Raw genomic sequence first — 57,671 nt, 5'->3', positions numbered from 1 at the left:
AGCCGTGCTGGTCTTCGCCGATGTACCGGCCGGGCACAACCCAGTGGGCCTTGCCATTCCACTTACGGTTGCGCGAAACCACCAACTGGCCCGGCTCCAGCCCGTTGGGGACGCGTGTGGTTGTGGTGTGCAGAACCGGTCCGGATTCCCCGGCAGGCCCGGGGTACTTCAGTTCATCCTCGTCCCTCACAGGATCGGAAGGCTGCCGGTGGTGGGGTGCTGCTGCCCGGGCAGGGGCCGCGCAAACGGAACCTTCGTGCCCAGGACCTGGGCCACGACGTCGTGCGTGATCTGCTGGGCGGTAAGTCCAACGCGCTCCAGCACCTGGTTGCGGGTGCCATGCTCCAGGAACTCAACGGGCAGGCCCACCTCATTCAGTGCGGTGTCCACTCCTGCCGCCCGCATTTCCTGCCTTATGCGCGAGCCCACGCCGCCGGCGCGGACGCCGTCCTCGATGCAGATCACCAAGCGGTGGTGCGATGCCAGCGCAATGATGGACTGGCGGACCGGAAGAACCCAGCGCGGGTCCACCACCGTGGTGCTGATGCCCTGCGCACCGAGCCGGTTGGAAACGTCAAGGGCCAGCTCGGACATGGCGCCGACGCTGACGATGAGCACGTCGTTTTCGGTGGAGCCGGAGGGGCGGCGGGCGAGGACGTCCACGCCGTCGCTCAGCCGCTCCAGGGCCTCGACTGCCGGGCCAACAGATCCCTTGGAGAATCGCACCACGCTGGGGGCGTCGCTGATGGCCACGGCCTCGCGAAGTTCCTCGCGAAGCCGGGTGGCGTCACGGGGCGCCGCCAGGTGAAGGCCGGGAACGATCTGCACCATGGCCATGTCCCACATGCCGTGGTGGCTGGCACCGTCGGGGCCGGTGACCCCTGCGCGATCCAGGACGATGGTGACGCCGGCCTTGTGGAGGGCGACGTCCATCAGCAGCTGGTCGAAGGCCCGGTTCAGGAACGTGGCGTAGACGGCCACCACGGGGTGCAGCCCGCCGAAGGCCATGCCCGCGGCGGCGGTCAGCGCATGCTGTTCGGCGATGCCGACGTCGATGACCCGCTTGGGGTGTTTGGCCGCAAACTTGTGCAGGCCTACCGGAATCAGCATGGCGCCGGTGATGCCCACGATGTCGTCGCGTTCGTCGGCGATGGCGGCGATCTCCTCCGCGAACACGGAGGTCCAGGACTGTGCGCTGCCGCTGCCGGTGGGCTCGCCCGTCTCCGGATCGATGATGCCAACGGCGTGGAACTGGTCAGCTTCGTGGGCGCGGGCCGGAGCGTAGCCGTGGCCTTTTTCGGTCATGGCATGGACGATGACGGGGCCGCCGTAATTCTTGGCAGTGGAAAGTGCGTTCTCCATTGCCTGGAGGTTGTGGCCGTCCACCGGGCCGATGTATTTCATGCCGAGGTCCTCGAACATGCCCTGCGGTGCCCACCAGTCCTTAATGCCCTTCTTCATGGCGTGCAGGCTCTTGTAGGTGAACTGGCCCACGGGGCCGCCGTTTTGCAGCCTCTTCTTCCACCAGTCCAGGGCGCCCTCGTAGGCCGGGGCCGCGCGGAAGGAGTCGATGGTAGGGCGCAGTGAGGCGAGGTAGTCGGCAAATCCGCCCACCGTAGGAGCATAGGAGCGGCCATTGTCGTTGACCACGATCACCACGCGGCGCTTCTTGTCAGCCGCGATGTTGTTGATGGCCTCCCAGGCCATGCCACCTGTAAGGGCGCCGTCACCCACGATGGCTACCACATGCCTGTAGCCTTCGCCGGTGAGCTGGCGGGCGCGGGAGATTCCGTCGGCCCAGGAAAGGGACGACGACGCGTGGGAGCTTTCCACGATGTCGTGTTCGGATTCGGCCCGGGCCGGGTAGCCGGAGAGGCCGCCTTCCTGGCGGAGCGTGCTGAAGTCCTGGCGTCCGGTGAGGAGCTTGTGCACGTAGGACTGGTGGCCCGTGTCGAAGACGATGCTGTCACGGGGAGATTCGAAAATGCGGTGCACGGCCAGCGTCAGTTCCACGACGCCGAGGTTGGGCCCGAGGTGGCCGCCCGTCTGGGAGACGTTCGTGATCAGGAATTCCCTGATCTCCGAAGCCAGCTGTTCCAGCTGTTCCTCGGTCAACTCGTTCAGGTCCTGCGGGTTCCGGATGGTGTCCAAGATTCCCAATGGCCCCTCCTTCGGATGGTAGACGTGCCGTTTAACTCTAACGCCTCGGTTCGCAGGGCCGGACGTGGCTGAAAAGCCGAAGCCCCGGCTGGTCGGTGACCGGCCGGGGCTTCGGGGGATGGTGCCTGCTGGCAGAGCCCGCTAGTTGGCGGAGATCTGGCGCAGCACGTACTGCAGGATGCCGCCGTTGCGGTAGTAGTCCGCTTCACCCGGGGTATCGATGCGCAGGACGGCGTCGAACGACTTCGAGGAGCCGTCTTCAGCTGTGGCGGTGACTTTCAGGGTCTTGGGCGTGGTGCCCTCGTTCAGGGCGGTGACGCCCTCAACCGAGAAGGTCTCCGTGCCGGTGAGGCCCAGGCTGGCAGCGTTCTCGCCGGCCGGGTACTGCAGCGGCAGGACGCCCATGCCGATGAGGTTGGAGCGGTGGATGCGCTCGTAGCTCTCGGCGATGACGGCCTTGACGCCCAGCAGCGCGGTGCCCTTGGCGGCCCAGTCGCGGGATGAACCGGAACCGTACTCCTTGCCTGCCAGGACCACCAGCGGGGTGCCGGCTGCCTGGTAGTTCTGGGCGGCGTCGTAGACGTAGGCCTGCGGGCCGTCCGCCTGGGTGAAGTCGCGGGTGAAGCCACCCTCAACGCCGTCCAGGAGCTGGTTCTTGATGCGGATGTTGGCGAACGTGCCGCGGATCATCACTTCGTGGTTGCCACGGCGGGAGCCGTAGGAGTTGAAGTCCTTGCGCTCCACGCCGTTGGCCAGCAGGTACTGGCCGGCAGGGGTGTCGGACTTGAACGAACCGGCCGGGGAGATGTGGTCGGTGGTGACGGAGTCGCCGAGCTTCAGGAGCACGCGGGCACCGGTGATGTCCTGGACGGGCTCCGGCTTCGCCTGCATGCCCTCGAAGTACGGGGGCTTCCGGACGTAGGTGGACTTCTCGTCCCAGGCGAAGGTGTCGCCTGCCGGGGTGTCGAGCGCCTTCCAGCGGTCGTCGCCTTCGAAGACACCCTCGTAACCCTTGGCGAACATGTCCTTGTCGATCGAGGAATCGATGACCTGCTGCACCTCAACCGGGTTGGGCCAGATGTCCTTCAGGAAGACGTCGTTGCCGGCTTCATCCTTGCCCAGGGGGTCGGATTCGAAGTCGAAGTCCATGGATCCGGCCAGGGCGTAGGCGATGACCAGCGGCGGGGACGCCAGGTAGTTCATCTTGACGTCCGGGTTGATGCGGCCTTCGAAGTTGCGGTTGCCCGACAAGACGGCGCTGACAGCGAGGTCGTTGGCCTGGATGGCCTCCGAGATCTCTGCTTCCAGCGGACCGGAGTTGCCGATGCAGGTGGCGCAGCCGTAACCCACGATGTAGAAGCCGAGCTTCTCCAGGTAGGGGGTCAGGCCGGACTTTTCGTAGTAGTCCGTGACAACCTTCGAGCCGGGGGCAACAGAGGTCTTGACCCACGGCTTGGCCGTGAGGCCCTTTTCGACGGCGTTGCGGGCCAGGACCGCGGCGGCCAGCATGACCGAGGGGTTGGACGTGTTGGTGCAGGACGTGATGGACGCGATGGTGACCGCGCCGTGGTCCAGCTCGAATTCGCGCCCGTCGGCCATCTTCACGGGAACCGGGCTGGAGATCCGTCCGGCACCGCCGTGCGCTGCCGAGTACTTCGGCGGTTCGCGGTCGGTGTCCGAAACGTGGGTTGCGCCGGTGGTGAAGGACGGAGCGTCGGAGGCCGGGAAGGTCTCTTCGAGGGACTCGTCCAAAGTGCCCGCGTTGGCATCGTGCTGGACGTAGTTCTTGAGGTCGTGGCGGAACTCGTCCTTGGCCTCGGTCAGTTCAATGCGGTCCTGCGGGCGCTTGGGGCCGGCGATGGACGGAACAACCGTGGACAGATCCAGTTCCAGGTACTCGGAGAACTTGATGTCGCGGGAAGGATCGTGCCACAGGCCCTGTTCCTTGGAGTAGGCCTCCACCAGGGCAACGTTCTGCTCCGAGCGGCCGGTGAGGCGCAGGTAGTCCAGGGTGACGTCGTCGATGGGGAACATCGCGGCGGTGGAACCGAACTCGGGGCTCATGTTGCCGATGGTGGCGCGGTTTGCCAGCGGCACCTCGGCCACGCCTTCGCCGTAGAACTCGACGAACTTGCCCACAACGCCGTGCTTGCGGAGCATTTCGGTGATGGTCAGCACGACGTCCGTGGCGGTGGCGCCGGCGGGAATGCTGCCGCTGAGCTTGAAGCCGACAACCCGCGGGATCAGCATGGAGACGGGCTGGCCCAGCATGGCCGCCTCGGCTTCGATGCCGCCAACGCCCCAGCCCAGGACGCCCAAGCCGTTAACCATGGTGGTGTGCGAGTCGGTGCCCACGCAGGTGTCAGGGTAGGCGCGGAGCGCGCCGTCCACTTCGCGGGTCATGACGGTGCGGGCCAGGTACTCGATGTTGACCTGGTGCACGATGCCGGTTCCCGGCGGAACCACCTTGAAGTCGTCGAACGCAGTCTGGCCCCAGCGCAGGAACTGGTAACGCTCCCCGTTGCGCTGGTACTCGATCTCCATGTTGCGCTCCAGAGCGCCGGCGTTGCCGAACGCATCGATCTGGACGGAGTGGTCGATGACCATTTCGGCCGGTGCCAGCGGGTTGACCCGCTTGGGGTCGCCGCCGAGGTCCTTGACCGCTTCACGCATGGTGGCAAGGTCGACCACGCAGGGAACGCCGGTGAAGTCCTGCATGATCACGCGTGCCGGCGTGAACTGGATTTCTGTATCGGGCTCCGCATTGGGATCCCAGCCTGCCAAAGCGCGAACGTGATCGGCAGTGATGTTCGCGCCGTCTTCGGTCCTCAATAGGTTTTCAAGCAATACCTTGAGGCTGAACGGAAGGTTTTCTGCACCTTCAACGGAGTTCAGCCGGAAAATCTCGTATTCGGTTCCGGCAACATTAAGTTTGCCTTTTGAACCGAAACTGTCCACAGTGCTCATCGCAGGACTCCTCTCGCAACAGTTTCATCTTTGTCGCGCGGTTGACCGCCTGCTAGTTAGGACGCCCTAAGTAGTTCCAGGGCCCGAAAATTTGCACACGGCCGGCCGAGAATACGGGCGCGACGTGGGACTACTACGGCAATCGTAGTCCAAAACCCCCGCGGCATCACGGACCCGGAGTCAGCAGTGCCACCGTCTCAAGGTGGTGGGTATGAGGGTAGAGATCAAAGGCGCGCAGGCCTGTGAGCTGCCATCCTGAGCGGCGGAAGTAACCGAGGTCACGGGCAAACGACGCCGGGTCGCAGGACACGTAGGCGATGGCCCGGGGCTGCGATTCGACCAGTTGGCCAACAACGGCTTTCCCGGCACCTGCCCGGGGCGGGTCGAGGACCAGGGCGTCGAAATTCCGCGGTTTTTGGCGCAGGACCCGCTCTACCCGGCCCTGGACCACCTCCACCTGCGCAGCGGAGTGAAGGTTCTTCCGGGCGTCGCGGCTTGTTCCGGGCGCCCCTTCCACGGAGAGCACTGCTCCGGTCTCCCCTACTGCATCGGCCAGGACGGCGGTGAAGAGCCCCGCGCCGGCGTAGAGGTCTGCAACCACCGCGCCGGGATGCAGGAAGTCCCCTGGCTCCAGGAATTCGGTCACAGCCCCCACAAGGGTCCCGGGCGCGTCGCGGTGGATCTGCCAGAAGCCCTCACCGGTCACGCGGTATTCGTGCCCGACGGCGGATTCCTGCACCCAAGTGCGTCCCCGGAGTTGCGTCACGTGCCCGGTCAGCGGATCAAAGCCAGCAACGGATGCCTCCCCCGGCACGTCGGCGGCGATGGCTCGCAACCGTTTTTCCTTGGTTCCGGGAGCCGGGGCCAGGAGCACCAGCGGGCGCGAGCCGTTGGCAGGCGCGGCCACCTCAACCCGTTCCACCCCCTGCAGGTCCAGGTCCCATAGGTGCAGGGCGTTGATCGCTTCGCTGGCCAGGGGCATTTCCCGCACCGGGATGACGTGGTCGGAACGGTGGGCGTGCATTCCCAGCCTGCCGGCGGGGGTGACCGAGAAGCTGGCGCGCGTGCGCCACCCAAGGCCGGCGCCGCCGTCGTTCTTCTCCCCCACTGCTTCCACGCTGCCGGTCCACACGGAGGGTACATGTTCGAAGCCGGCCAGCCGGGTGAGCTGCTCGGCCAGCACGTCCGCCTTCAGGCTGCGCTGCCGGGCCAGGCTGATGTGGCCGAACTCGGCGCCGCCAACCGGCGGATGGCCGTGGCGCCAGGCGCGCAGGGAATCCGCCGGGCGCCAGAAGTGCTCCACCCGGTCCGGGGAAGCCTCCAGCACCTCGATGACATCCGCGCGCCAGAATTTGGCACTGTCCCCCGCGTCGGTCAGGCGGACGCGGACCTTTTCGCCCGGAATGGCGTGGCGGACAAACACCACGCGGCCCTCATGGCGCGCCACGCTGTGCCCGCCATGGGCCACGGGACCGACGTCGAGCACCGCCTCCCCGCCGGTGTGGCCGGCGTCAAGGGTCTGGGGCTGGGTGGCGCTTGGGGTCCTGCTGGTCACTGCACGTCCTGGAGGTTCTTTGCTTCTTCGGATGATTTGAGCTGCCACGGAACGCTGGCCACCATGACGCCGGGCTCGAAGTGGAGGCGGGTCTTGATGCGCAGGGCCGTCTGGTTGTGCACCAGCTGCTCCCACCACTTGCCCACCACGTATTCGGGGATGTACACCACGATGAGGTCCCGCGGGGAGTCCAGGCGCATCTGCTTGACGTAGTCCATGATGGGCGTGACGGTTTCGCGGTAGGGGCTGGCGAGGACGGTCAGCGGGACCGGGATTTCGAGCTTGTCCCAGTCGGCAATGGTGTGCGCCGTTTCCTCCGGGTCAATGTCCACGGTGATGGCGTCGAGCCGCGAGGGCCGGGAGGCGCGGGCGTAGGCGAGGGCCCGCAGGACCGGCTTGCGCACGTGCGAGACCAGCAGGACCGCGTGCACCCGGGTGGGAAGCGCCCGGGGGGAGGAATCCTCGTCCACCGCGAGTTCCTTGGCCACGTTGTCGTAGTGCGCCCGGATGCTCCACATGATCAGGAACAGGATGAACATGGCCAGCAGGGCGATCCAGGCGCCCTGCTCGAACTTGGTGATGAGCACGATCACCAGCACCAGGCCGGTCATGCCGAAGCCAATGGTGTTGATGGTGCGCGACTTCATCATCCGGCGCCGCACGGCCTTGTCCTTGGCGAGTTTCAGTTCCCGCCCCCAGTGCCGGATCATGCCCAGCTGGCTCAGGGTGAAGGAGATGAAAACACCCACGATGTAGAGCTGGATGAGCTTTGTCACGTCGGCGTCGAACGAAATGATGAGCACCAGGGCGCCGGCGGCGAGGGCCAGCACACCGTTGCTGAACGCGAGGCGGTCGCCGCGGGTACGGAGCTGGCGGGGCAGGTAGCCGTCCTGGGCCAGGATGGAGCCCAGGACCGGGAAGCCGTTGAAGGCGGTGTTGGACGCGAACACCAGGATGACGCCGGTGGCGGCAACCACGATGTAGAAGGGAATGCTGCCGGCGCCGAAGATGGTCTGGGCGATCTGGGAGATGGCGGGGTTCTGGACGTAGCCCTCCGGCAGCGGTTTGCCGTCCAGCAGGAATTCCTTGGCGGGGTCCAGCACGATGTGGACCTTGGTGGCATTGGCCAGGTAGATGATGCCGGCCAGCATGGCGGCGCCGATCACACCCAGGAGCAGCAGCGTGGTGGCCGCGTTCTTGCTCTTGGGGTGCCGGAAGTTGGGAACGCCGTTGCTGATCGCCTCCACGCCCGTAAGCGCCGCAGCACCCGAGGAGAAGGCCCGCAGCAGCAGGAAGGCACCGGCCAGGCCCACCAGGCCCTGGTCGAAGCCCTCCGCCGGGACGATGGTGAACGCGGCCGACGGCGCCTGCCCCAGCTGCCCCGTGGCGGCCTGGAACATGCCCACTGCCGTCATGCCGAGGATGGAAGCCATGAAGATGTAGGTGGGGACGGCGAAGACGCTGCCGGCTTCCTTGATGCCGCGCAGGTTCACCAGGGCAAGGATGACGACGCCGATGGTGGCTATGACGGCCTGCTCACCGTGCAGTGACGGCACAGCCGTGGTGAGGTAGGCGGCGGCCGAGGACATGGACACGGCCACCGTCAGGACGTAGTCCACCAGGAGGGCCGATGCCACCGTCAGCCCCGCGTACTTGCCCAGGTTTTCATTGGCGATCTCGTAATCGCCGCCGCCCGACGGGTATGCGTGCACATTCTGCCGGTAGGACGCCACCACCGTGAGCAGCACCACCATGACGGCCAGGCCCACCAGCGGCGAGATGGCCACGGCGCTGACACCGGCCAGGGCCAGGGTCAGCAGGATCTCGTCCGGAGCGTAGGCCACGGAGGACAGTGCGTCGGATGCGAAGATCGGGAGTGCGATCTTCTTTGGGAGCAGGGTATGGGACAGGCGGTCATTCCTGAAGGGACGGCCCACCAGCACGCGTTTGACGGCGTTCAGTATTGTCAACACCCCACAAAGCTAGTCTGATTCGGGAGCGATGTCATGACGGGCCCCGGCCGGGCCGAACCAGGACCATGCCGGTAGAGTTCTAGCTGCACGATCCTGACATACATAAAGAGGAGATACGGTGGCGCATTTCGTGATCATGGGATGTGGCCGGGTGGGGGCAACGCTGGCGCACACGCTGGAGGATGCCGGGCATTCCGTGGCCATCATCGACCAGGACGACCGCGCCTTCCGCCGGCTCCGCCAGGGCTTCACCGGCCGCAAGGTCACGGGGGTGGGCTTTGACCGCGAAACCCTCAAGCAGGCAGGAGTAGGCGAGGCCTACGCCTTCGCTGCCGTTTCCAGCGGCGACAACTCCAATATCCTGGCAACGCGCGTGGCCCGCGAAACCTTCCACGTGCCGCATGTCGTCGCGCGCATCTACGATCCCGGACGCGCAGAGATCTACCAGCGCCTGGGCATCCCCACGGTGGCCGCCGTTCGCTGGAGCGCGGACCAGGTGCTGCGGCGCATCCTTCCCGAACAGCACCTGGCAGGCGACTTCCGTGAGCCGTCCGGACGCCTGGTCCTGGCCGAACTGGACCTCGACGCCGGCTGGATCGGGCACCGGATCAGCAGCATCGAAAAGGCCGCCGATGTCCGCGTGGCCTACCTCACCCGCTTCGGCGAGGGCATCCTTCCCGATGCCGGGACCGCATACCAGGACGGCGACACCGTGCACGCCATGCTGCAGGTGGACCGCAGCGCCCAGATCGCCCAGGTCCTCGCCAAAGCCCCCGCCAAGGAGTACCAGTGAAAGTCGTTATCGTCGGCGCAGGCAGCGTCGGGTCATCCATCGCCCGGGAACTGCTGGCGCACAAGCACGAGATCCTGCTGATCGACCTCAAGCCCGAGGTAATCGGCCGCAGCGGCCTGCGGGGCGCCCATTGGCTGGTGGGCGACGCCTGTGAGCTTTCCACCCTGCAGGGCGCCAAAGTGGAGGACGCCGACGTTGTGGTTTCCGCCACCGGCGACGACAAGGTCAACCTGGTGGTGTCCCTGCTGGCGAAGACCGAGTTCGGCGTCGGCCGCACGGTTGGCCGGGTGAACAACCCGAAGAACGACTGGATGTTCAACGACTCCTGGGGCGTGGACGTCGCCGTCAACACCCCGCAGCTCATGACCGCCCTGGTGGAGGAGGCCGTGGAGATCGGCGACCTGGTCCGGCTCCTGACCCTGCAGACCGGGGTGGCATCGCTGGTGGAATTCACCGTCCCGCATGACTCGCACGTGATCGGCATGACCGTGGGAGACATCCACTGGCCCGAGGACGCCACCCTGGTGGCCATCCTGCGGGACCAGGCACCCATCACCCCCAGCCGGGACGACGTCATCGACGGCGGCGATGAGCTCTTCTTCGTCACCACCATCGCCGCTGAGGACGGGCTCCGGGAACTGCTCTCCTCCGCGCCCGGCAGCATCGACGCCGGGCACCAGCCGGCGGGCAGCAGCACGCCCGCCGGCGCCGGCCACGGGCATGCCACGGAAGACGACGGCTTCGACGGTTAGGTTGGCCGGCGCACCGTTGGCAGCGGCCGGCTGAACGTCAGGCAGCTTGAGCGCCGGGTATCCGGTACTTCCTGAGGTGCCAGCTTGTTGGGCCGTCAGCCCGCCCGGCCGGCTTCGGTTTCCGTTTCGGCCGGAGCCGGCCGGGTCACGAGCCAGGCCACCCAGATCCCAAGGATGTACAGGGGTGCGCCCATGATCAGCCGGGTAGTGGCGAGGGCGGCCAGGCCGTCAGTGCCCATGAGGTACAGGGGCACCTGCACGATGAGCCGGAGGGCCAGGACGGCGACAATGATCCAGGTGCCCAGGCGGTAGGCCTTGACCCGGTCCGGCTCCTTGCGCCACTCCACGCCCTCATTCCGGATGAAGCCGAAGAGCAGACCGGCCACAGGCCACTTGACGGCGATCGAGATGACCATCGCCAGGATGTAGGCGGCATTGGTGAAGAAGCCGGGGAGGTAGAAGTCTTCGGCTTTACCGGTGGTGTTGGCCAGCCAGGCCGAAATGCCGACGCCTGCCACGCCCGCCAGGGCCTGGGTGAGGGGCCGGCGCTGTACCAGCCGGACCACGGTGAACACGGCCGCCGACGCCAGGGCAGCCACCAGGGACAACGGCAGTTCACGGGTGACTGTGAAGGCCACCAGGAACACCAGGCCGGGAACAATGCTTTCGGCAATGCCCTGCACTCCCCCGGCGCTGCGCAGGACGTCCACGCGCCCGTCGTGGGTGCGGTGGAGGCCCGCCTTGGCTGCATATTCTGCGGCGAGGCCGGCAACCGGGGACTGTCCTGCGGCCTGCGGCCTGCCCTCCCGCGGCCCCCCGGTACGGCCTGCGGCGCCGGATGGCTGGTCGGGCTGGTGCTCAGTCATTCGTTCTCCTGCCGGGACAGTATCTCGTAACGCGGATTGAAGATGGTGGGCATGTCCTTGCCGCGGGCCAGCATTCCCTCCACCCGAATCTCGGCGCCGGCTTGGATTCCCGGCACACGCCGACGTCCCAGCCAGACCACGCGGAGCCTTGGGGGCCTGCCCCTGCCCGACGCTGTTGCGGGACGGCCGGCGTCGTCCTCGGTGACGATGGCGCTGTACTCGGGGGTGCGGTCGGGCGGAACGAAGGTCACCGATTCGATGTGCCCCTGGCACAGGACACGTCCCCTGGCGGGAAGCTGCCCCAACGGTGTGATGCCGCCAGGGCCCGTCCCTGCCTCGTCGAGGTGGGGCTCAGCCGATCTGGGTGATTTCCGGACCACGTTCGGGCTCCTCCAGGGTGGGCGCGGCGGGCGGAGGAGTGGCGGAGGCGTCCTTGGGCAGCCGCAGCTGCAAAAGATCACGCGGCGGCATGGGGCTGTCACCACGGACCACCACAACCTGCCGGAACAGGGCCTCAAGCGCTTCCGCGGCGGGGCGTTCCAGCGCCGCGGGTCCGCCCAGGACGCCGCGCAGGAACCAGCGGGGGCCGTCGACGCCGATGAAGCGGGCCACCCGGTAGCCCTGGCTGCCGTCCGGGAGCCCGGCGGGCAGCTTGGCCACCAGCTCGGTGCCGAAGGCGCCTTCCACCTCTTCAACCTGGCCGCCCTGGGCACCTACGGACTGGCCGATCTGTTCGCGGATCTCGTCCCAGAGCGTCTCTGTCTTGGGGGCGGCGAAAGCCTGCAGCTGAAGGCTGGAGCCGTTCAGGTCGAGGGTCACTGCCACCACCCGCTGTGTTGCCTCTTCCACTTCGAGCCGGAGCTGGAGGCCCTCGCTCGGCGTGATCAGCAGGGCGCCCAGGTCCACGAAACCGTCGGTGCTGGTGATCTCGGACTCGTCGAACGGGCCGTGCTGGCGGCGGGCGTCCGGGGCGGGGGCGTCTTCGCCGGCCTCCGCGAGCGTGAGCTCTTCCACCGGCTCTGCCGGTTCGTCCTTCTTTGATTTCCTGCCAAACCCAAAGACCATGGGTGACTCCTTAATTCTTCAAATGTGCCAGTTCTGAAACCTGCCGGCCGGACCCCTGGAGGTCCCGCCGTCGTGCATGCTGGCGTGGCAGCGGATGCAGCCGGGGTCAGGCTCCGGGGACGGTGAACCCCCCTGTGGATCCAAAGCCTCCGGTGCCGCGGACGGACCCGCTTAATTCACTGACAGGAATGAACTGGGCGTGCTCCACCCGCTGGATGACCATTTGGGCAATTCTATCGCCGCGCCGCAGCTCGATTGGCTGGGTCGAATCGGTGTTGAGCAGGGTTACCGAAATCTCGCCACGGTAGCCTGCGTCTACGGTGCCGGGAGCGTTGACGATCGTGAGGCCGTGCTTGGTGGCCAGGCCGGACCGGGGGTGGATCAGCGCCACGAATCCGTCAGGCAGTGCAATGGCCACGCCGGTGGGAACCAGCTTGCGCTCCCCCGGCAACAGGACCACATCTTCGCGGGCGCGGAGGTCGGCGCCGGCGTCGCCCGGATGGGCATAGGAGGGCGCTTCCAGCTCCGGATCCAGCATCTTCAACTGCACCTGCAGGGTGGGGGACGCAGCAGCGGGCGATGCTGCGTCCGGGACAAGGTCTACCGTCGCGGGATGATCAGTCACAGTCACTCACTCTAACCCGCGCTCCCAAATCGGGCCTAGGCAGCCCTTGTCCTTGCAGCCGGAACGCGGCTGTCCAGGGCGGCCGGACCAGGCGGCCCAAGATGAAATACCCAGCCAAAGGTGGAAAGCTTGAGCTATGCCCGAATCGAGCCCGCACGCATTCGTCCCCAGCACGCCCTCTGCCGGGGCACCCGTTGTATACAGGGAAAAACTGTGGCCCAACGCCTGGATCTGGATCATCGCAGCCGGCGTCTCGGCGGCGGGCATCCTGGTTTTCGCCCCGATCAGCATGGCGGCGGGATACACCGCCGCACTGGTGCTCTTCGCGATCATCGCAGTCCTCCTGGTTGCCTCAACCCCCGCCATCACGGTGACGGGGGACGCGCTCACCGTCGGTAGGGCCACCATCGAGCGCCGGTTTGTGGGCGGCGTGCAGCAGTTCACTGCCGGAGAGGCGACGGCGGAGCGCGGCACCCGGCTGAACGGTCTCGCCTACCTGTGCATCCGCGGCTGGATTGATCCCGTGGTGAAGATCGAGATCACTGATCCGGCGGACCGGACCCCGTACTGGCTCGCCTCCACCCGCCATCCGGACCAGCTGACCGCGGCCCTGGCCCGGCGCTGACGCCCGCGGGATCCCGCACCGGGCCCTTCACCCCCATGTCCCGGCCCTTTAACCCAGGGGATCCAGCGGAAAATCACGGCGCGCCCTGCTCCTTGAGCCAAATCCGCGCCGCCGGGTGGCAGAGTTTCGGTTGATAGTAATGCCAGGGTGGAGGATTTGTATGCAGGATCTACGGCTTGTAGGCGTGCACGACGACGGGACACATCTCCTGTTGAGCGGGGCCGGCGGCGAGATGTTCCAGCTGCCGATCGATGAGGCACTCAGGACAGCCAGCCGGTCTACGGCAAAACCGCGAGCGGAACGGCCAGCCGTTCCCATGTCCCCCAGGGACATCCAGGCCCGCATCCGCGCCGGCGCCACCGCTGCGGACGTCGCGGAGTTGTCCGGGATGCCGCTGGCCAAGGTGGAGCGCTACGAAGGCCCTGTCCTGGCGGAACGCGAGTATGTTGCCCAGCAGGCGCGGAAAGTTGAAGTCGCGGCGCCCTCCCCCGGCCATGACATTTACCGGTCCGCGTTCGGCGACAGTCCGGCAACCCTTGATGACATGGTGGCCCACCGGCTGTCGGCGCATGGCATTGACCCCGCAACCGTGGAATGGGATTCGTGGCGGCGCCAGGACGGTACATGGACCGTCTCGGCAAGCTTCGAGGCCAAGGCCGGCGGCACATCCGGAATCGGCGAGGAACCTCCGGCGCTGTGGACGTTCAACCCGGCCCGGAAGTCGCTGCAGAACACCAACCGCTGGGCACAGCAGCTAAGTGAACTCGAGCCGCTGGATGGCCCTGTTCCCGCCCGCCGGCTTACTGCGGTTTCGGACCGCCCCTTCGATTTCGAGACTGACGCGGATACGTCCAAGGCTTCTCCCGGCGGCCAGTCCGGCCCCGCCCAGGATGCCGGCAAGGAATCCGATGGCCTGCTGGACATGCTCAGGTCACGGCGCGGGCAGCGGCTGGGTGTGGACGAGGATTCCGATGACGCACTGGCACTGCTCCTCACCCACGGTGTGCCGGCCGCCCATCCCCGCCCTTCAGAGGTGACAGCCGAACCTGAGGCCAAGGAACCAGAGCCACAGGACGACCAGCGGGACGCGCCCGCCGCCCAGGGCGATTCCTTCATCCGGCGCAGGGACACCAGGCCTTCGATGCTTTCGCGGCTCAGCCTTCTACCGCCGCATCGCGACGGCCAGGACGACGGCCTGCGGCTTCACGACGGCGTCAGCACGGATACCAGGGAAATCACCATTGCCGCGTCCCCGCAGAAACCCTCCGCTTCCGAGCCCGGGGCAGGCTCCGGTGGTGCTGGGCTTGATGAGCTGCTGGGCAGCAATCCCCGCCGCTCCGCCAAGCAGGACGACGCGTCACCTTCCACCGGTCAACTGCCCGAGACCGAAGCACCGGAACGGCCTGCCCGCCCGAAGCGGTCCAGCGTGCCGTCCTGGGATGAAATCGTCTTCGGTACCCGGAGCGACTAAGGACTTTTCTGCCTCCGTAGGGGTCGTCCCGCCTGCGCTGCATGCTACTATCCCGGCACGCCATCAGTCAGAAGCTGTAATTACGGAGGTTTCCCGTGCCGGACACTACCTGCCATATGTCCATGTCGCTGGACGGCTTCGTCGCCGGGCCTGACCAGAGCCGCGAGAACCCGCTGGGAAAGCGCGGGCTGGAACTGCATGGCTGGCATATCGGCGATCCCCGGGCCAACGACGCCGACAAGACCGCGATCGAATGGCTGATGCGCCCACGGGGAGCGTACGTGATGGGCAGGAACATGTATGGCCCTATCCGCGGCGAGTGGGATGCTGACTGGACCGGCTGGTGGGGGCCAGAACCGCCGTACCACGCCCCCGTGTTCGTGCTGACGCATTATGCGCATGACCCCATCCAGATGGAGGGCGGGACGACTTTCCACTTTGTCACCGGCGGCTTCGACGCTGCCTACGCGGCAGCACTCGATGCCGCCGGCGGCAAAGGGGTGGATATCGCGGGCGGAGCCTCTACTGTTCGGCAGGCACTGAACGCGGGCGTGATCGATGAGCTCACCCTGGACATCGCGCCGGTTCTTCTCGGTTCCGGTGAGCGGATGTTCGATGGGATTGAGTCCTTCGGCTTCGAACCCATCGAGGTGCTGCATTCCCCACTCGCCACCCACATCCGCTACCGCCGTATCAGCTGACGCACTCAGGACAACGGAACTCGAAGCCGGTCAGGCGTGGGCGCGCAGGAATCGCTCCAGGGCATCCTCCCAAGGTGACCCTCGGTGATGAACGATGTCGATGCCGCCGGCCGACAGACCCTTGGGCCATCGTGGTGGTTCCCAGTCCTGGTGTTCGCTTGGGTAGTGCCGGCCGCTGGGTGAGAGCCAGCCGGGTGGTTCGTTTTTGGTGGCCGGGGCGGGTTTCCACCCGGTGGCGTGTCGGAGTTTGTGGTGTTTGGGGCAGGGTTGTCCCAGGTTGCTGATCCCGGTGGTCCCGCCATCAGCCCAGGCGAGGATGTGGTCGGCATCGTTGTCCAGGGAGTTGTTGCTGCAGCCCGGGAACGGGCACTTACCGTCCCGCATCCGCAACCAGGCCCGCATCGCACCCGTCACCCGGTAACTCTTCCGCCCAATCTCCAGCGGCGCCCCGTCCCGCGGATCCACCAACACCCGATAAAACGACCCCGCCCCGTTCGCGACCAGGGCCCGGGCCATGGACGGCGGAATGGGCCCGTAACCGTCCAGCATGGCCGACTCATCGGTCAACGCCATCAACGAGTACACCGGAACCGTCACCAGGACCTGCGCCCGGATCGGCGAAGGCCACGGTTGCCGCCCGGCATCGGCAACTTCAGCTGCGTCAACATTAACGACGTCACCGGCCCCATCGCTGCCCTCGCCGCTGCCGAGGATCGCATCGGCGAACGTGTCGGCCCGCAACTGGGACATGGTGCGCGACTCCCGGGGGCCTTGGAGTGACCGGGACATCGCGGTGAGCCGGTTCCACCCGGCCAACGCCTGAGCTGCGGGCAAACACGCAGACAGCCGCGCCATCCCGTCCTGGTCCGGCCGGAACTCCACCCGCCGATCCGCCACCCCCTTCGCGTGGCGCTTCTCAATGCTCTCGGCATGGTGGCGTTCACGCCAGGTGCGTGCCTTGGCTCTGAACCGGTGCGCCGGCATCTCCCCGGCAGGGCACCCCCGCGCAACATCCGGGGCGTCAGGGGCGTCCGGGTCCAGGAAATGCGCTTCCAGCGCCGCCGCCCCCGCAGCATCAAGGCTGGCCGCCTCATCGGCCATCACCACCGCGTGCTGCCACGACAACGTCCCGGCCTGCAGCCCCACAAGGGTTCGCGGCAACGAGGAAACAACCGCATGCGAAGCAGCCAGGAACGATGACGCAGCCCGCGGCCCCAAAACCAGCACACACCCGATCTCCGCCGCGACCGCCATCTCCTGCGCCTGCACCGGCACATCCGGCCCGGCAACAACAGAGGCGCTCTCCGCGTACTTCACCGCAGCCTTCGCCTTCAAACCAGCGAACCCGGCCTCCACCTCCCGGGCACCGGCCAGAACGTCCAGGCACCCATCAGCCGAACCAGCCAACGGATCAGCCACCGAAAACGGCTCCAACCCGGACCCGTCCACCTCAGCGTTCAACACAGCAAGGGCAGCCCGGATGTCCGTATAAGCCTTAGCCACCGCTGCCTTTCCCATAAACCAATCATGACAAGGGGGTACGACAACGAAGGTCTCACGACCGCGCTAACGTACAGCACCGGATAGACCCGCTCCAAGGGCCGGGCGACGAAAGTCAGCTTCAGGAGAAGTACGGCCAGAGAGTCAGCTCACAACCACACGCACAAAGCGCGCGCGGGTGTTGCCCGGGTTTGCGTAGGCGTACTGCTGGGAGGTCGGGAAGGCGAGGTGGTGACCGGACTGGAGGTCGGTGGTTCCGCCTTCTTGTTCAACCCGGATTGATCCTTCGGAGACGAAAATCATTTCAGACCAACCCACCGGATCAGGCTCCGCGTCGTAGCGGTCGCCTGGTTCCAGGGTCCAGGCCCACAGCTGGGCATCTTTGGTGGCGGGAACGGATGCCAGCAGCACCGCGATACTGCCCTGCTGGTTTCCCCGCCATGCAACTTCGCTGATGTTTGCATGATGCGCGGCCGGTGCGGCAACGAGATCGACGAAGGTAACACCCAACGCGTCAGCGAGATGATCGAGACCTGTCAGGCTGATGTTCGCCTCACCAGCCTCCAGCTTGACGACGGTACGGCGACTGACGCCGGCCCGGTCAGCCAAGGCCGCTTGGCTGAGTTGTGCCGCCGCGCGGAACCGTCGTACGTTCGCACTGACATGGTCCAGGACCCTGGCTGCTCCCTCATTTTGCATGTGCATTATTCTGCACCATAAGGTGGGCATTATGTTGCACACCCGTCCGCGGATCCCGTTCTCCCGCCCGGAACTTGCCCTCGTTCTCATCACGGCAGTGTGGGGGGCGACGTTCCTAATCGTTCATGTCGCCGTACGGTACAGCGGACCGTGGTTCTTTGTTGGCGTGCGGTTTTTGACCGCAGGCCTCATCAGCGCCGTCCTCTTCGCACGTGTCCTTCGTGGAATTACCTTGAAGGAGATTGCGGCAGGCTCAGCAATCGGGGTCATGATCTTCCTGGGTTACGGACTTCAAACTGTTGGTCTTCAAACGATCGACAGCAGCACTTCCGCGTTCATCACGGCTCTCTACGTTCCGCTTGTGCCGGTACTGCAGTGGATGGTGTTCAGGAAACCACCAAGGCTTTCCACATGGGTCGGTGCCGGGCTGGCCTTCGTCGGTCTCGTGCTGCTCGCAGACCCAGCGAGTGTCGGTTTCACCTTCAGCTCCGGGGAGATCGCGACGGTCGCCAGCACCCTTCCGATCGCAGCGGAGATCATCCTCATCGGTTGGTTCGCCGGCAAAGTGCACCTCGGCCGGGTGACCGTGGTGCAGTTGCTCGTCGCGGGATCACTGGGCTTCGTTGCCGTGCCTATGGCCGGAGAGGAATTGCCTGCTTTCTCATGGGTGTGGGTGGGAGCGGCGGTGGCCCTGGGGGCTTTCAGCTGCGTCATCCAGCTCACCATGAACTGGGCCCAGCAATCGGTTTCGCCGACCAAGGCAACGATCATCTACGCCGGAGAGCCTGTTTGGGCTGCGGTCATCGGGCGCATAGCAGGGGAGCGGCTTCCTCCGATCGCTGTCGCCGGCGCCGTATTCATTGTGGTTGGCGCGCTCGTCAGCGAACTCAAACTGCGCACTGGCAAGGACGAGCCTCTCTCGTCCGGGCCACCACTGGCTGCCAGCGGCTCAGCCTCCGTCGTGCACCAACTCGATGGACCGGAATGAGCCAAGCCCGGAGTTCTGGCCTGCCATAGCGGTCAAGGCGGGCGCGGGCCCACAGGATCAGGCTTCGCCGTCGGCCCCGTCCTTCTCCCCCAAGCCGCCCGAGCCGCGCCACAGGCACGCGTCCACGTCGAACGGCAGCAGCTGGTCCTGCTGGGCCATCAAAGTAGCACCGTGCGCCGTGACCCGCCGCATGAAGTGGCGCCTGCACAGCGTCTCGTATCCCACCACGGGAACGTGCCCAGCCTCCGGGGCGGCGGCTTCGACCACCATGTCCACGTCGCCCACCACCACCTGCGCCCCTTCGGTGACCATGACGCCGTCGACCGTCCTGGCGTTGTGCGTGGCCCGGCGGCCGCACCAGCACAGCGCCTCCACCTGGAGCACCTGCACGCGGTCGGCGAGCTCGATCAGCCGCTGCGAACCCGGGAACAACCGGGTGCGGAAGTCGGCAGTAATGCCGAAGGCGAAGACGTCGACGTCGATTTCGTCCACCACCTTGGCCAGCTGCTCCACCTGCTCGGGGGTATAGAACTGGGCTTCATCGCAGATCAGGTAGTCCACCCGCTGGCCCTGGGTGCGCCGGATCATCACTTCCTCCCAGAAGTCCGTGCTGTCCAGCACCTCCACCGCATCCGTCTCCAGCCCCAGGCGGCTTGAGATCCGGGACTCGCCGGCGCGGTCGTTGCGACTGAACCGTACGCCGCCGCGGCCGCGGGCCCGGTGGTTGTAGTCCATCTGTAGGGCCAGGGTGGATTTGCCGCAGTCCATGGTGCCCGAGAAGAAGATGAGTTCAGCCACGGCGGCGGTTCCTTCCCTCGGCGGTGAAGCAGAGCAATGGAACCTCCCGCTCGGCCTTGGTCAGTGAGCCGTGCTGGCCCACCACTTCCATGGCCGTGGGCCGCATGCGCCGGCCGTCGTAAAGCGCGACGGCGTCACGCGCCGCGATCATCACGTCACCAATCCTGCCTTCAACAGCAGGTCGCACGTCACCAAAGAGGCCGCCGGCAATGGCTTGCTCCCGGGTGAAGGCCCACACCCGGTCACCGAACCGGGCTTTCCAGGCGCCCAGCAGCCGGTCGCGGGCGCCGGCAGCGGACTCGAGGTGCGCCTCCTCCAGGTACAGGTGCACCATCCGCGGTTCACCGGCGGTGTGGCGGACTCCGTCCACCAGTTCCGGGTCCTTGGAGAAATCGATGCGCTGCGACTCGGGGATGTCCAGCATCCCGTGGTCGGCAGTGAGCAGGATGGTGGTGCCGGCTGGAAGGGAGGAGTTGAGTCGCTTGACGGTGGCGTCGAGCTCTTCCAGCTGGTGTTCCCACTGTTCGGACCTGCTGCCGTAGCGGTGCCCTGCCTTGTCTAGTTGGTTGACGTAGAAATACATCAGGGACCGTCCGGAGGCGGCCATGGCCTCGGCAGCGGCGCCGGTTCGTGCGTGCGGGGTTGTCCCGGAGATAAACCTGCCACCCCGGAGCGCTGCGCGGGTCATGGGCGAGCTGTCGAACTGGGCGAGGCTGACGGTACTGACATCCACCTCCCCGGCAATTCGTTCAAAGACCGTGGGGAACGGCTGCCAGGTGGAGGGGTCGACGCCGGGATCCCAGTTTCCCAGCAGGTTGACCACTTTGTCCTGGTCCGGGTCCAGGACGTCGTAGCCCACCATGCCGTGCTGCCCGGCCGGAAGTCCGGTTCCGAAGCTGGACAGTGCTGCAGCGGTGGTGGACGGAAAGGCGGAGTCCAGCCACACCGGAACCTCCCCCTGGCCCGCCTGCACCACCGAGCGCAGGAAGGGAGTGTGCGCGGCCTTTTGCTTCAGGAGGTTCCGGCCAAGGCCGTCAGCAAGCACTATGCAGACTTTGGCGGCGGCAGGAAGGGCCAGGGTGTTGGTAAAGCCCTCAACGCCAAGACTGGCGGCCGCGCTGGTCAGGACCTCGGCGATGGAGCGGTGCCCGTAGGCGGGAGCGGGCGGAAGGTCGGGGGTACGTCCGGGGGCTTCTACAGAGAGGTGGCGGTCTTCCGGCATCTCAGCGCTGCTGGTGCCCGCGGCTGAGCCGGTTGCCGAAAACTCCTGAGCGCGGCCGGGGGGCCATGGACTGGACGTGGGAGACGGGGGCAGCGGAACCGGTGTTGACCGCGCGCAGGGCCCGGGCGAAGAGCTTGGCGTCCTGCACGGCCTGCAGGCCATCGGCCTCGGCGCTGATGCGGAGCACGATGTCTTCCTGCGCGATGGTTCCGGTGTACCCGTGGTCCGCTTCGCATTGCGGATCGCCGCAGCTGGCCGGGCCCATGTCCAGCCGCTGTCCGCCGGACCAGGCGATGGACAGGGTCAGTTCGCGGACGGGGTCCGACGGCTTGTAGTTCTGCGGCTGCGCGTACATGTAGCTCAGGACCACGGACCGGATCTGTGCCACGGGAACGGACTCCGTGGAGATCTGGGCGACGATCTGCTCCCCCGCCTCATCCAGCTGCTGGTCATCCACATGGGTGATCACCAGCATGTCCGCAGTAAGCACCAGCACCGTGATGTGTCGGCGCACCTCGGCCCGGTCGAAGTGGGTTTCCAGGTGCACCAGGTGGGCCACGCAGTCCCGGCCGTCCAGTGCATCGTCGACGACGTCCGACACCAGCCGCGGGTAGAAGCCTGCCTTCTGCAGCGCGTTTTCCAGGCTCTGGCCCTGCGCTCCGTGGTTGTGTGAGCTGTGCTGGCGGACGGCCTGGTTTTCATTGCCGGGCGTTTCGGGCGCCGACGCGGGAGGCTGGAAGCTCATGCCCCCATTTTCACAGATCACCCGGTCACTTGCTAACCGCGTCAGCCCAGCATCGCCCGGCGCGCGCTGTCCGTGCGCTGGGCAGCGTTGCCGATCCGCACGTCGGCAGCGAGGATCGTCACACCGGCGGGGCCGCACAAAACAGGGTTGAACTCCACCAGCGCAATCTCCGGGTGGTTGTCCTTCATCCAGGCGAGCCTGGCCGCCAGGTCTTCCAGGGCCGGCACGTCGACAGCCGGCAGGCCCTGATAGCCGAAGAGCTTCCGGGACGCCCGGGGGGCCCGGATGAAATCGTGCACGTCCGCAGCGGAGAGCGGCGGCACCCGGTGCGACCAGTCATCGAGCAGGTTGACGGCGTCACCGGCCAGGCCGAATGAGATGACCGGGCCCAGCAGCGGATCCTCGATGGCCCGGAAGGTGCAGGCCTGCCCCACCGGCGCCATCGCCTGCACTTCGAGCGCAGGGTCTCCGTACGTTGCGAGCGCCCGCCGCATTTGCTGCACATTGAGCCGCAGCGACTCCGCGTCCTCGATGCCCAGGCGCACCCCGCCAAGGTCCAGCCGGTGGCGAAGGGCCGGGGCGGTGGTCTTCAGCACCACGGGCCAGCCCAGCGCGTCAGCGGCGGCCACAGCCTCGTCAGGGGTTGTGAACGGCAGGGACGGCAGGACGGAGATGCCGTAATGCCCCAGGAGGGAAGCAGTTGCCGCCGGGTCCAGTTGCTTGAGCTGGTCGCCGGTGACGTCCAGCAGCAGTCCGTCGAGCTCTGCCTCCGCCTGCCGCGGGTCGCAGCCTGCGGGTTCCACAAACTGCCCCTGGTCGCGGGCGGCCCACTCCGCGTACCGGACCACGGCTGCGAGCGCGGCTACTGCGGCGCCGGGGTTGGAATAGCAGGGGACGGTGCATCCCTCCGCGCCCACCAGGCCTTCCACATTAATGGCGGGGTCCAGGATGCCGGTGAAGGCGGCCACCACAGGCTTGCCGGCGCTGGCTGAACATTCGGCCAGGACCTGGGCTACGGCGTCGGGGGTCAGCCCACGGGCCGGCAGCAGGGCGGCGACGACGGCGTGCACGGCGTCGGAGGCCAGGGCGTCAAGGAGGGCCTTCCGCAGTGCGGGCAGGGCCACCGACTGGCCGGCGTCCAGGTCCAGTCCGGAGACCACCTGCGCCACCCCCAGCCCGTGCGCCACGGCACTGTCCGCCACCACGTTGCCCAGCGCCTCCGAGTTGCTGAAGACGGCAATATCCGGTCCGGCAGGAAGCGGCCGGCCGGAGACCACCTGGGCCACGTCCACCAGCTGCTCCACGGTTTCCACCCGGATCACGCCCGACTGCCGGAGCATCGCATCCAGCGCCCCGGCCGGTGCCTGGGTGGTCCGGACCGCATGTCCCGGCGGCAGCCGCAGGCCCATGGTGTCCGACTTGGCCACGATTACGGGCTTGGTGCGGGCCAGCCGGCGGGCGATGCGGGAGAACTTGCGGGGGTTGCCGATTGATTCCAGGTACAGGCCCACGGCGGAGGTGTCGGCGTCGTCCTCCCAGTACTGCATCATGTCGTTGCCGGAAACATCCGCCCTGTTGCCCGCCGAAAGGAGGCTGGACACCCCCAGCCGGCGCCGGCTGGAGGCGGCGTAGAGCGAGACGCCGATGGCCGCGGACTGGCTGAACAGGCCAAGGCCGCCGCGCAGCGGCATGGTGGGGGCCATGGAGGCGTTCAATGACACGTCCGGGTGCGTGTTGGCGATGCCCAGCGACGCCGGGCCGATCACCCGCATGCCGTTCGCCCGGGCCTGGCGCACCAGGGCGCGTTGCCGCAGCAGGCCGCGTTCGCCGTCGTCCGCGAAGCCCGCCGAAGCGATCACGACGCCCTTGACGCCCGCCGCAGCGCACTCCGCAACGACCCCGGCCACCTCCTCGTAGGGCACGGCGATGATGGCCAGCTGCACAGGTTCGGGGACTTCGGAGAGCTTGCCGTAGGACATCATGCCCGCAAGCTCCAGCGCTTCCGGGTTGATGGCGTAGACGGTGCCCTGGAAGCCGCCCTCAATGATGTGCTCCAGCAGCTGGTACCCCACGGTCCCCCACCTGCGGCTGGCACCGACCACGGCAACGGACGACGGCGCCAGCAGCTCCCGGACGCTCCTCGCCTCGGCGCGGTGCTCGCGGGACTCCATCACTGCCCTCGATTTCTCGGTGGGGTCGATGTTGAACTCGAGGCTGACGACGCCGTCGTCGAAGTGGCGCTTGACGTCGTATCCGGCGTCGGAGAAGACCATCAGCATCTTCCGGTTTTCCGGCAGCACCTCCGCGGTGAACTTCCGGATCCCGTTTTCGTGTGCAGCGGCGGCAAGGTGTTCCAGCAGGATGGAGCCGATGCCCCTCCCCTGGTGGGCGTCGGCGATGTTGAACGCAACCTCTGCCTCGGTGGGATTGGGGAGGCGGTCGTAGCGTCCGATGCCGATGATTTCCCCGTGGATGGTGATGACGAATGCCACCCGGTCCCGGTAATCCACCTCGGTGAAGCGCTTGAGCTCCTTGGCGGACAACCTGGCCTTGAAGGCGAAGAAGCGCATGTAGATTGAATTCTGCGACTGCCCGGTATGGAAGGCCTGGACAGCCTCCGCGTCCGACGGGTGGATGGGCCGCAAATGCGCTGTTCCGCCGTCCCGCAGGACGACATCGGCTTCCCAATGTTCCGGATATTCGCCGTCCCCGGGCTGATCCACCATAGGCTTAGCCTAGCCAAAAACTCCCGCAGCACACCCCAGTGGCTGCGCAGTAACCCCAGAAGGATTCACCAAACCCCATGGCCCGCCGCCAAAGTCCAGCCCCGATCGCAGACGATAACTACACGGAGAACATCGTCGATATCGACGTCACCTCCGAGATGCAGGGATCGTTCCTGGAGTACGCGTACTCGGTGATCTACTCACGCGCGCTCCCGGACGCCCGTGACGGGCTCAAGCCGGTGCAGCGCCGCATCCTCTACATGATGAGCGACATGGGCCTGCGCCCGGACCGCGGCCACGTCAAGAGCGCCCGCGTGGTGGGCGAGGTCATGGGCAAGCTGCACCCGCACGGCGACGCCGCCATCTACGACGCCATGGTGCGCATGGCGCAGGACTTCTCCCTGCGCCTGCCGCTGATCGACGGGCACGGCAACTTCGGCTCGCTCGACGACGGCCCTGCAGCACCGCGGTACACAGAGGCCAGGCTTGCTCCCGCCGCCCTCACGCTCACCAGCCACCTCGACGAAGACGTGGTGGACTTTGTCCCCAACTACGACAACCAGCTCACGCAGCCGGACGTCCTGCCGGCCGCCTTCCCCAACCTGCTGGTCAACGGCGCCACCGGCATCGCCGTCGGCATGGCCACCAACATGGCCCCGCACAACCTGGTGGAGGTCATCTCCGCGGCCCGGCACCTGATCGCGAACCCCGACGCGACTTTGGATGACCTCATGCGGTTCGTCCCGGGCCCGGACCTCCCCAGCGGTGGCCGGATCGTGGGCCTGGACGGCATCCGGGACGCCTACGCCACCGGCCGTGGCTCCTTCAAGACCCGGGCCAAGGTGGAGATTGAACAGCTCTCCGCGCGCCGCACCGGCCTGGTGGTCACTGAACTGCCGTACATGGTGGGCCCGGAAAAAGTAATTGAGAAGATCAAGGACGCCGTCAACGCCAAGAAGCTGACCGGCATCAGCGACATTGTTGACCTGACCGACCGCAAGCATGGGCTGCGGCTGGTCATCGAGCTCAAGAACGGCTTCAACCCGAACGCCGTGCTGCAGCAGCTCTACCGGTACACGCCGATGGAGGACTCCTTCGGCATCAACAATGTCACCCTGGTGGACGGCCAGCCGCAGACCCTGGGCCTGGTGGACCTGCTGTCCGTTTACGTCAACCACCGCATCAACGTGGTCCGCCGCCGCACGGTGTTCCGTCTCGGAAAAAAGAAGGACCGCCTGCACCTGGTGGAGGGCCTCCTCATCGCCATCGTGGACATTGACGAGGTCATCCAGATCATCCGGTCCTCGGACGAGGCCGCCGCGGCCCGCGAGCGGCTGATGTCCATCTACGACCTCACCGAGATCCAGGCAAACTACATCCTGGAACTGCGGCTGCGCCAGCTCACCAAGTACTCCCGGATCGAGCTGGAAAAGGAGCAGGACGAGCTGCGCCGCGAGATCGCAGAACTCGAGGCAATCCTGGGCTCTGAGGAACTGCTGCGCACCGTGGTCTCCGACGAACTCGGCGCCATCGCCGAGGAACACGGCACCCCGCGCCGCACCGTCCTGCTCGAATCCGAGGCCGTATCCCCCACCGTGGCCGCCGAACTTGCCGGGGCCAATGGCAAGAAGGGCAAAGCCGCCCCGCTGTCCCTGGAGATCGCAGACGACCCCTGCTGGGCGATCCTCACAGCCTCCGGGCAGGTGGCGCGCACCAGCAACCAGGAGCCGCTGGCCGAGGCAGGGCCCCGCAGCAAGCACGATGTTTACACCTCGGTGGTGAGGACATCGGCCCGGGGCGAGATCGCGGCCGTCACATCGCTGGGCCGAATGCTCCGGCTGCAGGTCATGGACATGCCGGTGCTGGCGCCCATGGCCGGGCTGCCCAACCTCGCCGGCGGCGTTCCGGCCAAGGAGTTCCTCACGCTGGTGAAGGGCGAATCCCTGGTGGCGTTCGTGCGCCTGGACGAGGTCCTGGCCATCGGTACGGCCCAGGGCGTGGTCAAGCGCGTCCAGCCGGACTACCCGCTCAACCGCGAAGATTGGGAAGTCATCACGCTCAAGGACAAGGACGTTGTGGTGGGCGTGGCTCCCGCCGGCGCAGACGACGCCGACCTGGTATTCCTCACCCGGGAGGCCCAACTGCTGAAGTTCCCCGCGTCCGCCGTCCGCCCGCAGGGCCGTACTGCCGGCGGCATGGCGGGAATCAAGCTTGCCGCGGGCGACCAGGTCATCTTCTTCGGCGCCGTGCAGCCCAAGGACGAGGCCGCCGTCGTGGTGACCATCGCCGGCACCAACGGCGCCCTCCCCGGCACCGCTCCGGGCACGGCCAAGGTCACCGCCTTCTCCGAATACCCTGCCAAGGGACGCGCCACGGCGGGGGTCCGGTCGCACCGGTTCCTGAAGGGCGAGGACATGCTGCTGCTCGCCTGGGCAGGGCATGGTCCGGCGAAGGCATCCTCCGCGGCCGGCGTGGCAAGGTCGCTGCCCCAGGAGCATGGCCGGCGCGACGGCTCCGGCGTCCCGCTCTCCCAGGCCGTGGATGCCGTGGGCCCGGCCATGGCCTGGCCCGACGGGGAATCCACCGAGGCCTAGAAGGGGCCGGCAGGCTGGCACAGCCGGGCCGGCCCGCACCGCTTAGACTGCACCCATGCCTATCGTTCCTGATGCCAAGGACTGGACCTGGGTCCTTTCCCGCCCCTGCCCGGAATGCTCCTTCGACGCCTCCTCAGCCACACCGGCAACGGTCCCTGGCAGCATCGAAAGCATGATCCCCCGGTGGCTGGCCGTGCTGCGCCGGCCGGATGCGGCGGAGCGCCCCAACGATGACACCTGGTCGGCGGTTGAGTACGCCTGCCACGTGCGGGACGTTTTCACCCTGTTCGTCCAACGGCTGAACCTGATGCTTACGGCAGATGATGCCCGCTTCGCGGACTGGGACCAGGACCTGACGGCTATCGAAAAGGACTATGCCAATGCCGACCCGTCTGAGGTGGGCCCCGAACTGGCGGCAGAAGGACACGAGGCGGCCGAGTCCTTTGCCGGTGTCCCCGAAGAAGACTGGGGACGCAGGGGGCTGCGCAGCAACGGCTCCGAGTTCACCGTCCTGACGCTCTCCCAATACTTCCTGCACGACGTCGTCCATCACCTTCACGACGTCAACGGCTAGGGGCACGGTCTTCCCCTGCCCCTTCCGGGGGTCAGCGGGAGCGGCGTCAGCGGGAGTGGCGTCAGCGCAACCGCGCCAGCGGCGCCTGGGCCTGTCCTGAAAATACGCTGAGGTCCAGGCGCCCGTCCCCGGCCTCGATATCGGCCGGGTTGTGCGTGACCAGCACCACCGTGCGGTCCCGCAGGCCGGAACGCAGGTCCGCGAGCATGGCGGCGGCGGATTCCGCGTCCAGGTGGGCGGTGGGCTCATCCAGCAGGATCACCTCCGCACCGGTCAGGAGGGTCCGGGCCACAGCCAGGCGCTGGCGCTCGCCGCCGCTCAGGAAGGCGCCGCCCGGGCCGATCCGGGTGTCCAGCCCCGCCGGCAGCCGGCCCACCAGCCCGGCGAGGCCGACGGCGGCCAGGACCCCTTGCAGCTCCTCTTCATTCGCCGGGGACGCACCGTCGCCGGAGGGCCTTCCCAGCAGCAGGTTTCCGCGGATGGTGGAGTCGAACAGGTGTGCCTCCTGCGGGCACCACGCCGCCCGGCCGGTAACCTTCACCTGGCCGGCCGCGGGAGGCAGGAAGCCCAGCAGCACCGAGAGCAGCGTGGATTTGCCGGAGCCTGAGGGTCCGGTCACGGCGAGCCATTGCCCGGGCTCCGCCACCGCGTCCACACCCGAGAAGACTGGAGAGCATCCCGGCCAGGCCGCGGCCAGGCCCGCCAGCTCAACGCCTGGCGCACCGCCGGCCCTGACAGGAACGGACTGCAGCCCGTCAGGCGCTTCGCTGCCTCCCTCAAGAGCCCCCGACTCCCCCACCCGGCGCATAACGGCACGAAGCGCGGGGAACTGGCGCACCGCCGTCGTCATCGCAGCGTAGGGCTCCACCAGCGCCAGCAGCAGGAGGACCACCACGGCCGCGGTGGCCGGGGCAACGCGGGTTGCGAGGACCTCTGGCCCTGCCAGCCACGCCGCAGCGAGGGCAGCGGCGCCGCAGGCGGCGGTGGCGACGGCGTGCCCCAGCCCGTCGGCCCAGGCGGACCGCTGGGAGGCGCGGGTGGCGTCCCGGTCTTCCGCCAGCAGCGCATCAAGGACACGGGGCGCCACACCGTTGGCGTGCAGTTCGGCCCGCGCGTCCAGGGCGGCCGTGACGCGGCGCAGGACGCCGGAGCGCAGGGCCTGTTCGGCGCTGGCGGACTTCCGGTCACCCCACAGGGCGGCCGCGGGCGCCAGCAGCAGGCCGCTGCCGGCTGCCGCAAGCACTGCGGGAAGGGCGGCCGGGACCAGGGCTCCGGTGGCGGCCACGGCCAGGACGGACACCGCGAGCGCCGTGACGGGCGGCAGGACCACGCGCGGCAGGAGGTCGCGGACGGTGTCGACGTCGTCGATCACCGTGCCCAGCACGTTGCCGCCCTGGAGGAGCCGGCGCAGTGAAAGCGCCCTGCGGCTCAGGGACTCCCACAGCCGGCCCCGCAGGCGGGTCAAGGCTGCGAACACGGCATCGTGCAGCAGCAGCCGCTCCCAGTAGCGGAACACCGCGCGGCCGATGCCGAAGAACCGGACGCCAACAATGGCCGTCAGGAGGTAGAGGATGGGCGGCTGCTCGCTTGCCCGGATGATGAGCCAGCCGGACAGGCCGGAAAGCGCGACGGCGAAGACGGCCGCCAGGGTGCCGACGAAGGCCGCTGCCGCGAATTTGCCGCGGACCGGGGCGAGGAGTGCGGCCAGGAGGCGGCCGGAGCCCGGAGTGGCACCGGGAGCGGGGCCGAAGGCCCTGGTACACCTGGCTTCCGTTCGTTCATCGACACCAGCCTCTGTGACGGGCGTATCCGTGGACCTTGCGCTGCCTGTGTCGCCGCTGCCTGCCGGGAGCGCAGCAACGCCCGCCTCCGGCGTCGGCGTTGCCGTACCCGCTGGCCGCACCGGCACCAGCAGGTCTGCCAGCTGCCGGGTCCGCCGGTTATGGGCCACCAGGATGACGGTGGCCTGGCCCCGGAGCCGCCGGATGGCGTTCTCAACGATGACGGCCGAGGCGTCGTCCAGGTGCGCCGTGGGCTCGTCCAGGAGCAGGAGGGTGGCGCCTGCGTCGATCCGGGCCAGGCCGCGGGCCAGGGCCACGCGGCGCAGCTCGCCCGGGCTCAGCTCCGCCTGGTGCTTGCCGGCGAGGTGGCCGGCCCCTGCGCGCTCCAGGCAACGGCGGGCGGCGTCCTCGGCGGCGAACCGGTCCGGGCCATGGGTGGAATCCGGCGAGAGGTACAGCAGCACCTCGTCCAGGACGGTGTTGGCCACCATGACGGGATGCTGGGGAACCCAGGCCACGGCACGGCGGTCCAGCCCACTGATGGAACCGGTGATGCTGGTTCCTGCGCTGCTTCCTGTCCCGTCCGCTCCCCCGCCGTTGCCGATGGTGCCGGCCAGTACGCCCAGGACGGTGCTCTTGCCGGCCCCGCTTGGACCGTCCAGGGCGGTGATCCTGTCCTGTGGTGCGGTGAAGGAGAGGGGGCCGACGGCGGCTCCGGACCGTCCGGCGTAGGTCACCGTGAGTGCTGTGACCTCCAGCGGGGCGCCCGGCCTGCCGGCCATGGCGGCCGGCAGGGGCGTTGGCCCGGGCGCGCCCGTGATGGCTGCCGTTTCCGCGAGCGCCACCCGGCCGTCGTCGCTGGCGTGGTGGGCAGTGCCCAGTTCCCGCAGCGGAAGGTAGCAGTCCGGGGCCAGGAGGAGTGCCAGCAGGCCCGCCTCCAGCGGCATGTCGCCGTGGACCAGCCGCACACCAATGAAAACCGCCACTACAGCCACCGAGATGGTGGCAATGAGTTCCAGGGCCAGGGCGGACAGGAACGCGGTCCGCAGGGTGCCCATGGTGCGCTCGCGGTATTCTTCGGAGATCTCCTCCAGGGCCTTGCGCTGCGCCGTGGCCCGGCCCAGCCCCACCAGGACCGGCAGGCCCTTGGCGAGCTCCAGCATGTGGCCGGACAACCGCGCCAGCGATGCCTGTGCCTCCCGCACGCTGTCCTCGGTGTACCGGCCGATCAGCACCATGAACACCGGGATCAGCGGGACTGTCAGCACAATGACCAGCGCGCTGACCCAGTCCGCGAACAGGATCCGGGCCCCCAGCAGCAGCGGAACGGCGGCGCAGTTGACCAGTGCCGGAAGGAATTGGGTGTAGTAGCTGTCCAGCGCATCCAGGCCGCGGGTGGCCAGGACGGCCAGGCCGCCGTCGCCGGGGCCGGTTCCCCGCACCCCGCTGCGCAGGGCCCGCTCCAGCAGCTCCGCGCGAAGCTCCTCCTTGACCCCGAGGGCTGCGCGGCGGGCGGCGACAGCCTGCCCCCAGACAGTCAGGGAGCGAAGGACGACGCCGACGGCACCCAGGGTGATCTGCTGCGCCCAGGCGTCGTTCCCCGCGGCGAGGCCCGCGAGGATGGAGGCCAACGCCTGGCCGATGAGGACCAGGGACAGGGCCTTGAGCGCGGCGAGCAGTCCCAGCCAGTAGATTGCGGACCGGGTGGCCGGGCCTGTGGGGAAGGTTGGCCGCACGTCAGCCCTTGGTGGTAAAGGCCTTGGCGGCGATGGCAGGGAGGAAGCTGTGCGCTTCGGGAATGTGCGCAGCGCTGACGCGGCGGCGGAACACCCAGTAGGTCCAGGCCTGGTAGGCGATCACCAGTGGAAGCCCAAAGGCCGCCACGATGCTCATCAGGCCCAGGGTGTAGTCGGAGGATGAGGCGTTGGAGATGGTGAGGTCAAACGCGCTGTCCAGTGTGGAGGGCAGCACCACGGGGAACACGGCCCCGAAAATGGATGCAGTGCCCAGGACCAGGAAGGCACCCAGGGCCAGGAACGCCCTGCCCTCGGAGCCGTTCCGTGCCAGGAGCCAGGCGGTGGCGGCGGCACCAACGGCCAGCACGACGGCGGCCCACGTCCACGGCTTGCCGTCCAGGAACTGGATGGCAAGGGCCCATGCCGCGATGGGAAGGAGCAGGACGGGCAGGAGCCGCACGACCCACTGGCGGGCACGGTGCCGGACCTCTCCGTCGGTCTTGAGGGCCAGGAAGGCCAGGGCGTGGAGGAGTGAGAAACCCACGACGGCGAGTCCGCCCAGCAGTGCGTATCCGCTGAACCAGGCCATGGGGCCGCCCTCGCGGTCGCCGTTGCCGTTCAGCGGAAGGCCGGTGGTAGTGAGGGCCAGGGCCGCGCCCACACCGAACGCCGCGAAGAAGGAGCCCAGCGCGATGGCCCAGTCCCACCGGTTCCGCCAGCTGTCTGTGTCCACCTTGCCCCGGTATTCGAACGCGACCGCCCGGAAGATCAGGGCCAGCAGGACCACCAGCAGGGGAAGGTAAAGCGCGGAGAACAGCGACGCGTACCAGAGGGGGAAGGCCGCGAAGGTGGCGCCTCCGGCGGTCAGGAGCCACACCTCATTGCCGTCCCACACAGGGCCGATGGTGTTCAGCAGTACCCGGCGCTCGGTGTTGTTGCGGGCGAAGAGCTTCATCAGCATCCCGACCCCCAGGTCGAAGCCCTCCAGGAAGAGGTAGCCGGTCCACAGCACCGCGATGGCAATGAACCAAATGGTGGGAAGCAGTTCCATTGTTTGTTTCCTCTGCTAGTAGGCGAAGGCCAGGACGTCGTCGGCAGGCTTGGACTCGCTGGTACCGCCGGGGCCGGGCGTCTGGTCCTCGTTCTCGTCCGCCGGCGCTGCGGCGAGTTCCGGCATCGCGGACACCACACCGCCGCGGATGTACTTGACCAGCAGCTTGACTTCCACCACCAGCAGGACGGCGTATACGGCGGTCAGCGCCACCAGCGAGGCAATGAGCTCTCCGGCGGAGACACCCGGGGACACGGCAGCGGCGGTGAACATGAAGACCTGGTCGATGCCGCTGGGATCCGGGTTGGGCGCCACGACGAAGGGCTGGCGGCCCATCTCGGTGAAGATCCAGCCGGCGGCGTTGGCGCCGAAGGGGGCCAGGATGCCGAAGACTGCCAGCCGCATGAGCCACCGGGATTCCGGCACCGTTCCCCTGCGGGTGAGCCAGAGGGCCACCAGTGCCGCCAAGGCGGCGAGGCCGCCGAAGCCGATCATCATCCGGAAGCCCCAGTAGGTGACCTCCATGACGGGCACGTACTGGATTTCCTGGCCGGCGCGGTCCCCGTAGATCGGGTTGTCCGGAAGGTTGGTCCCGTACTTCTCCTTGTACTCGGGCAGCAGGCTGTTGACGCCCTTGACCTCGGTGGTGAAGTCGCCCTTGGCCAGGAAGGAAAGGATGCCGGGGACCTCGATCACGGCCACCACGTCGTCGCAGTTCTTTGAGCCGACGTTTCCGACGCTCAGGACGGAAAAGCCGGTGCCGTCGTGGCAGGCGGCCTCGGCGGCGGCCATCTTCATGGGCTGCTGCTGGAACATCAGCTTGCCCTGGAGGTCGCCGGTGACAGCGGTGCCGGCGAAGGAGATCATGGCCACCACGGCGCCGATGCGCAGGGACCGGATCCACACCTTGTGGTCGGCGCGGTCGCGGCCCGGAATGCGGGCGTCTTCACCCGGGACCACCCAGCCGTCGGCACCCACCGTGTCCACGCCGTCGTGCCGCCGCCGCCACAGGTGGTACCAGGCGATGCCCAGGAGGAAGCCGCCGGCCACGGCGAGGGCGCCGAACAGGGTGTGCGGGACGGCCACGAGGGCCGTGTTGTTGGTGAAGACCGCCCAGGCGTCGGTCATGACGGGCCGGCCGTTGATCATTTCCACCCCTACCGGGTGCTGCATCCAGCTGTTGGCCACGATGATGAAGTAGGCGGAAAGCGCCGAGCCGATAACGGCGACCCAGAGGCAGGCGAGGTGGATGGCCGGCTTGAGCTGCTTCCAGCCGAAGATCCACAGGCCCAGGAAGGTGGACTCGACGAAGAAGGCCAGGAGCGCTTCAAGGGCCAGGGGCGCACCGAAGACGTCCCCCACGAAGCGGCTGTACTCGCTCCAGGCCATGCCGAACTGGAACTCCTGAACGATGCCCGTGGCCACGCCCATGATGAAGTTGATAAGGAACAGCTTTCCCCAGAACTTGGTCATGCGCAGGTATTCGGGCTTTCCGGTGCGGAACCAGGCGGTCTGGATGACGGCCACCACCAGGCCCAGGCCGATGGTCAGCGGCACCATCATGAAGTGGTAGACGGTGGTGATACCGAATTGCCAGCGTGCAATTTCCAAGGCGTCCATGGCGGTCCCTACTGTTAGCCAATGCAGTTTTCTACGCTTCGTAGAACTCTAACTTCTACAAAGTGTAGAACATCCTCGAGGGCGGACGGAAACTTCCTGCCCTCCCCTAGGATCCCGCGTCGGGGCGCGGCGCGCCAGATGTTCTACCCGATGTAGAAGGTTGGGCATTTTCGGGGTAAATTTAGTTGTGTAGTTGAACAACCGCGTGACGTCACCGGGCACCCTACGGCGCACGGTGCGGGGAAATAAAGGAAAAGTGACATGGCGAGTCTTGGTGAACTGGAACGGGCAGTGATGGACCTGCTCTGGGCGGGCCAGGAAGCGGCTACGGCCAATACCCTGAGGGACCAGCTGGCGCGCACGTCGGCGGCGCAGGGCGGCCCTGGCCACGAAGGCAAGGAACTGGCCGTCACCACGGTGCTTACCGTACTTTCCCGCCTGGAGAAGAAGGGCCTGGTTGAGCGCGAACGCGGCACCCGCCCCCACCGCTACCAGGCAGTGTCCAGCCGTGCAGACCACACCGCAGAGCTCATGCACGAGGTCCTGGGATCAGCCCCGGACCGCGAGGCCGTCCTGGCCCGCTTCATCGGCTCGGTGTCCGAAGGTGAAGCCGAGACGCTGCGCAAACTGCTGGGCCGCGTCTAGCACACCATGTTCTGGGCCTCATACCTGCTGGCGGTCCTTGCGATAATCCTGGCGTGGCCGGTGCCGATCCTCCTGTCACGGGCCCAATGGCCGGCCAGGTCGCCGTTCACGGCCATGCTGCTGTGGCAGGCGATCGCGCTTGCAGGCGGGCTCTCGATGATCGGCGCCATGCTGGTCTACGGCCTGGAACCCATCGGCGACAACCTCATCGCAGGCCTACGCGGCCTTGCCGGCATGGTGCTCTTCAACGCCCCCACCACGGCACTCGGGTTCTGGCACATCTTTGCCCTGTCCACTGCTGCCCTCCTCACCGTCCATCTGGTGTTCACCCTGCTGCTGACGTACTACAAGATTCAGCGGCAGCGGCGCAGGCACCGCGAAATGCTTGCCCTGCTGGCCTCACCCTCCGGCCAGGACGCCGGGACCCTGGTCATCAGCCACGACTCCCCCGTGGCGTACTGCCTTCCCGGCGGCGCGCGTTCGGTAACAGTCCTTTCGGACGGCCTGATGGCGGCCCTCGAACCGGCAGAACTTCGGGCCGTCCTGATTCACGAGAACGCCCACCTGAGCCAGCGGCACCACCTCCTGCTCTGGGCCTTCGCCGCTTGGCGGCAGGCCCTCCCGTGGCTGCCCACCACCCGGCTCGCCCAGGAATCCGTGAACTCCCTGATCGAGATGCTGGCCGATGACGTCGCCCTGCGGACCGAGAGCAAAGCCACCCTCATCAAGGCCATCGCCATCGTGGCAAGCGGTTCAGCCACGGAGTCAGGCGCCGGTGGCGTCCGGCCGTCCTCGCCCACGCTGGCCCTGTCCGGGCTTGAGGCGTCCTCCGGCGGAACCGGCTCGGACGCTGTCCGTACCGCAGCTTCCCGCGTCAGCCGGCTCCTGACGCCCCAGCCTCCGCTTCCTTCCGCCATCCGCAGCGCCGTCCTGGCAGGCAGCGTCCTGCTGCTTGCGCTGCCCACCGCGCTCCTGGTGGTTCCCGGACTGCTCGGCTGACCCGCCGCCGTCAGGCGTCGATGCGTTCCCGATCCAGGCTGGACGCCCCGGCGATGATGAAGTCCTTGCGCGGGGAGACATCCGAGCCCATCAGCAAGTCGAAGATCTCCTCCGCCTGCTGCGCATTTTCGATCCCCACCTTGCGCAGGGTGCGGTGCCGTGGGTCCATGGTGGTTTCGGCCAGCTGCTCGGCGTCCATTTCCCCCAGGCCCTTGTACCGCTGGATCGGTTCCTTGTACCGCTTGCCCTCCTTGGCCAGGCGGGCCAGCAGCACATGCAGTTCGGCTTCCGAGTAGGTGTAGATCATCTCGTTGGCCTTTTGCCCGGCGTTGATCACCTCTACGCGGTGCAGCGGGGGCACCGCGGCGAACACCCTGCCTTCGAGGATCATGGGCCGCATGTAGCGGAAAAAAAGCGTCAGCAGCAGGGTCCGGATGTGGGCGCCGTCAACGTCGGCGTCCGTCATCAGGATCACCTTGCCGTAGCGGGCGGCGCTGATGTCGAAGCTGCGCCCGGAGCCGGCGCCGACCACCTGGATGAGGGCTGCACATTCGGCGTTGGAGAGCATGTCCCCCACCGATGCCTTCTGTACGTTGAGGATCTTGCCTCGGATGGGCAGCAGGGCCTGGAAGTCTGAGGAGCGGGCCAGCTTGGCTGTGCCCAGCGCGGAGTCACCTTCCACGATGAACAGTTCCGAGCGTTCGACGTCGTCCGTCCGGCAGTCGGCGAGCTTGGTGGGCATGGAGGAGGTTTCCAGCGCATTCTTGCGCCGCTGGGTCTCCTTGTGCACACGCGCCGAGATGCGGGATTTCATCTCGTTGACGATCTTTTCCAGCAGCAGCGCGGACTGCGCTTTGTCATTGCGGTTGCTGGCGGACAGTTTGGCGGAGATTTCCTTTTCCACCACGCGGGCCACGATGGCGCGGACGGCGCTGGTGCCCAAGATTTCCTTGGTCTGGCCTTCGAACTGGGGTTCCGCGAGCCGGACGGTCAGCACCGCCGTCAGGCCGGCGAAGATGTCATCCTTTTCGATCTTGTCGTTGCCGGCCTTCAGTTTGCGGGCGTTGGCCTCCACCGCCTTGCGGAAGGTCTTGATCAGCGCCTGTTCGAACCCCGACTGGTGCGTGCCGCCCTTGGGGGTGGCAATGATGTTCACGAAGCTCCGGACGGTGCTGTCGTAGCCGATGCCCCAGCGGAGCGCTACGTCCACCTCGCAGTCACGCTCAACTTCGGCCAGCTGGCTGTGGCCGCGTTCGTCGAGGACCGGGACGGTCTCCTTGAACTTCCCGGAGCCGTGCAGCCGCCACACATCGGTGACGGCAGGATCGGCGGCGAGGAACTCGACGAACTCGGAAATGCCGCCGTCGTGGTGGAAGACCTCCTCGTGGGGGCCTGCTTCACCGGGCGTCCCGGCGAGCCTGCGCTCATCCCGCACGGTGAGCTTGAGGCCGGGCACCAGGAAGGAGGTCTGGCGGGCCCGGGCCACGAGGTCCTCGTAGGAGAACCTGGCATCGGGCGTGAAAATCTGCCGGTCCGCCCAGTAGCGGATCCTGGTGCCGGTGACGCCGCGCTTGGCCTTGCCCACCACATCCAGGACGGAGTCGTTGACGAACGGCGTGAACGGCGCGGCCGGGTCCAGCCGGGAACCGGTGTCCTTGAAGCGGCCGGGTTCACCACGGCGGAAGGACATCCGGTAGGTCTTGCCGCCGCGGTCCACCTCGACGTCCAGGCGGGAGGACAGGGCGTTGACCACCGAGGCGCCCACGCCGTGGAGGCCGCCCGAGGCGGTGTAGGAACCGCCGCCGAACTTGCCGCCGGCGTGCAGCTTGGTGAAGACAACCTCGACGCCGGTAAGTCCCGTCTTGGGCTCCTTGTCGATCGGGATGCCGCGGCCGTCGTCGTGGATCTCCACGGAGTTGTCCGCATGGAGGATGATGCGGATGTCGTGGCCGAATCCGGCCAGGGCCTCGTCCACGGAGTTGTCGATAATTTCCCAGAGGCAGTGCATGAGGCCGCGCGAGTCGGTTGAGCCGATATACATGCCCGGGCGTTTGCGGACGGCCTCGAGGCCTTCCAGGACGGAAAGGTGCCGGGCGGTGTACTCAGAGCTTGGTGCCACTGGTAAAGAACTCCTTCAGGGACGTGGATGCGGTGCCGGGACCGCACCTTCTAGGGTAGTGGGCTGCGGCGGCAGGAGCCGTTTGCCACACCCGCCGGCGGTTGTGCGGCCTGCCACCAGTGTCCGTGACGGGCGGAACTTGGCCTTTCTTGACTGAACCTTGCGGATACGCGCACAGCGAACTTGCCCCATCCTTGCGATGGTTTGGATACGAATGCTGGTTATATAGATGTACTGATCTACTAAGGAGGCCGATATGACAACAGCAGTGGCAGACCGCACACTCAACGCACTCGACCGGTGCGACCGTTGCGGAGCCCAGGCATATGTGCGGGTTGTACTCGAGTCCTCCGGCGGTGAGCTGCTGTTCTGCGGCCACCACGCCCGTGCAGTCGAGGCAACGCTCAAGCCCTTGAGCTCCGACTGGCACGATGAGACGGGAAAGCTTCACGAGAAAGCTGCCGTGGAAATCGACTAGATGAGGCATCGGTAACAACAAACCCTGCGGGGCTCTTCCACAACGGAAGGGCCCCGCAGGCGTTTAATGGCACGCCGCCCGGAAATCCCACGGTGAAGATGCAGCACAAAACCAGGGGCCGCGCCGGAGCCACCCGAAGGTGGTCCCGGCGCGGCCCCTGGAGGTGCGTGCGGTTATGTTGTCCGGTGGACCTAGTCCAGGTAGTCCCGCAGGACCTGCGACCTGGAGGGGTGGCGAAGCTTGGACATGGTCTTTGATTCGATCTGGCGGATCCGCTCGCGGGTGACGCCATAGACCTTGCCGATTTCGTCTAAAGTCTTCGGCTGTCCGTCAGTCAGGCCGAACCGCATGGCAACCACGCCGGCTTCACGTTCGGAGAGGGTGTCCAGCACGGAGTGCAGCTGCTCCTGCAGGAGGGTGAAGCTCACGGCGTCAGCCGGAACAACAGCCTCGGAGTCCTCGATCAGGTCACCGAACTCTGAATCGCCGTCCTCACCGAGGGGCGTGTGCAGCGAAATGGGTTCGCGGCCGTACTTCTGGACCTCGACCACCTTTTCGGGGGTCATGTCCAGCTCCAGTGCCAGTTCTTCAGGCGTGGGTTCGCGGCCCAGGTCCTGCAGCATCTGGCGCTGGACGCGTGCCAGCTTGTTGATGACTTCAACCATGTGCACCGGGATACGGATGGTGCGGGCCTGGTCGGCCATGGCGCGGGTGATCGCCTGGCGGATCCACCAGGTGGCGTAGGTGGAGAACTTGAAGCCCTTGGTGTAGTCGAACTTCTCCACGGCGCGGATCAAGCCCAGGTTGCCTTCCTGGATCAGGTCCAGGAACAGCATGCCGCGGCCGGTGTAGCGCTTGGCCAGTGAGACCACCAGGCGGAGGTTGGCTTCCAGCAGGTGGTTCTTGGCGCGCTTGCCGTCGTGGATGATGAATTCGAGTTCGCGCTTGTACTTCGGATCCATGGAGCCGTCGTCAGCAGCGATCTTTTCCTCGGCGAACAGCCCGGCTTCGATCCGCAGCGCAAGGTCGACTTCCTGCTCGGCGTTGAGCAGTGCCACCTTACCGATCTGCTTCAAATAGTCCTTGACGGGGTCGGCCGTGGCGCCGGCAGACATGACCTGCTGCACGGGGGCATCGTCATCATCTGCGTCGGAGTAGACAAAGCCCTTGCCGCTGCCCACTGCACCCTTGACGGGATCGGCGTCGGTATCGGCATCCTCTACTGCGTCCGGCCCTTCGAGGACGTCGAGGTCTTCCTCAACGTCCTCAACCTCGTCGGCGTCAACGGCGGACTTTCCTGCAGCCTCTGCTGCAGCCTTGGCGCCAGGCTTGGGCCCACGCTTCTTGGGCTCGCGCTTGCCGTCCGCTGGAGCCGCGCCGGCCGAAGCCTTGTTGGCTGCCCGCGTAGCTGCCCGCTTGGCATTGGTCGCGGCCTGCTTCTCCTCAGGGGACAAGACATCCTGGGCGGCGGAATCCTTCTTCGTGGAAGACGGGGTCACAGAAAACCTTTCTAGCGGTGGTCTGTGGAATCACCATACGGGCAACACCACTATGACCCTGTCAAGTCCGTGATGAAAACCAAGCGCCACCACGGCCGGCAGAGTCACTTAAGACAACTCCCGGAGCAGCTGTATTGTTCCCTCGCGGGGACCGCTACAAGCACTCGATACACGGACCCAACCGGGTCTCGGCATCCATTGTCTCATGATTTGCCCGGATCCGGCCTCCCCCGCTTCGATCCAGTCCCGCCACCTGCTGAAGGTCTTGCCCGTGCCGGGCGGCATATCCTGCTCCTTCTCTGGCCGCCGCGCCCCACAGCTGCCACTTTCACCCGGCAGGGTCCTCCCCGAACTTCTGCCAGGCGGCCTCCTTGCGGGCCGCCCAACCGCTGAGTGTTCCCCTGCCTACGAGATCCAGCAGAAGTTCCGCGAGCCGGTATTCCGGCTCCAGCTCGAGGGCCTGCCCCAGGTAGGCAGCAGCGTAGGAACCGCGGCCCCGGCACCACGCCACCCAGCCGCGCATGGTCAGCGCCGCGGCAGCAGCCTGCCCTCCCGGCACAGCCAATTGCCCGAGGACCCGGTCCAGCGCTTCCAGGCCTGCCCAGTCGGGGACGCCGGGCGCAAGGCCCATGAGCACCTCGCCGTAGCCGGCTGGAACGGACCCAGAGCGGGCCGCGCCATCCGGGGTCCGGCCCGGCGGCCGAAGGGCAGTTGCCCTTCTTCCTGCCATGCCCGTCCCCGGTTTTCCCGCCGGCGAGGCCCGGAGGGGAAATTCGGCCGGCGGGAGCAGCAGCGGCAGCACCACCACGGATTCATCGCCGCCGCCCCCGTCCGGAAAGACATTGAACTGTTCGGCGCCGGCTTCCGCAGCGTTCCTGCCCGCGGCGGCCATCACCATCACGGCGTCCCGCCACGTGGGGACCAGGAGCGTGGCACGAAGAAAGGCGTCCCGCTCAATATCAGGCACCCCGGCATCCGCCGGGGCCCGGTCAAGCAGCATCTGCCAAAAGCCGAGCACGGCGTTGAACTGCGCACGGCTTCGGGACCGCCCGCCCAGCTCCTCTTCCCAGCCTGCCTGTGCTTCAAGGACCGCGGCCAGGTGCATGGCAGGAACCGGCGGTTTCGGCGCACTGCCGGCCCTTGGTGCGGGGCCGACGCTGCTCCCCCGGTAGACCATTTCGGCGTTAAGCATGCTGTCCCGTATCTCCTGCACGGGACGCCCCGGGAGCGGGCAACACGAACCATCGCTGCACAGGGCGTCCCGCCAATAGTCATCGCCCACAAACCACGCAGCACGGACCGGCATCCCGGCCTGGCCCAGGGAACACTGCACTGTGGAGATCAGGAGGTCGTAAGCGCTCGGCGGGACCATTCCGGCGTCACTGGTGAAGACGACCAGCAGCGAGCCGTCGGCATCCTGGTCCGACTCAAGGTAGCGGCGGACGGCACCGGCAAACCCGAAAGGATCGCCCTGCCCGTCAGTTGCCGGAAGGTCAAGCCGCAGCGTGGCGCCAAGCCTGGTGCCGTGGAGGGTCATGGCCACCAGGCTGGAAGCCGGCCAGTACCCCAGGCTGTGTGGAATGAAGCCAAGAATGTCTTCCGGCCCGCGGACTGTTAATCGTTCTGGAGCTGTCATGGCTCCAGCTTTCGCCGCCGGCATTGCCGCGGGCAGGGTCGGGTTCAGCTATGTGGGCAAACAGCCCGGTGGAGGAACAGTGACAAAAGAAGGAACGGTGGCAAAGGGAAGGAACGGGAACGCCTCAGTCGTCGGTGCGCGCCGGCTGGCGGCGGCGCGCCAGGCTTTCCCGGCGCTGCCGGGCCAGGGCGCTGCGCAGCGGCGGCACCACAATCCCCTGCTCCGCCATCTGCCGGCGCACTTTCCGGCGGGAGGCTACGATGGCGGCGGCGCCGAAGGCCAGGAGCAGGAACTGGACGCTCAGGGCCAGCCGGAACGGATCCAAACCGTACAGCACCCCCTGCGAGAACCCGGAGGCGTAGAGGACATCGAGCACCAGGCCGATGAGGAAGATGGACACCAGGGCAGCGATGAAACCGCCAACGTTCACGATCCCGGTGGCAGTGCCGATCCGGTGCGCCGGATTGAAGGTCCGGGCGAAGTCGAAGCCGATCATCGAACCGGGACCACCGATGGCCAGCATCACCACCAGGCCCGCCAGCAGCCACAGCGGAGCCCGCCCGGGCAACAGCAGTACCGCGGCCCAGGCTGCGGCGGTGGCACCGGCGATCAACAGCACCATGGTGGAGCGGCGCAGTGGGTGGCGCGAAACGAAACGCCCAATGAAGGGGCCCGCTGCCATGGCCGCGGCGACGTAGAGCGCCATCAGGGCGGCAACAGTGCCCGCGTCCAGGCCCTGCCCGGAAATCAGGAACGGGTAGCCCCACGTCATGGCAAAAACTGTTCCGCTGAACTGGATGGTGAAGTGGCTCCACATTCCCAGCCGCGTACCGGGTTGGCTCCAGGCGCGGGCCAGCGAGGCCCCGGTTGCCCGAAGCCCCTGCCGGGCGTGCGGCCGCTCGGTGCCAGGGGGCGCATCCTGCAGCAGCAGGACCACCAGTACGACGGCGAGTCCAGACATTCCTGCCAGCATCAGGAAAGCGGGGGTCCAGCCGGACAGGTGCAGGACCGTTGCGAAGGGCAGGACGCTGAACAGCTGCCCCAACTGGCCTGACATGCCGGTCAGCTGGGTGACGAGCGGGACACGGGCAGGGGCAAACCAGAGCGGAATGAGCCGGATGACCGAAATGAAGGTCATGGCGTCGCCGGCTCCCACCAGGACCCGGCCCAGGACTCCCCCGGGGATGCTGTCGGCAAACGCCAACTGCAGCTGCCCCAGCCCCATCAGGAACGCACCGCCGGCGATCATGACGCGCGAACCAAGCCTGTCCACCAGCAGGCCCACGGGAATCTGGAGTCCCGCGTAGACCAGCAGCTGCAGGACCGTGAAAAAGGAGATGGCCGACGCCGTGGCGTGGAAACGTTCGGTAGCCTCAAGGCCCACCACGCCGAACGAGGTCCGTTGCGCCACGGCCACCAGGTACCCGAAAATTCCGATGGTCCAGATAAGCCAGGCGCGGGGTGCAGTCACCATTTCATTATGCCCGGCGGGACGCCGCTTTCCCGGGCGTTGTGACCAGCGCTACTGCCCCGGGTTCTCCCTGGCCAGGTAGGCCTCAACGGCGGCGCCCAGGTCATCGGCGTCCGGAAGCTCATCGTTCTCGTTGGCCAAAAGCGACCTGCGCACGATGCCGTCGGCCTTCTCGTCGTACCGGGTTTCAAGGCGGGACACCACCTGCTGGACTTCCTCCGACGCTTCGATCTGCTCGGCGATCTGGCGGCTGACCTCGCGGCCCGATTCACGGAGCCGGTCGGTGGGCAGCATCAGGGAGGTGGCGGCGCCCAGGTACTCCAGCCCGGCGACGGCGGCGGTGGGGTACTCGGCCTCGGCGAGGTAATGGGGCACGTGGATGACGTAACCGGCCACGTTGCGTCCGGCTTCCACGAGTCGCAGTTCCAGGATGTGGCCGACGGCGGCGGGAACTTCAACAGTGGGCTTCCACACCGAGATGCCTTCGATCAGTTCCGGCCGGTTCCCGTGCACCGTAACCCCAACGGGACGGGTATGGGGCACGGGCATGGGAATGGAGTGGATCCAGGTGACGAGGTTGACGTCCAGCTTCTCCACAATGTTCACCACAGCGCGGGCGAACCGTTCCCACTGCAGGTCCGGTTCGAAGCCGGCCAGGAGGAGGAACGGCTTTCCCAGTCCATCCACCAGCCGGTAAAGGGCCAGCCTGGGCTCCTGGTAATCCTGGATGTGGTCTTCGACGAAGCTCAGGTGCGGGCGCCGTGACCGGTAGTCGATCAGTTGGTCGGCATCGAAGACCGCAACTGGCTGGGCATCGAGGGAGTCCAGCAGTTCTGCGTTGATCTGCTTCACCACGTGGCCGGCATCGGCAAACCCGGTGAAACCCATCACCAGGTTCAGCCCCTGGAGCTCGGGGCTGTGGAACAGCTCAATGTTGCTGGCATAAAGCGCGTCGGGGTCCAGCAGGGAGCCGGAAATCCGTTCAAGCACGGCATGTTCCTTTCAGGGGTGCGGGTGGACATCATTCATAACGCGGCAGGGATACCGGGCATTCCATCGGCCGGTGTGGCGCACCTCTCAGGAAATTCTCCTGCGGCGCCGGCGAAGGGCTACGATCGGAACTGGCCTGCCAGGCGGGCTTGCACGCACCCGGGGACCGTCCAGAACGGCCGGATCCGGGCCACCATGGCAGAGCGCCCAACATGCATCCCTGCCCGAACGTTTCGAGAATTGAGGACTCATCCCTGTGGTCAAGAATACTGAAGTCAACCTTAGTACCGTCGCGCGGGACCTGAAGAAGAACCCCAGTGATGCAGTGGTCATCGGGGTGGGCCAGGGAACCGACGGGCCGGTCCTGTTGGACAACCCCCTGACGGCGAAGTCCGCGGAGGCCCTCGGGGACTCACTCAAGGCGCTGGGCGTCACCGGCGCCGCCGACCAGCTGGTGCGCCTGCCGGGCCTGCCCGAAACCGGGGCCGGCATCCTGGTCCTGGCCGGCGTCGGCAAGGTTCCCGCCACCGGACCGCTCACGGGCGAGTCGCTCCGCCGGGCAGCAGGATCGGCTGTCCGGCAGTTGGCCGGCCTGGCCACGGTCACCCTGGCATTCCCGACGGCGACAGTACAGGACGTCACGGCCGTCGCCGAGGGTGCCGCCCTGGGCGCCTACTCCTTCACCGAGTTCCGGTCCTCCTCCGACGGGCTCAAGGACCCCGTGCGCAATGCGGTCATCTTCACCGAACTGGCCGGCACCCCGGAGCTGGAGGCGGCCCTGAAGCGGGCCGGGCTGGTGGCCAAGGCCGTTAACGCCACCCGGTCCCTGGTCAACACCCCGCCCAGCCACCTGTACCCCGAATCGTTCGCCGAGGCCGCCAAGGACCTGGCCAAGGGCCTGCCTGTCAAGGTCACGGTCTGGGACGAGAAGCGCCTTGAAAAGGAAGGCTTCGGCGGCATCATGGGCGTGGGCAAGGGCTCCACCCGGCAGCCGCGGCTGGTCAAGGTCGAATACTCCCCCGCCAAGGCCACGGCCAAGGTTGCCCTCGTGGGCAAGGGGATCACCTTTGACACCGGCGGAATCTCCCTAAAGCCGGCCCTCAACATGGGCGACATGAAGAGCGACATGGCCGGTGCCGCCGTCGTCCTTAACACTGTCCTGGCCCTCGCCGGCCTGGGCCTGCCGGTCAAGGCGACCGCCTGGCTCTGCATCGCGGAGAACATGCCCGGCGGCGGAGCGTCACGTCCCGCCGATGTCCTGACCATGTTCGGCGGCAAGACGGTGGAGGTCCTCAACACCGACGCCGAGGGCCGCCTGGTCATGGCAGACGGCATCGTCGCCGCCAGCCGCGAATACCCGGACGCCATCATCGACGTCGCAACCCTTACCGGCGCGCAGCTGATCGCGCTGGGCAACCGTACCGCCGGAGTCATGGGCTCGGACAGCGTCACGGGCGCGCTCAAGGCCGCGGCGGACCGCGCCGGCGAGCTGGTGTGGCCGATGCCCCTTCCGGAGGAACTGCGCCCCACGCTCGACTCCCAGGTGGCCGACCTGGCCAACATTGGCGAACGGCACGGCGGAATGATGACCGCCGCTGTGTTCCTTCGCGAGTTCGTGGGTAAGGACAAGGCGGGCGAACAGATCCCCTGGGCGCACATCGATATTGCAGGACCGTCCTTTAACAACGGCAGCCCGTACGGCTACACGCACAAGCAGGGCACCGGCTGCACCGTCCGTACCCTGGTTGCCTACGTGGAGGACATCCTGGCGGCGGCTTAGCAACGGTTGCCGGCCCGGTGCCACGCGGCCCTGCGGCGCAGGTGATTCCTGTGCCACAGGGCCGCGTGACACTGGACACAAGCGCTCCACAAACGCAGTGCCAAGGTGGAGCATGGATAGGTGGTTCGCTAAGGTGAACCACGGTAGTCACAAATGCAAGAGAGTTGCCCTGCTGACATAATCACGGCAGTGCAAGTTCCAAGACCAGATGATGCGCGCTGATCGCGTCATCGTTCACGCGAGGGAGCGTTTTAGTGGCCGATCAGGCAACTGCGCAAGAATTCGACATCCTGGTACTCGGTGGCGGCAGCGGCGGATACGCTGCTGCGCTGCGTGCGGTACAGCTCGGCCTCACCGTCGGCCTCGTGGAGAAGGCCAAGCTGGGTGGCACCTGCCTCCACAACGGCTGCATTCCCACCAAGGCCCTGCTGCACTCCGCAGAGCTGGCCGACCACGCCCGTGATTCCGCCAAGTACGGCGTGAACGTCACCCTCGACGGCATCGACATCAACGCCGTCAACGCGTACAAGGACGGCATCATCGCCGGCAAGTACAAGGGCCTGCAGGGTCTGATCAAGTCCAAGAAGGGCATCACCGTCATCGAGGGTGAAGGCAAGCTGCAGGGCACCGACACCATCGTGGTGAACGGCACCGCCTACAAGGGCAAGAACATTGTCCTGGCCACCGGCTCCTACTCGCGCACCCTTCCCGGCCTGGAGATCGGCGGCAAGGTCATCACGTCCGACCAGGCCCTCACCATGGACTCCATCCCCAAGAGCGCCATCATCCTGGGCGGCGGCGTTATCGGCGTCGAGTTCGCCTCAGTGTGGAAGTCGTTCGGCGTGGACGTGACCATCGTCGAAGGCCTGCCCTCCCTCGTTCCCAACGAGGACGCCACGATCGTCAAGAACTTTGAGCGTGCCTTCAAGAAGCGCGGCATCAAGTTCTCCACCGGCGTCTTCTTCCAGGGCGTCGAGCAGAATGACGACGGCGTCAAGGTCACCCTGGTGGACGGCAAGACCTTCGAAGCCGACCTGCTGCTGGTCGCCGTCGGCCGCGGCCCGGTCACGGCCAACCTGGGCTACGAGGAAGCCGGCGTCACCATCGACCGCGGCTTCGTCATCACCAACGAGCGCCTGCACACCGGCGTGGGCAACATCTACGCCGTGGGTGACATCGTCCCCGGCGTGCAGCTGGCCCACCGCGGCTACCAGCAGGGCATCTTCGTGGCCGAGGAAATTGCCGGCCTGAAGCCTGTAGTGGTCGAGGACATCAACATCCCCAAGGTCACCTACTCCGAACCCGAGATCGCCACCGTCGGCTACACCGAGAAGGCTGCCAAGGAGAAGTTCGGCGAGGACCAGGTGCAGACCCAGGAATACAACCTGGCCGGCAACGGCAAGAGCTCCATCCTCGGCACCTCGGGCCTGATCAAGCTGGTCCGCCAGAAGGACGGCCCCGTGGTGGGCGTCCACATGATCGGCGCCCGCATGGGCGAGCAGGTGGGCGAGGCCCAGCTGATCGTGAACTGGGAAGCCTACCCGGAGGACGTGGCACAGCTGGTGCACGCACACCCCACCCAGAACGAAGCCCTCGGCGAAGCCCACCTGGCACTGGCCGGCAAGCCGCTCCACGGCTGATTTTCGCCGGCATTACCAGGCCCGGCGCACCCGGTCGCGCAGACCGGGTGCACTAGGCTTCCAACAAGGCAGCAACCATTCGCACTAAAGATCAATAAGGAGAACGGGGACGACATGTCTGAATCCGTTAACTTGCCCGCCCTCGGTGAGAGTGTCACCGAAGGAACCGTCACCCGCTGGCTCAAGCAGGTAGGTGACCGGGTAGAGGTGGACGAGCCGCTGCTCGAAGTCTCCACCGACAAAGTAGACACTGAAATCCCCTCTCCTGTAGCTGGCGTGATTGAAGAAATCCTGGTCGCTGAAGATGAGACCGCTGAGGTAGGTGCGCCGCTGGTGCGCATCGGTGACGGCTCCGGCGGCGGTTCTGCCCCCGCAGAAGAAGCCCCCGCTGCTGCTCCCGCCGAAGAGGCACCTGCAGCCGCTCCCGCCCAGGAAGCACCGGCTGAAGCAGCTCCCGCCCAGGAGGCACCTGCCGCAGAAGCACCCGCTGCCGGCGGCGGCGAAAGCCACGAGGTCACCCTCCCCGCACTTGGTGAAAGCGTCACCGAAGGCACCGTCACCCGCTGGCTCAAGGCCGTCGGAGACTCCGTCGAGGTGGACGAGCCGCTGCTGGAAGTTTCCACCGACAAGGTGGACACCGAGATCCCCTCCCCCGTTGCCGGCACCCTGCAGGAAATCCGCGTCAACGAGGACGAGACCGCTGAGGTTGGCTCCGTACTCGCCGTCATTGGCTCGGGCGCTCCCGCTGCCGCGGCTCCGCAGGCTGCACCGGCCGCTCCCCAGCAGGAAGCCCCCAAGCCTGCACCGGCAGAGTCCGCTCCTGCGCAGACCGCTCCCGCCCAGGCCGTTCCTGCCCAGCAGGCCCCCGAGCAGGCTGCACCCCAGGCTGCCCCGGCTCCCGCCGCCCAGGCTCCTGCTGCTCCGGCAGCCCAGGAAGCAGCACCGGCGGGCGGATCCGAGTCCGGCTACGTCACTCCCCTGGTCCGCAAGCTGGCCAACCAGCACGGCGTGGACATCTCCAGCCTCTCCGGCACCGGAGTTGGTGGCCGCATCCGCAAGCAGGATGTCATCGCCGCCGCCGAGGCAAAGGCCGCACCCGCTCCGGCTCCGGCAGCAGCCCCTGCCGCCTCCGCCCCGGCTGCGTCCGGCGCAGCAGCCTCCTCGCTGCGCGGCACCACCCAGAAGGCTCCCCGCATCCGCCAGGTCATCGCCCGGCGCATGCGCGAGTCGCTGGAAATCTCCACCCAGCTGACCCAGGTCCACGAAGTGGACATGACCAAGGTCGCCAAGCTGCGTGCCCGTGCCAAGAACTCGTTCCAGGCCCAGAACGGCACCAAGCTGACCTTCCTGCCCTTCATCGCCAAGGCTGTTGCCGAGGCCCTGAAGCAGCACCCCAAGCTCAACGCTGCCTACGACGAGGAAAAGCAGGAGATCACGTACCACAGCGCCGAGCACCTGGCGATCGCCGTCGACACGGACAAGGGCCTTCTTGTTCCGGTCATCGCGGACGCCGGCAACCTGAACCTTGCCGGCCTGGCCGGCAAGATCGCCGACGTTGCTTCCCGCACCCGCGACGGCAAGATCGGCCCGGACGAACTGTCCGGCGGCACATTCAGCATCACCAACATCGGTTCGGTTGGTGCGCTGTTCGACACCCCGATCATCAACCAGCCGCAGGTTGGCATCCTGGGCACCGGCGCCATCGTCAAGCGTCCCGTGGTGGTTGCTGACGAAAACGGTGACGACTCGATCGCCATCCGCTCCATGATGTACCTGTCCCTGACGTACGACCACCGCCTGGTGGACGGCGCCGACGCAGGCCGGTTCCTCCAGACCCTGAAGGCACGCCTTGAAGAAGGCGCGTTCGAAGCGGACCTGGGACTGTAACCAAAAAAAGTCCAACGACGGCGGCCCCTGCTGCGGGTGGGAAACCTCCCGCAGCAGGGGCCGCCGTCGCGGTTAAACCCGGCGTTCCCGCCAACCCTCCGCAGCCCGGGCACCGCGTGGCTTTGCTACAGGCGGTAGAAATGACTGGCTAAGCTGGAGCCATGACAATACTCTTCAACATCCTGGTCTTCCTGCACGTCGTCGGGGCCGCCATGATCGTGGGCTACTGGATCGCCACCATGCGGACCCCCACCGTGCACCCGCGCCAGCGTGACGGCGCCTTCCTGCAGTTGCTCACCGGCATCGCCATGATGGGCATCCTTCCGTTCCTGCCGGACTCGAACCCCAATTACGCCAAGCTGGGCATCAAGTTCGTCATCGCCGTCGTGGTTGCCGTCCTGGCCGTCATCGGCTCGCGCAAGGTCAAGAACGGCCAGCCCGTCTCCACCGGACTCGCTCACGGCGTCGGCGGCCTGGCACTGGTCAACATCGCCATCGCCACCATCTGGCAGTAGAGCCCGTCACGGGGAACCGGTCATAATCCTCTGAGAGCGGACAATCCGTGCACCGGAGGTGGCTGGTCCCTAGGATGGAAAATGGTGGGCCCGGCAGCGGCCGGACCCGGATCGAATCGACGTTGAGGAGAGACATGGCTACAACACGCAACGCCCACACCGTATGGACCGGAAGCCTGACCGAGGGCTCGGGCAACACCACCCTGGACAGCTCGGGCCTGGGCACCTTCGATGTCACGTGGAAGGCGCGCACCGAAGCTGCCGGCGGCAAGACCAGCCCGGAAGAGCTGATCGCCGCAGCCCACTCGGCCTGCTTCTCCATGGCCTTCAGCCACGAGCTCAGCCAGGCCGGCTTCACGCCTGAAGAGGTCAACACCAAGTCAGAGGTCGGCTTCCAGCCCGGCACCGGCATCACCGGCAGCCACCTGACCCTCAACGCCCGCATACCCGGCATTTCCGAGGACGAGTTCCAGCGCATTGCCGAGGCCGCCAAGAAGGGCTGCCCCGTCTCCCAGGCCCTCGCCGGCATCGAGATCACCCTCGACGCCACGCTGCAGTCCTAGCAGTCCCGGGCCCACCGGCCCCGCACAACGCAAAAGGCCCTGTCCTTCCGGTAAGACCGGAAGGACAGGGCCTTTGCTGTTCCTAGCGTCCCTGCGGGCGGTCCGGCAGCGGCGAAGGCAACAGTTTGCGGTAGCCGGAGCGGGCCGGCGGGCGGTCCGTGGGCAGTTCCTGGATCATTTCCTTGAGCGCCCCGATGCCGTATTCCAGCTGCGGGTCGCGGCCGGCTGCGTAGGCGTGTGGCGGGTAGGTCACCTCGATGTCGGGGTCGACGCCGTAGTTTTCCACGCTCCAGCCCACGCCGCCGCTGAACCAGTTGGCATAGCGGGGCTGGGTGACTCCGGTGCCGTCCGCCAGCGCAAACCGGTTGTCAATGCCCACCACGCCGCCCCAGGTGCGCGTGCCGATGACGGGGCCGATGCCCCTCAGCTTTGAGACCTGGGTGATGATGTCTCCGTCGGATCCTGCGAACTCGTCGGCCAGGATGATTACCGGGCCCCTCGGCGCGTGATGCGGGTACGTGCGCGGCTTCTCCCCGCGCGGCATGCTCCATCCGGTGACCTTGCGGCCGATCAGTTCCGCAACAAGCTGCGAGGTATGGCCTCCACGGTTGCGGCGCACGTCCACGATCAGGCCATCCAGTGCTGTTTCGGTATCGAGGTCCCGGTGCAGCTGCGCCCAGCCGTTGGCCATCATGTCCGGGATATGCAGGTACCCGAAGGTGCCGTTGGAGGCCTCACGGACGGTCCGCCGGTTGCCGGCAACCCATTCCTGGTAGCGCAGGCGCTCTTCATCCTTGACGGGCACGACGGCGACGCGGCGCTGGGTGCCCTCAGCACCACCGTGCCCCGGGCCATTGAGGAGGGTCAACTCCACAGCGCGGCCTGCCGCTCCCACCAACTGCATGGCGGGGGTGGTGCTTTCGGACAGGGGGACCCCATCGATGGCCAGCAGGATGTCCCCGGCCTTGGCGCCGACGCCGGGCCTGGTGAGCGGCGAGGTAGCCAACGGATCGGAGGACTCGCCGGCCAGGATCCGGGTGATTTCCCAGCCGTTGGCGGTGTGGGCAAGGTCGGCGCCGAGCCGGCCCTGTCCGCGGCTGCCGCGTTCGGTGACGGCAGCGGGGCGCACGTAGGCGTGCGATGTCCCCAGCTCGCCGTGCAGTTCCCACAGCAGGTCCACCAGGTCGTCATGTGAACCCAGCCGTTCCACGATTGGCCGGTAGCGGGCGTGGATGGATTCCCAGTCCTGCCCGGCCATGTCCTCGGTCCAGAAGAAGTCGCGCTGCAGCCGCCAGGCTTCATCAAATGCCTGTCCCCAGACGCTGAGCGGATCCAGCAGGACGCGGATCCTGCCCAGGTCAACCTTGACCAGCTTGCCCGATTCCTCGTCGGCCTTGGCGTCCGAGGGGACCACGGTCACCTGTTTGTCGGAAACCAGCACCACCTTGCTGCGGTCCCCGGTCAGCCGGTAGCTGTCCACTGCGTCCACCAGCGTGGTCTGCTTGCGCCGGGCGATGTCATAACGGACCAGGCTGGGACGGGCGTCCTTGTCTTCCTGGCTGGCCTTTCCGTCGCCGGTGACACCGGACAGGACGGAGTCGAGCCAGAGGAGGGCGCCGTCAACGGCTTCCAGCGAGCTGTAGTTGCCCTGCGGAACGGGAACGCCAATCACACGGTGCGCCAGGCCCTCTGCGTCCACCTGGACGGCAGGTACGGCGCTGTCGGCCGCCTCGCCCTTGTCCGTGCCCTGTGCGTCCGTTTCCTGCTCCGCGCCCGCGGGATCGACCGATGGGCCAAAGGGCGACGGCGTCTCAGCCGCAAGTGCCACCAGGTACGGCTTGATGGGGCTGGGGAAGGAGAGGTCGAAGGAATGCCCGTCGTACACGGGATCGAAGCTGCGGTTGGAGAGGAAGGCAAGGAACTTGCCGTCCGGAGTGAAGGCCGGTGAGGCGTCGCGGAAGCGGCCGTCGGTGACGTCCACGGGATCGGCGCCAAGTTGCTCCACCGTGGCCAGGCGCAGCCGGCTGCGCGACCCAAAGGACGTGACCGGCTCGGACCACGCCAGCCAGCGCGAATCCGCCGACCAGGCAAGTTCGGAAATACTGCCTTCGCCGATGCTGGCCACCTGGCTGAGGTGGCCGCTGCGGGTGTCCACCACGTACACGTCGCCGAAGGAAGTACCCAGGGCGATCCACCGGCCGTCCGGGCTGGGCTCAAGGGAGCTGGCGCGCGACGGCGTGGGAACGCTGATGCCGGCCTCCACCGCGGGCGACTGGGCCTCGGCGGCGGGAGCCGTGTCCTGGGGCGCAACATCGGCCTGCTGCTCATCGTCCGCGGGAACATGCGCAGAGCTTCCCGCCAGCACCGCAGCCCCTGATGCAGGAACGGGCTGGGGCAGGCTGACAGTTTCCGCTCCCTCAGCGCCCGCCTGTTCCGTGTCCGGGGAACCGGGGGTTTCGGAGGCGGCCGCGCTGCCGGCCTTGCCGCTCCCTGCCGTCACCTGCGCTGCGGTGTGCGGGACTGGCGCGGCAATGTCCTTGATGTGGATGGCCTCAACGCCGCCGTGATCGGCGATGTAGGCGATCCGGCCGTCACCGAGGGGCCTGGGCAGCCGCCCCCGGACTCCGGGCGTGGCCTCAATGATCCGGGAGGGCCCGTCCTTGTGCCGCAGCCAGGAAATCGTCCCGTGCGATTCCACGGCGCTGGCGGCGCCTGTGATGTCCGGGGCCACCGATCCCAGGTGCTTGGCGGCGTCGAGGAGGGCAGGACGCCTGGTCTGGGAGGCGGAGCCGAGGGTGATGTCCAGCTTTTCCGCTTCCGAATCCAGGTCCCGGAGCACCCAGAGTTCACCGGCGGACTCGAAGATGACCCGCTTGCCGTCGGTGGCGGCGTGCCGGACGTAGAAGTCCTGGTGGTCGGTGTGCCGGCGCAGGTCTTCTCCATCAGGAAGCACCGAATAGAGATTGCCGTAGCCCTCGTGGTCGGACAGGAAGGCGATCCGGCCTTCGATCCAAAGCGGGTCGGTGAGGTTGCCGTCGAGGTCGGGCAGGAGGCGCTCGAACTCACCGTTGCCGTCGCGGTCGATCCACAACTTCCCGGCCGTGCCGCCGCGGTAGCGCTTCCACCACGCCGGTTCGCGGGACAGCACACTTGCCAGCACCACCGGGCGTTCATCGCCTACTTCGGGCCCGTACGCCACTGACTCCACGGGGCCGTAGGGAAGTTCCTGTGCCCAGCCGCCCTCGAGGGGGACGCTGTAGGCGTGGGTGTGCCGGCTTTCAGCCTGGCGGAATGCGCTGGTGACCACCACGGCGCCCGCGGCGGTGAATCCCTTGACCTTTGTGGTGCTGTGGCCAAAGTACGTGAGCTGCCGGTACCCGCCGCCGTCGACCTCTGCCGACACAACCTCCGGAGCCGTTCCCTGCACCACCGTCCACACCAGCCGCTTGCCGTCCGGGGTGAAGCGCGGGTTGCGGGCAGGCAGCTGAAGCGATGAGACGCGCCAGGCACGTCCGCCGTTCAGGGGCGCAATCCACACGTCGTCCTCGGCCACGAAAGTGACCAGATCGCCGTGCAAATGCGGGAAACGGAAGTAGCTCGAAGAGGTCATCGTTCGATCATAGTCAACCCCTCCCCTGCCCCGTGGGAGGTACACAACCCGCCCTCTCGTGGTGTGATGGACCATGCATATTGTCATGGCCGGCGCCTCCGGGCTCATCGGCACCTCCATGTCCGCAGCCTTCCGCGATGCCGGCCACTCCGTGGTGACCCTGGTCCGGCGGCCACCTGCCGGCGCAGGCGAAGTCCGCTGGGATCCGGCGGCCGGCGTCCTGGATCCCTCGGTGCTTGCCGGTGCTGACGCGGTGGTCAATCTTTCCGGCGCCGGCATTGGAGACAGGCCCTGGACACGGAAGCGGGTGGAAGAGCTGTTCAGCTCCCGCTTGGGCCCCACCAGGACCCTGGTGCAGGCCATGGCGCAAATGGATACGCCACCGGCCACCTTCATCAGCCAGTCGGCCTCCGGTTACTATGGCGACGCCGGCAATACGGTCCTGCGCGAGGACGCGCCTGCAGGCTCCAGCACCTTGGCGCAGATCTGCGTCGAGTGGGAGCAGGCGGCACTGGCGGCACCGGCCGGCGTGCGCGTGGTGCTGCCCCGCACGGGAGTTGTCTTCAGCCGTTCCGGCGGAGCGCTGGGCAAGCTGCTCCCGTTGCTGCGGCTGGGCCTTGGCGGTCCCTTTGGCAACGGACACCAGTTCTGGCCCTGGGTCACGCTTCCGGATGTTTGCGCCGCCTTCCTCTTCCTCCTGGACTCTGCGGTCTCCGGCCCGGTCAATGTGACGGCTCCCGAACAGGCGGATGTCAACACGATCGTCGCGGCGCTGGCCCGTGCCCTGCACCGGCCTGCCATGCTGCGGGTTCCCGGCCCTGTGCTGCGTACGGTGATGCCGGGGCTGGGCGAGGAGCTCCTGCTGCACAGCCAGCGGATGGAACCGGCGGTGCTGGCGTCCGGAGGATTCCGGTGGCAGCACGGAAGCCTGGAGGATGCTGCCCGCTGGGTGGCAACCAGGGACGGCTCCGCCTAGCTGCATTTGATGGAGGCCGGAAAGCCCCTGCTTCACCCTGTGGCGAGGATCTCGCTGACCCGCCACTGGCCGTCCACGGAGACCAGGACCAACCGAAGCGGCTGCGGCCTGCTGGGCTCCCCCGTGGCAAGCACGCTGTTGTCCGCGTTGACCGTGCTGTAGCCGGAGGTTGCGGAGACCACCCGGACGACGGCGCGGGCCTGCGTGGCACCCTCTTCCGCCGCCACCTCGGCAAGTACGCTGCTGAAGCCGGCCAGGCGGTTCCCGGAAGAGCGGAGCTGGGCAGCAGTATTTTGGTCGGCGGCAGCTGCAGCGGAGCCTGGCGCGTTCACCTCCGCGAGCAGCTCGAGCCGGCCGCTGCTGAAGGCGTGATCCCGCAGCGCGGCAAGTCCCTGCACGGCAACTGCGGGATCAGCCGAACGGGCGCGCAGCCTGGCTTCATCGACCGGTGCTTCATCGACCGGTGCAGCGGCCCGTGTTCCGCCGTCCGCAGCGGCTTCGGCCGGGCGTGCCGCTGCCGGCAGCGAACCGGTTGTGGCGGCTCCTGGCCACGGCGGATGACCGGTGGCTGACAGCCACCAGATTCCGGCGGCCGCGGCGGCAATGGCGGGCAGGAGGGCACGCGCCCGTATCCCCGCCCTCCGGCCGGCAACGGGTCCGCCGGCATGTTTCCCTTGCCGGACGCCGGGTGCGACAGTACGTTTCCCGTGCGCGGCAAGGGCGCCTTTGTTTTCAGCCAACGGCGGCCGTTGCCGCAGGGATCGCCGTTTGGAGCGGACGGCGGGCGGCTTGGCAGATGACGGAGTAAAGGACAAGGCGCTCCAGCGGGACGTCGCCAGGCGGCGGCGAAGAGCCTGGAGTTTCGTCCGGAGACCGGCGCCCTTTGTTTCAGGAGCGGCGCGGCGCCGTGTCAGCAGCTCGGGCAGGACGGTGGGGTGGACAGCGTCGGAGAGGTCCACCGGCTGCGGTTCTGCACTGCGGTACACGGCCGTGGCCAGTGCCAGTGCGTTGGGGCGCAGCCGACGGTCCTCGTTCAGCCCTGCTTCCAGGGCTGCTGCCAGTTCCCTTGGGACGCCGGGAACAAGGAGCGACAGCGGCGGGCGGTCGGCAGTCCGGCCGGGTGCAGCACCTGTCAGGCAGTACCAGCCAAGTGCGGCAGCGGAGTAAACGTCCCGTTCAGGCTGCAGCCCGGCACGCACGGCATCCACCGGGGACGGGTCAAGGAAGCCGGCCGTTCCTGTCGCTCCCGGACTGCCGGGATCGCCCAGCATCCGGGCAACGCCAACGTCCGACAACATGGGTTTGCCCTGTCCGGTGAACAGCACGTTCCCCGGGGATACATCCGAGTGGGTAAACCCTTTGCCGTGAAGGTAGCCCAAGGCCTGGGCGATGGGAGTCAGTACGGTGACGGTTTCGCCCACGGTGAGCCTGCCGCGGGCGGCGACCAGCTGGGCCAGGGACCCGCCCGCAGCGTAGTCCATGGTCAGCGCCGTGACTCCGTTCGGCTCCCCGACGCGCACTGCGTCGTGTGCCCTGATCAGGTGTTGGTGGTCCAGGACTGAAAGGATGCGGATCTCCCGCCGGATCTCCTCCTGGGTGATGGCCGCGCTGCCCCGAATGCTGCCCGCAGCCCGGAAGCACTTAAGCGCGACGTCCCTGCCGGTCCGTTGTTCCCTGGCCAGCCACACGTCGGCGCTGCCGCCCCGTCCCAGCAGCCGGCCGACGTCGTAACCGGGGATCTCAGGCGCCTGTGCATCATCCATGGTCCATGTCTAGCCGAGTTCCAGCCCGGCTGCAGGAGTTATCCACAGCCCTGGTGCCGCAGTCACAATGGGGACGACGGTGAGCTTGGACACTAAACCGGGTCCGCGTGGCTCCGGGGTCTAAGCTGGATGCCATGACTCTTGAGTTTTCACAGCTGGGTCTTGCCCCCGACTTCGTTGATTACATGGAAGGCTGGGATGCCCAGCGCGAACTCCATGACAAAGTTGTCGCCGGAGTTGCACCCAGCACCGTCCTGCTTTTGGAGCACGCCGCCGTCTATACGGCCGGCAAGCTGACAGAGGACCATGAGCGTCCGTTTGACGGCACACCGGTGGTTCCGGTGGACCGCGGCGGCAAGCTCACCTGGCATGGCCCGGGACAGCTGGTCGCCTACCCCATCCTGAAGCTGAAGAACCGCTCCGGCATCCGGGATTACGTGGAGCGCCTGGAAGAAATCATGATCACCGTCATGGCTGACTACGGCATCAAGGCCGAACGCATCAAGGGACGGGCCGGCGTGTGGATCAAGGCCGATGCCAAGGGCCCGGACCGCAAGATCGCGGCCATCGGCATCCGCGTGCTCAACGGAGTCACCATGCACGGCGTGGCGATCAACTGCAGCAACGACCTGGCACCCTACGGGCAGATCATCGCCTGCGGCATCACCGACGCCGGGGTGACCACCATGTCCCTGGAGACGGGCCGGGAAATCACGCCCGCCGATATCGTGGACCGGTTCGTCGCGGAATTCCGCAAACATGAAGAAGCATTGGTTTCGAGCCCTGAAGGAGCTCTACTGTGACATTGGCACCTGAAGGCCGGAAGATGCTGCGGATCGAGCAGCGCAACGCTGCGGTTCCGGTGGAACGCAAACCGGAATGGATCAAGGCCAAGGTCCAGATGGGCCCGGAGTTCGTCGGCCTGAAGAACCTGGTGAAAAAAGAAGGCCTGCACACCGTCTGCGAGGAAGCCGGCTGCCCCAACATCTTCGAATGCTGGGAAGACAAGGAAGCCACCTTCCTCATCGGCGGGTCCGAATGCACCCGCCGCTGTGACTTCTGCCAGATCGACACCGGCAAACCCTCACCCCTGGACCGGTTCGAACCCACCAAGGTGGCCCGCTCCGTCCAATCCATGCAGCTCCGGTACGCCACCGTCACCGGCGTCGCCCGCGACGACCTCGAAGACGAAGGCGTCTGGCTCTACGCCGAAACCGTCCGCAAGATCCACGAACTGAACCCCGGCACCGGCGTCGAACTGCTCATCCCCGACTTCTCCGGCAACCCCGACCACATCAAAGAGATCTGCGACTCCAACCCCGAAGTCTTCGCCCACAACGTCGAAACAGTCCCCCGGATCTTCAAGCGGATCCGCCCCGCATTCCGCTACGAACGCTCCCTGGACGTCATCACCCAGGGCCGCAACCACGGCATGGTCACCAAATCCAACCTCATCCTGGGCATGGGCGAAACCCGCGAAGAAATCTCCGAAGCCCTCCGCGACCTCCACCAG

Annotated in this window: 44 protein-coding genes (2 of these 44 cut by a window edge); 19 read left to right on the top strand and 25 right to left on the bottom strand. The window is 67.0% G+C overall.

Annotated elements, in window-relative coordinates:
* From ACIGJD_RS08075 to ACIGJD_RS08055, 5 genes are all read right to left on the bottom strand, one after another.
* Positions 1–190, bottom strand: partial view of a DUF402 domain-containing protein gene (locus ACIGJD_RS08075; RefSeq protein WP_200830725.1) — the 5' portion only. Its footprint begins 431 nt before the window's first position; 190 of the gene's 621 nt are visible here — the first part of the coding sequence; its start codon is at positions 188–190; its stop codon lies off the left edge, out of view.
* On the bottom strand, positions 187–2,160 hold the full coding sequence (dxs, locus tag ACIGJD_RS08070; protein WP_483689061.1) for a 1-deoxy-D-xylulose-5-phosphate synthase: 1,974 nt from the start codon (positions 2,158–2,160) through the stop codon (positions 187–189). Before dxs ends, ACIGJD_RS08075 begins: the two co-directional genes overlap by 4 nt.
* Before the next feature lie 141 nt (positions 2,161–2,301).
* Positions 2,302–5,127: an aconitate hydratase gene (locus tag ACIGJD_RS08065; RefSeq protein WP_483689060.1), complete on the bottom strand. Its 2,826-nt coding sequence runs from the start codon at positions 5,125–5,127 to the stop codon at positions 2,302–2,304.
* 166 nt (positions 5,128–5,293) lie between these two features.
* Positions 5,294–6,682: a class I SAM-dependent RNA methyltransferase gene (locus tag ACIGJD_RS08060; protein ID WP_483689059.1), complete on the bottom strand. Its 1,389-nt coding sequence runs from the start codon at positions 6,680–6,682 to the stop codon at positions 5,294–5,296.
* Positions 6,679–8,655, bottom strand: a complete 1,977-nt coding sequence (locus tag ACIGJD_RS08055) for an APC family permease (protein WP_142134217.1) — start codon at positions 8,653–8,655, stop codon at positions 6,679–6,681. The genes ACIGJD_RS08060 and ACIGJD_RS08055 overlap by 4 nt, the downstream gene beginning before the upstream one ends.
* 118 nt (positions 8,656–8,773) lie before the next feature.
* Here ACIGJD_RS08055 and ACIGJD_RS08050 point away from each other — a divergent pair, with 118 nt between their 5' ends.
* Entirely contained in the window at positions 8,774–9,448 is a 675-nt protein-coding gene (locus ACIGJD_RS08050) for a potassium channel family protein (protein WP_142134218.1), read from the top strand.
* Positions 9,445–10,200 carry a potassium channel family protein gene (locus tag ACIGJD_RS08045; protein ID WP_483689058.1) on the top strand — a complete coding sequence of 252 codons (756 nt, stop codon included), beginning with the start codon at positions 9,445–9,447 and terminating at the stop codon, positions 10,198–10,200. Before ACIGJD_RS08050 ends, ACIGJD_RS08045 begins: the two co-directional genes overlap by 4 nt.
* Positions 10,201–10,295: 95 nt before the next feature.
* On the opposite strand, the gene ACIGJD_RS08040 is transcribed toward ACIGJD_RS08045, so the two are convergent.
* From ACIGJD_RS08040 to dut, 4 genes are all read right to left on the bottom strand, one after another.
* Positions 10,296–11,066: a DUF3159 domain-containing protein gene (locus ACIGJD_RS08040; RefSeq protein WP_483689057.1), complete on the bottom strand. Its 771-nt coding sequence runs from the start codon at positions 11,064–11,066 to the stop codon at positions 10,296–10,298.
* The gene (locus ACIGJD_RS08035) at positions 11,063–11,371 is read right to left on the bottom strand and encodes a single stranded DNA-binding domain-containing protein (protein ID WP_483689453.1); all 309 of its coding nucleotides are present in this window, start codon (positions 11,369–11,371) and stop codon (positions 11,063–11,065) included. Before ACIGJD_RS08035 ends, ACIGJD_RS08040 begins: the two co-directional genes overlap by 4 nt.
* Positions 11,372–11,417: 46 nt before the next feature.
* Positions 11,418–12,131: a DUF3710 domain-containing protein gene (locus tag ACIGJD_RS08030; protein WP_483689056.1), complete on the bottom strand. Its 714-nt coding sequence runs from the start codon at positions 12,129–12,131 to the stop codon at positions 11,418–11,420.
* A gap of 106 nt (positions 12,132–12,237) precedes the next feature.
* Positions 12,238–12,756 (bottom strand): dUTP diphosphatase, encoded by a 519-nt coding sequence (gene dut / locus ACIGJD_RS08025; protein ID WP_483689055.1) that lies wholly within the window; start codon positions 12,754–12,756, stop codon positions 12,238–12,240.
* A gap of 136 nt (positions 12,757–12,892) precedes the next feature.
* Between dut and ACIGJD_RS08020 the strand changes: the two genes are divergently transcribed.
* The 3 genes from ACIGJD_RS08020 (at position 12,893) to ACIGJD_RS08010 (ending at position 15,553) form a co-directional block, all read left to right on the top strand.
* Positions 12,893–13,381 carry a DUF3093 domain-containing protein gene (locus ACIGJD_RS08020; protein ID WP_483689054.1) on the top strand — a complete coding sequence of 163 codons (489 nt, stop codon included), beginning with the start codon at positions 12,893–12,895 and terminating at the stop codon, positions 13,379–13,381.
* A 160-nt stretch (positions 13,382–13,541) separates the two neighbouring features.
* Complete coding sequence (sepH, locus tag ACIGJD_RS08015; RefSeq protein WP_483689053.1) at positions 13,542–14,852, top strand: septation protein SepH; 1,311 nt, start codon at positions 13,542–13,544, stop codon at positions 14,850–14,852.
* A gap of 95 nt (positions 14,853–14,947) precedes the next feature.
* Complete coding sequence (locus ACIGJD_RS08010; RefSeq protein ID WP_483689052.1) at positions 14,948–15,553, top strand: dihydrofolate reductase family protein; 606 nt, start codon at positions 14,948–14,950, stop codon at positions 15,551–15,553.
* Between the two features lie 30 nt (positions 15,554–15,583).
* On the opposite strand, the gene ACIGJD_RS08005 is transcribed toward ACIGJD_RS08010, so the two are convergent.
* Positions 15,584–17,071 (bottom strand): HNH endonuclease signature motif containing protein, encoded by a 1,488-nt coding sequence (locus ACIGJD_RS08005; RefSeq protein ID WP_483689051.1) that lies wholly within the window; start codon positions 17,069–17,071, stop codon positions 15,584–15,586.
* 126 nt (positions 17,072–17,197) lie between these two features.
* Positions 17,198–17,752, bottom strand: coding sequence for a helix-turn-helix domain-containing protein (locus tag ACIGJD_RS08000; RefSeq protein WP_483689050.1), 555 nt, complete (start codon positions 17,750–17,752; stop codon positions 17,198–17,200).
* Between ACIGJD_RS08000 and ACIGJD_RS07995 the strand changes: the two genes are divergently transcribed.
* Positions 17,751–18,740, top strand: coding sequence for a DMT family transporter (locus tag ACIGJD_RS07995; protein WP_483689049.1), 990 nt, complete (start codon positions 17,751–17,753; stop codon positions 18,738–18,740). The two genes, ACIGJD_RS08000 and ACIGJD_RS07995, sit on opposite strands and share 2 nt — an antisense overlap.
* 57 nt (positions 18,741–18,797) lie before the next feature.
* Here ACIGJD_RS07995 and ACIGJD_RS07990 read toward each other — a convergent pair whose 3' ends face one another.
* Genes ACIGJD_RS07990 through ACIGJD_RS07975 form a run of 4 tightly spaced genes read right to left on the bottom strand, consistent with a single transcriptional unit; the run spans position 18,798 to position 24,231 of the window.
* Positions 18,798–19,538: a thymidine kinase gene (locus tag ACIGJD_RS07990; RefSeq protein WP_483689048.1), complete on the bottom strand. Its 741-nt coding sequence runs from the start codon at positions 19,536–19,538 to the stop codon at positions 18,798–18,800.
* Entirely contained in the window at positions 19,531–20,760 is a 1,230-nt protein-coding gene (locus tag ACIGJD_RS07985) for an alkaline phosphatase family protein (protein WP_483689047.1), read from the bottom strand. The genes ACIGJD_RS07990 and ACIGJD_RS07985 overlap by 8 nt, the downstream gene beginning before the upstream one ends.
* A gap of 1 nt (position 20,761) precedes the next feature.
* The gene (locus ACIGJD_RS07980) at positions 20,762–21,505 is read right to left on the bottom strand and encodes a DUF5998 family protein (protein WP_483689046.1); all 744 of its coding nucleotides are present in this window, start codon (positions 21,503–21,505) and stop codon (positions 20,762–20,764) included.
* A gap of 41 nt (positions 21,506–21,546) precedes the next feature.
* A complete protein-coding gene (locus ACIGJD_RS07975; protein WP_483689045.1) occupies positions 21,547–24,231 on the bottom strand; it encodes a bifunctional acetate--CoA ligase family protein/GNAT family N-acetyltransferase in 2,685 nt (894 codons plus the stop codon).
* Between the two features lie 77 nt (positions 24,232–24,308).
* On the opposite strand from ACIGJD_RS07975, the gene ACIGJD_RS07970 reads away from it, so the two are divergent.
* Both ACIGJD_RS07970 and ACIGJD_RS07965 read left to right on the top strand, forming a co-directional pair.
* Positions 24,309–26,825 (top strand): DNA gyrase/topoisomerase IV subunit A, encoded by a 2,517-nt coding sequence (locus ACIGJD_RS07970; protein WP_483689044.1) that lies wholly within the window; start codon positions 24,309–24,311, stop codon positions 26,823–26,825.
* Positions 26,826–26,880: 55 nt separating this feature from the next.
* Positions 26,881–27,399: a DinB family protein gene (locus tag ACIGJD_RS07965; protein WP_483689043.1), complete on the top strand. Its 519-nt coding sequence runs from the start codon at positions 26,881–26,883 to the stop codon at positions 27,397–27,399.
* A gap of 61 nt (positions 27,400–27,460) precedes the next feature.
* On the opposite strand, the gene cydD is transcribed toward ACIGJD_RS07965, so the two are convergent.
* Genes cydD through ACIGJD_RS07950 form a run of 3 tightly spaced genes read right to left on the bottom strand, consistent with a single transcriptional unit; the run spans position 27,461 to position 33,587 of the window.
* Positions 27,461–30,916: a thiol reductant ABC exporter subunit CydD gene (gene cydD / locus ACIGJD_RS07960; protein ID WP_483689042.1), complete on the bottom strand. Its 3,456-nt coding sequence runs from the start codon at positions 30,914–30,916 to the stop codon at positions 27,461–27,463.
* A 1-nt stretch (position 30,917) separates the two neighbouring features.
* On the bottom strand, positions 30,918–31,967 hold the full coding sequence (gene cydB / locus ACIGJD_RS07955; protein WP_483689041.1) for a cytochrome d ubiquinol oxidase subunit II: 1,050 nt from the start codon (positions 31,965–31,967) through the stop codon (positions 30,918–30,920).
* A 15-nt stretch (positions 31,968–31,982) separates the two neighbouring features.
* Positions 31,983–33,587, bottom strand: a complete 1,605-nt coding sequence (locus tag ACIGJD_RS07950) for a cytochrome ubiquinol oxidase subunit I (protein WP_483689040.1) — start codon at positions 33,585–33,587, stop codon at positions 31,983–31,985.
* A 261-nt stretch (positions 33,588–33,848) separates the two neighbouring features.
* Here ACIGJD_RS07950 and ACIGJD_RS07945 point away from each other — a divergent pair, with 261 nt between their 5' ends.
* Together ACIGJD_RS07945 and ACIGJD_RS07940 are read left to right on the top strand one after the other, a co-directional pair.
* Positions 33,849–34,232: a BlaI/MecI/CopY family transcriptional regulator gene (locus ACIGJD_RS07945; RefSeq protein ID WP_142134261.1), complete on the top strand. Its 384-nt coding sequence runs from the start codon at positions 33,849–33,851 to the stop codon at positions 34,230–34,232.
* A 6-nt stretch (positions 34,233–34,238) separates the two neighbouring features.
* Positions 34,239–35,231: a M56 family metallopeptidase gene (locus tag ACIGJD_RS07940; protein ID WP_483689039.1), complete on the top strand. Its 993-nt coding sequence runs from the start codon at positions 34,239–34,241 to the stop codon at positions 35,229–35,231.
* Positions 35,232–35,241: 10 nt separating this feature from the next.
* Here ACIGJD_RS07940 and ACIGJD_RS07935 read toward each other — a convergent pair whose 3' ends face one another.
* On the bottom strand, positions 35,242–37,350 hold the full coding sequence (locus ACIGJD_RS07935; RefSeq protein WP_483689038.1) for a DNA gyrase/topoisomerase IV subunit B: 2,109 nt from the start codon (positions 37,348–37,350) through the stop codon (positions 35,242–35,244).
* Between the two features lie 256 nt (positions 37,351–37,606).
* Here ACIGJD_RS07935 and ACIGJD_RS07930 point away from each other — a divergent pair, with 256 nt between their 5' ends.
* Positions 37,607–37,828 (top strand): DUF7455 domain-containing protein, encoded by a 222-nt coding sequence (locus ACIGJD_RS07930; RefSeq protein WP_013600696.1) that lies wholly within the window; start codon positions 37,607–37,609, stop codon positions 37,826–37,828.
* Positions 37,829–38,019: 191 nt separating this feature from the next.
* On the opposite strand, the gene ACIGJD_RS07925 is transcribed toward ACIGJD_RS07930, so the two are convergent.
* From ACIGJD_RS07925 to ACIGJD_RS07910, 4 genes are all read right to left on the bottom strand, one after another.
* Positions 38,020–39,327 carry an RNA polymerase sigma factor gene (locus ACIGJD_RS07925; RefSeq protein ID WP_483689037.1) on the bottom strand — a complete coding sequence of 436 codons (1,308 nt, stop codon included), beginning with the start codon at positions 39,325–39,327 and terminating at the stop codon, positions 38,020–38,022.
* A gap of 328 nt (positions 39,328–39,655) precedes the next feature.
* Positions 39,656–40,963, bottom strand: a complete 1,308-nt coding sequence (locus ACIGJD_RS07920) for a DUF4192 family protein (RefSeq protein ID WP_483689036.1) — start codon at positions 40,961–40,963, stop codon at positions 39,656–39,658.
* A 124-nt stretch (positions 40,964–41,087) separates the two neighbouring features.
* Complete coding sequence (locus ACIGJD_RS07915; protein ID WP_483689035.1) at positions 41,088–42,434, bottom strand: MFS transporter; 1,347 nt, start codon at positions 42,432–42,434, stop codon at positions 41,088–41,090.
* 51 nt (positions 42,435–42,485) lie between these two features.
* Positions 42,486–43,424 carry a proteasome assembly chaperone family protein gene (locus ACIGJD_RS07910; protein WP_142134273.1) on the bottom strand — a complete coding sequence of 313 codons (939 nt, stop codon included), beginning with the start codon at positions 43,422–43,424 and terminating at the stop codon, positions 42,486–42,488.
* A gap of 256 nt (positions 43,425–43,680) precedes the next feature.
* On the opposite strand from ACIGJD_RS07910, the gene ACIGJD_RS07905 reads away from it, so the two are divergent.
* The 5 genes from ACIGJD_RS07905 (at position 43,681) to ACIGJD_RS07885 (ending at position 49,809) form a co-directional block, all read left to right on the top strand.
* On the top strand, positions 43,681–45,204 hold the full coding sequence (locus ACIGJD_RS07905) for a leucyl aminopeptidase (protein ID WP_483689034.1): 1,524 nt from the start codon (positions 43,681–43,683) through the stop codon (positions 45,202–45,204).
* Between the two features lie 254 nt (positions 45,205–45,458).
* A complete protein-coding gene (gene lpdA / locus ACIGJD_RS07900; protein ID WP_483689033.1) occupies positions 45,459–46,844 on the top strand; it encodes a dihydrolipoyl dehydrogenase in 1,386 nt (461 codons plus the stop codon).
* A 114-nt stretch (positions 46,845–46,958) separates the two neighbouring features.
* Positions 46,959–48,731, top strand: a complete 1,773-nt coding sequence (sucB, locus tag ACIGJD_RS07895; RefSeq protein WP_483689032.1) for a 2-oxoglutarate dehydrogenase, E2 component, dihydrolipoamide succinyltransferase — start codon at positions 46,959–46,961, stop codon at positions 48,729–48,731.
* 161 nt (positions 48,732–48,892) lie between these two features.
* A complete protein-coding gene (locus ACIGJD_RS07890) occupies positions 48,893–49,246 on the top strand; it encodes a hypothetical protein (protein WP_483689031.1) in 354 nt (117 codons plus the stop codon).
* 134 nt (positions 49,247–49,380) lie between these two features.
* Entirely contained in the window at positions 49,381–49,809 is a 429-nt protein-coding gene (locus ACIGJD_RS07885; protein ID WP_142134283.1) for an OsmC family protein, read from the top strand.
* 82 nt (positions 49,810–49,891) lie between these two features.
* Here the strand turns inward: ACIGJD_RS07885 and ACIGJD_RS07880 are convergent, their stop codons facing one another.
* Positions 49,892–53,419: a S41 family peptidase gene (locus ACIGJD_RS07880; protein WP_483689030.1), complete on the bottom strand. Its 3,528-nt coding sequence runs from the start codon at positions 53,417–53,419 to the stop codon at positions 49,892–49,894.
* 73 nt (positions 53,420–53,492) lie between these two features.
* Between ACIGJD_RS07880 and ACIGJD_RS07875 the strand changes: the two genes are divergently transcribed.
* Positions 53,493–54,395, top strand: a complete 903-nt coding sequence (locus tag ACIGJD_RS07875; RefSeq protein ID WP_483689029.1) for a TIGR01777 family oxidoreductase — start codon at positions 53,493–53,495, stop codon at positions 54,393–54,395.
* Between the two features lie 32 nt (positions 54,396–54,427).
* Here the strand turns inward: ACIGJD_RS07875 and ACIGJD_RS07870 are convergent, their stop codons facing one another.
* A complete protein-coding gene (locus tag ACIGJD_RS07870) occupies positions 54,428–56,158 on the bottom strand; it encodes a serine/threonine-protein kinase (RefSeq protein ID WP_483689028.1) in 1,731 nt (576 codons plus the stop codon).
* Positions 56,159–56,292: 134 nt separating this feature from the next.
* On the opposite strand from ACIGJD_RS07870, the gene lipB reads away from it, so the two are divergent.
* Entirely contained in the window at positions 56,293–56,961 is a 669-nt protein-coding gene (lipB, locus tag ACIGJD_RS07865) for a lipoyl(octanoyl) transferase LipB (RefSeq protein WP_483689027.1), read from the top strand.
* Positions 56,958–57,671, top strand: the 5' portion of a protein-coding gene (gene lipA, locus ACIGJD_RS07860) for a lipoyl synthase (RefSeq protein ID WP_483689026.1). Its footprint extends 306 nt past the window's final position; the window shows 714 of its 1,020 coding nt (coding positions 1–714); the start codon lies at positions 56,958–56,960; its stop codon lies beyond the right edge, outside the window. Before lipB ends, lipA begins: the two co-directional genes overlap by 4 nt.

It is taken from the genome of Arthrobacter sp. E1SS-5, assembly GCF_057073715.1.
Note: the sequence above shows the minus strand (reverse complement) of the source record. Positions and strands in the feature narration are given on the sequence as shown.

Bases quoted from the DNA above. Each gene is read 5' to 3' on its own strand.
- ACIGJD_RS08065 (WP_483689060.1), bottom strand. From the start codon at position 5,127: ATGAGCACTGTGGACAGTTTCGGTTCAAAAGGCAAACTTAATGTTGCC.
- ACIGJD_RS08040 (WP_483689057.1), bottom strand. From the start codon at position 11,066: ATGACTGAGCACCAGCCCGACCAGCCATCCGGCGCCGCAGGCCGTACC.
- ACIGJD_RS08030 (WP_483689056.1), bottom strand. From the start codon at position 12,131: ATGGTCTTTGGGTTTGGCAGGAAATCAAAGAAGGACGAACCGGCAGAG.
- ACIGJD_RS08020 (WP_483689054.1), top strand. From the start codon at position 12,893: ATGCCCGAATCGAGCCCGCACGCATTCGTCCCCAGCACGCCCTCTGCC.
- sepH (WP_483689053.1), top strand. From the start codon at position 13,542: ATGCAGGATCTACGGCTTGTAGGCGTGCACGACGACGGGACACATCTC.
- ACIGJD_RS08005 (WP_483689051.1), bottom strand. From the start codon at position 17,071: ATGGGAAAGGCAGCGGTGGCTAAGGCTTATACGGACATCCGGGCTGCC.
- ACIGJD_RS07995 (WP_483689049.1), top strand. From the start codon at position 17,751: ATGTGCATTATTCTGCACCATAAGGTGGGCATTATGTTGCACACCCGT.
- ACIGJD_RS08000 (WP_483689050.1), bottom strand. From the start codon at position 17,752: ATGCAAAATGAGGGAGCAGCCAGGGTCCTGGACCATGTCAGTGCGAAC.
- ACIGJD_RS07985 (WP_483689047.1), bottom strand. From the start codon at position 20,760: ATGCCGGAAGACCGCCACCTCTCTGTAGAAGCCCCCGGACGTACCCCC.
- ACIGJD_RS07980 (WP_483689046.1), bottom strand. From the start codon at position 21,505: ATGAGCTTCCAGCCTCCCGCGTCGGCGCCCGAAACGCCCGGCAATGAA.
- ACIGJD_RS07975 (WP_483689045.1), bottom strand. From the start codon at position 24,231: ATGGTGGATCAGCCCGGGGACGGCGAATATCCGGAACATTGGGAAGCC.
- ACIGJD_RS07970 (WP_483689044.1), top strand. From the start codon at position 24,309: ATGGCCCGCCGCCAAAGTCCAGCCCCGATCGCAGACGATAACTACACG.
- ACIGJD_RS07965 (WP_483689043.1), top strand. From the start codon at position 26,881: ATGCCTATCGTTCCTGATGCCAAGGACTGGACCTGGGTCCTTTCCCGC.
- cydB (WP_483689041.1), bottom strand. From the start codon at position 31,967: ATGGAACTGCTTCCCACCATTTGGTTCATTGCCATCGCGGTGCTGTGG.
- ACIGJD_RS07950 (WP_483689040.1), bottom strand. From the start codon at position 33,587: ATGGACGCCTTGGAAATTGCACGCTGGCAATTCGGTATCACCACCGTC.
- ACIGJD_RS07945 (WP_142134261.1), top strand. From the start codon at position 33,849: ATGGCGAGTCTTGGTGAACTGGAACGGGCAGTGATGGACCTGCTCTGG.
- ACIGJD_RS07940 (WP_483689039.1), top strand. From the start codon at position 34,239: ATGTTCTGGGCCTCATACCTGCTGGCGGTCCTTGCGATAATCCTGGCG.
- ACIGJD_RS07930 (WP_013600696.1), top strand. From the start codon at position 37,607: ATGACAACAGCAGTGGCAGACCGCACACTCAACGCACTCGACCGGTGC.
- ACIGJD_RS07920 (WP_483689036.1), bottom strand. From the start codon at position 40,963: ATGACAGCTCCAGAACGATTAACAGTCCGCGGGCCGGAAGACATTCTT.
- sucB (WP_483689032.1), top strand. From the start codon at position 46,959: ATGTCTGAATCCGTTAACTTGCCCGCCCTCGGTGAGAGTGTCACCGAA.
- ACIGJD_RS07890 (WP_483689031.1), top strand. From the start codon at position 48,893: ATGACAATACTCTTCAACATCCTGGTCTTCCTGCACGTCGTCGGGGCC.
- ACIGJD_RS07885 (WP_142134283.1), top strand. From the start codon at position 49,381: ATGGCTACAACACGCAACGCCCACACCGTATGGACCGGAAGCCTGACC.
- ACIGJD_RS07880 (WP_483689030.1), bottom strand. From the start codon at position 53,419: ATGACCTCTTCGAGCTACTTCCGTTTCCCGCATTTGCACGGCGATCTG.
- ACIGJD_RS07875 (WP_483689029.1), top strand. From the start codon at position 53,493: ATGCATATTGTCATGGCCGGCGCCTCCGGGCTCATCGGCACCTCCATG.
- ACIGJD_RS07870 (WP_483689028.1), bottom strand. From the start codon at position 56,158: ATGGATGATGCACAGGCGCCTGAGATCCCCGGTTACGACGTCGGCCGG.
- lipB (WP_483689027.1), top strand. From the start codon at position 56,293: ATGACTCTTGAGTTTTCACAGCTGGGTCTTGCCCCCGACTTCGTTGAT.